Origin of the sequence: Aeromonas sp. R2-1, from assembly GCF_040908425.1 — a bacterium.
Taxonomy (GTDB): Bacteria; Pseudomonadota; Gammaproteobacteria; order Enterobacterales; family Aeromonadaceae; genus Aeromonas; species Aeromonas caviae.
Genome location: NZ_JBFODR010000027.1, coordinates 1 through 56,570 on the forward strand (window position 1 = coordinate 1; position 56,570 = coordinate 56,570).

Annotated in this window: 51 protein-coding genes (1 of these 51 running past the window's edge); 27 read left to right on the plus strand and 24 right to left on the minus strand. The window is 62.3% G+C overall.

The genetic code is table 11. The features are described from left to right. Positions 1 to 367: 367 nt before the first annotated feature. The 3 genes from pflB to ycaO form a co-directional block, all read right to left on the minus strand. Positions 368 to 2,650 (minus strand): formate C-acetyltransferase, encoded by a 2,283-nt coding sequence (gene pflB / locus AB5Y80_RS08600; protein ID WP_010674504.1) that lies wholly within the window; start codon positions 2,648 to 2,650, stop codon positions 368 to 370. A 41-nt stretch (positions 2,651 to 2,691) separates the two neighbouring features. Next, positions 2,692 to 3,540: a formate transporter FocA gene (focA, locus tag AB5Y80_RS08605; protein WP_010674505.1), complete on the minus strand. Its 849-nt coding sequence runs from the start codon at positions 3,538 to 3,540 to the stop codon at positions 2,692 to 2,694. Positions 3,541 to 3,921: 381 nt separating this feature from the next. After that, positions 3,922 to 5,682 carry a 30S ribosomal protein S12 methylthiotransferase accessory factor YcaO gene (ycaO, locus tag AB5Y80_RS08610; protein ID WP_104455832.1) on the minus strand — a complete coding sequence of 587 codons (1,761 nt, stop codon included), beginning with the start codon at positions 5,680 to 5,682 and terminating at the stop codon, positions 3,922 to 3,924. 335 nt (positions 5,683 to 6,017) lie between these two features. On the opposite strand from ycaO, the gene AB5Y80_RS08615 reads away from it, so the two are divergent. Next, entirely contained in the window at positions 6,018 to 6,701 is a 684-nt protein-coding gene (locus AB5Y80_RS08615) for a B3/4 domain-containing protein (protein WP_219604723.1), read from the plus strand. Positions 6,702 to 6,917: 216 nt separating this feature from the next. Here AB5Y80_RS08615 and sugE read toward each other — a convergent pair whose 3' ends face one another. Then, entirely contained in the window at positions 6,918 to 7,232 is a 315-nt protein-coding gene (sugE, locus tag AB5Y80_RS08620; RefSeq protein WP_011705814.1) for a quaternary ammonium compound efflux SMR transporter SugE, read from the minus strand. A 340-nt stretch (positions 7,233 to 7,572) separates the two neighbouring features. Between sugE and asd the strand changes: the two genes are divergently transcribed. Next, the gene (asd, locus tag AB5Y80_RS08625; RefSeq protein ID WP_104455834.1) at positions 7,573 to 8,685 is read left to right on the plus strand and encodes an aspartate-semialdehyde dehydrogenase; all 1,113 of its coding nucleotides are present in this window, start codon (positions 7,573 to 7,575) and stop codon (positions 8,683 to 8,685) included. Positions 8,686 to 8,801: 116 nt separating this feature from the next. Here the strand turns inward: asd and cspD are convergent, their stop codons facing one another. Next, positions 8,802 to 9,020, minus strand: coding sequence for a cold shock-like protein CspD (cspD, locus tag AB5Y80_RS08630; protein WP_010674510.1), 219 nt, complete (start codon positions 9,018 to 9,020; stop codon positions 8,802 to 8,804). Positions 9,021 to 9,248: 228 nt separating this feature from the next. Between cspD and clpS the strand changes: the two genes are divergently transcribed. Together clpS and clpA are read left to right on the plus strand one after the other, a co-directional pair. Continuing rightward, the gene (gene clpS, locus AB5Y80_RS08635; RefSeq protein ID WP_005325410.1) at positions 9,249 to 9,566 is read left to right on the plus strand and encodes an ATP-dependent Clp protease adapter ClpS; all 318 of its coding nucleotides are present in this window, start codon (positions 9,249 to 9,251) and stop codon (positions 9,564 to 9,566) included. A gap of 60 nt (positions 9,567 to 9,626) precedes the next feature. Next, the gene (gene clpA, locus AB5Y80_RS08640; RefSeq protein WP_274798617.1) at positions 9,627 to 11,879 is read left to right on the plus strand and encodes an ATP-dependent Clp protease ATP-binding subunit ClpA; all 2,253 of its coding nucleotides are present in this window, start codon (positions 9,627 to 9,629) and stop codon (positions 11,877 to 11,879) included. A gap of 69 nt (positions 11,880 to 11,948) precedes the next feature. On the opposite strand, the gene infA is transcribed toward clpA, so the two are convergent. The 3 genes from infA to aat form a co-directional block, all read right to left on the minus strand. After that, complete coding sequence (infA, locus tag AB5Y80_RS08645) at positions 11,949 to 12,167, minus strand: translation initiation factor IF-1 (protein ID WP_005300033.1); 219 nt, start codon at positions 12,165 to 12,167, stop codon at positions 11,949 to 11,951. Positions 12,168 to 12,235: 68 nt separating this feature from the next. Then, positions 12,236 to 12,952, minus strand: a complete 717-nt coding sequence (locus tag AB5Y80_RS08650) for an arginyltransferase (protein ID WP_010674512.1) — start codon at positions 12,950 to 12,952, stop codon at positions 12,236 to 12,238. Further along, positions 12,949 to 13,656 (minus strand): leucyl/phenylalanyl-tRNA--protein transferase, encoded by a 708-nt coding sequence (gene aat / locus AB5Y80_RS08655; RefSeq protein WP_368172808.1) that lies wholly within the window; start codon positions 13,654 to 13,656, stop codon positions 12,949 to 12,951. Before aat ends, AB5Y80_RS08650 begins: the two co-directional genes overlap by 4 nt. A gap of 17 nt (positions 13,657 to 13,673) precedes the next feature. On the opposite strand from aat, the gene AB5Y80_RS08660 reads away from it, so the two are divergent. Then, positions 13,674 to 14,144: a glycine zipper 2TM domain-containing protein gene (locus AB5Y80_RS08660; protein WP_041211363.1), complete on the plus strand. Its 471-nt coding sequence runs from the start codon at positions 13,674 to 13,676 to the stop codon at positions 14,142 to 14,144. Between the two features lie 83 nt (positions 14,145 to 14,227). Here AB5Y80_RS08660 and AB5Y80_RS08665 read toward each other — a convergent pair whose 3' ends face one another. From AB5Y80_RS08665 to ald, 3 genes are all read right to left on the minus strand, one after another. Then, positions 14,228 to 15,469 (minus strand): diguanylate cyclase, encoded by a 1,242-nt coding sequence (locus tag AB5Y80_RS08665; RefSeq protein ID WP_029314438.1) that lies wholly within the window; start codon positions 15,467 to 15,469, stop codon positions 14,228 to 14,230. A gap of 58 nt (positions 15,470 to 15,527) precedes the next feature. Beyond that, the gene (gene trxB, locus AB5Y80_RS08670; protein ID WP_010674516.1) at positions 15,528 to 16,478 is read right to left on the minus strand and encodes a thioredoxin-disulfide reductase; all 951 of its coding nucleotides are present in this window, start codon (positions 16,476 to 16,478) and stop codon (positions 15,528 to 15,530) included. Positions 16,479 to 16,661: 183 nt separating this feature from the next. Further along, positions 16,662 to 17,777: an alanine dehydrogenase gene (ald, locus tag AB5Y80_RS08675; RefSeq protein WP_010674517.1), complete on the minus strand. Its 1,116-nt coding sequence runs from the start codon at positions 17,775 to 17,777 to the stop codon at positions 16,662 to 16,664. 150 nt (positions 17,778 to 17,927) lie between these two features. On the opposite strand from ald, the gene lrp reads away from it, so the two are divergent. The 7 genes from lrp (at position 17,928) to purF (ending at position 26,981) form a co-directional block, all read left to right on the plus strand. Further along, positions 17,928 to 18,419 carry a leucine-responsive transcriptional regulator Lrp gene (gene lrp / locus AB5Y80_RS08680; protein ID WP_005300047.1) on the plus strand — a complete coding sequence of 164 codons (492 nt, stop codon included), beginning with the start codon at positions 17,928 to 17,930 and terminating at the stop codon, positions 18,417 to 18,419. Positions 18,420 to 18,608: 189 nt separating this feature from the next. Then, the gene (locus AB5Y80_RS08685; protein WP_041211364.1) at positions 18,609 to 21,113 is read left to right on the plus strand and encodes a DNA translocase FtsK; all 2,505 of its coding nucleotides are present in this window, start codon (positions 18,609 to 18,611) and stop codon (positions 21,111 to 21,113) included. Between the two features lie 71 nt (positions 21,114 to 21,184). Beyond that, positions 21,185 to 21,793: an outer membrane lipoprotein chaperone LolA gene (gene lolA, locus AB5Y80_RS08690; RefSeq protein ID WP_039039163.1), complete on the plus strand. Its 609-nt coding sequence runs from the start codon at positions 21,185 to 21,187 to the stop codon at positions 21,791 to 21,793. Between the two features lie 67 nt (positions 21,794 to 21,860). Next, on the plus strand, positions 21,861 to 23,198 hold the full coding sequence (locus AB5Y80_RS08695) for a replication-associated recombination protein A (RefSeq protein WP_042878748.1): 1,338 nt from the start codon (positions 21,861 to 21,863) through the stop codon (positions 23,196 to 23,198). 281 nt (positions 23,199 to 23,479) lie between these two features. Beyond that, entirely contained in the window at positions 23,480 to 24,775 is a 1,296-nt protein-coding gene (gene serS, locus AB5Y80_RS08700) for a serine--tRNA ligase (protein ID WP_039039009.1), read from the plus strand. Positions 24,776 to 24,950: 175 nt separating this feature from the next. Beyond that, positions 24,951 to 25,442, plus strand: coding sequence for a CvpA family protein (locus AB5Y80_RS08705; protein ID WP_010674522.1), 492 nt, complete (start codon positions 24,951 to 24,953; stop codon positions 25,440 to 25,442). Between the two features lie 18 nt (positions 25,443 to 25,460). Then, positions 25,461 to 26,981, plus strand: a complete 1,521-nt coding sequence (gene purF, locus AB5Y80_RS08710; RefSeq protein ID WP_041215287.1) for an amidophosphoribosyltransferase — start codon at positions 25,461 to 25,463, stop codon at positions 26,979 to 26,981. 90 nt (positions 26,982 to 27,071) lie between these two features. Here the strand turns inward: purF and AB5Y80_RS08715 are convergent, their stop codons facing one another. Together AB5Y80_RS08715 and ascF are read right to left on the minus strand one after the other, a co-directional pair. Then, positions 27,072 to 28,502 (minus strand): 6-phospho-beta-glucosidase, encoded by a 1,431-nt coding sequence (locus AB5Y80_RS08715; RefSeq protein WP_368172809.1) that lies wholly within the window; start codon positions 28,500 to 28,502, stop codon positions 27,072 to 27,074. A 31-nt stretch (positions 28,503 to 28,533) separates the two neighbouring features. Further along, complete coding sequence (ascF, locus tag AB5Y80_RS08720; protein WP_139737209.1) at positions 28,534 to 29,988, minus strand: PTS cellobiose/arbutin/salicin transporter subunit IIBC; 1,455 nt, start codon at positions 29,986 to 29,988, stop codon at positions 28,534 to 28,536. 253 nt (positions 29,989 to 30,241) lie between these two features. Here ascF and AB5Y80_RS08725 point away from each other — a divergent pair, with 253 nt between their 5' ends. Further along, positions 30,242 to 31,252: a LacI family DNA-binding transcriptional regulator gene (locus AB5Y80_RS08725; protein ID WP_042863778.1), complete on the plus strand. Its 1,011-nt coding sequence runs from the start codon at positions 30,242 to 30,244 to the stop codon at positions 31,250 to 31,252. A 93-nt stretch (positions 31,253 to 31,345) separates the two neighbouring features. Beyond that, complete coding sequence (gene miaE / locus AB5Y80_RS08730) at positions 31,346 to 32,104, plus strand: tRNA-(ms[2]io[6]A)-hydroxylase (protein WP_042016277.1); 759 nt, start codon at positions 31,346 to 31,348, stop codon at positions 32,102 to 32,104. A 138-nt stretch (positions 32,105 to 32,242) separates the two neighbouring features. On the opposite strand, the gene AB5Y80_RS08735 is transcribed toward miaE, so the two are convergent. The 6 genes from AB5Y80_RS08735 to pspF form a co-directional block, all read right to left on the minus strand. Next, a complete protein-coding gene (locus AB5Y80_RS08735) occupies positions 32,243 to 33,028 on the minus strand; it encodes an ABC transporter ATP-binding protein (protein WP_039039015.1) in 786 nt (261 codons plus the stop codon). Positions 33,029 to 33,110: 82 nt separating this feature from the next. Next, positions 33,111 to 34,109 (minus strand): oligopeptide/dipeptide ABC transporter ATP-binding protein, encoded by a 999-nt coding sequence (locus AB5Y80_RS08740; RefSeq protein WP_010674529.1) that lies wholly within the window; start codon positions 34,107 to 34,109, stop codon positions 33,111 to 33,113. A 79-nt stretch (positions 34,110 to 34,188) separates the two neighbouring features. Further along, positions 34,189 to 35,082 (minus strand): ABC transporter permease subunit, encoded by an 894-nt coding sequence (locus tag AB5Y80_RS08745; RefSeq protein WP_069784996.1) that lies wholly within the window; start codon positions 35,080 to 35,082, stop codon positions 34,189 to 34,191. 89 nt (positions 35,083 to 35,171) lie between these two features. After that, the gene (locus tag AB5Y80_RS08750; RefSeq protein ID WP_010674531.1) at positions 35,172 to 36,131 is read right to left on the minus strand and encodes an ABC transporter permease subunit; all 960 of its coding nucleotides are present in this window, start codon (positions 36,129 to 36,131) and stop codon (positions 35,172 to 35,174) included. A gap of 61 nt (positions 36,132 to 36,192) precedes the next feature. Next, a complete protein-coding gene (gene sapA / locus AB5Y80_RS08755; RefSeq protein ID WP_010674532.1) occupies positions 36,193 to 37,788 on the minus strand; it encodes an ABC transporter substrate-binding protein SapA in 1,596 nt (531 codons plus the stop codon). Between the two features lie 136 nt (positions 37,789 to 37,924). Then, a complete protein-coding gene (gene pspF / locus AB5Y80_RS08760) occupies positions 37,925 to 38,971 on the minus strand; it encodes a phage shock protein operon transcriptional activator (protein ID WP_171864790.1) in 1,047 nt (348 codons plus the stop codon). Between the two features lie 196 nt (positions 38,972 to 39,167). Between pspF and pspA the strand changes: the two genes are divergently transcribed. The 12 genes from pspA (at position 39,168) to hutW (ending at position 50,335) form a co-directional block, all read left to right on the plus strand. Next, positions 39,168 to 39,848: a phage shock protein PspA gene (pspA, locus tag AB5Y80_RS08765; protein ID WP_010674534.1), complete on the plus strand. Its 681-nt coding sequence runs from the start codon at positions 39,168 to 39,170 to the stop codon at positions 39,846 to 39,848. A gap of 3 nt (positions 39,849 to 39,851) precedes the next feature. Continuing rightward, a complete protein-coding gene (gene pspB / locus AB5Y80_RS08770) occupies positions 39,852 to 40,088 on the plus strand; it encodes an envelope stress response membrane protein PspB (protein ID WP_005300084.1) in 237 nt (78 codons plus the stop codon). Between the two features lie 106 nt (positions 40,089 to 40,194). Beyond that, positions 40,195 to 40,599, plus strand: coding sequence for an envelope stress response membrane protein PspC (gene pspC, locus AB5Y80_RS08775; RefSeq protein WP_164882775.1), 405 nt, complete (start codon positions 40,195 to 40,197; stop codon positions 40,597 to 40,599). 72 nt (positions 40,600 to 40,671) lie between these two features. Continuing rightward, complete coding sequence (locus AB5Y80_RS08780) at positions 40,672 to 42,078, plus strand: YcjX family protein (RefSeq protein WP_368172810.1); 1,407 nt, start codon at positions 40,672 to 40,674, stop codon at positions 42,076 to 42,078. A 49-nt stretch (positions 42,079 to 42,127) separates the two neighbouring features. Beyond that, complete coding sequence (locus AB5Y80_RS08785) at positions 42,128 to 43,171, plus strand: YcjF family protein (protein WP_368172811.1); 1,044 nt, start codon at positions 42,128 to 42,130, stop codon at positions 43,169 to 43,171. Between the two features lie 166 nt (positions 43,172 to 43,337). Next, entirely contained in the window at positions 43,338 to 44,132 is a 795-nt protein-coding gene (phhA, locus tag AB5Y80_RS08790; RefSeq protein WP_039039021.1) for a phenylalanine 4-monooxygenase, read from the plus strand. 41 nt (positions 44,133 to 44,173) lie between these two features. Continuing rightward, positions 44,174 to 44,512: a 4a-hydroxytetrahydrobiopterin dehydratase gene (locus AB5Y80_RS08795; RefSeq protein ID WP_368172812.1), complete on the plus strand. Its 339-nt coding sequence runs from the start codon at positions 44,174 to 44,176 to the stop codon at positions 44,510 to 44,512. A 142-nt stretch (positions 44,513 to 44,654) separates the two neighbouring features. Further along, positions 44,655 to 46,202 carry a transcriptional regulator TyrR gene (tyrR, locus tag AB5Y80_RS08800; RefSeq protein WP_010674540.1) on the plus strand — a complete coding sequence of 516 codons (1,548 nt, stop codon included), beginning with the start codon at positions 44,655 to 44,657 and terminating at the stop codon, positions 46,200 to 46,202. Positions 46,203 to 46,400: 198 nt separating this feature from the next. Further along, positions 46,401 to 46,943, plus strand: coding sequence for a YfiR family protein (locus AB5Y80_RS08805; protein WP_269475971.1), 543 nt, complete (start codon positions 46,401 to 46,403; stop codon positions 46,941 to 46,943). After that, a complete protein-coding gene (locus tag AB5Y80_RS08810; RefSeq protein WP_042863783.1) occupies positions 46,940 to 48,181 on the plus strand; it encodes a diguanylate cyclase in 1,242 nt (413 codons plus the stop codon). Before AB5Y80_RS08805 ends, AB5Y80_RS08810 begins: the two co-directional genes overlap by 4 nt. Before the next feature lie 33 nt (positions 48,182 to 48,214). Beyond that, positions 48,215 to 48,703 (plus strand): OmpA family protein, encoded by a 489-nt coding sequence (locus AB5Y80_RS08815; protein ID WP_010674543.1) that lies wholly within the window; start codon positions 48,215 to 48,217, stop codon positions 48,701 to 48,703. Between the two features lie 276 nt (positions 48,704 to 48,979). Further along, positions 48,980 to 50,335 carry a heme anaerobic degradation radical SAM methyltransferase ChuW/HutW gene (gene hutW, locus AB5Y80_RS08820; RefSeq protein WP_103260019.1) on the plus strand — a complete coding sequence of 452 codons (1,356 nt, stop codon included), beginning with the start codon at positions 48,980 to 48,982 and terminating at the stop codon, positions 50,333 to 50,335. A gap of 56 nt (positions 50,336 to 50,391) precedes the next feature. On the opposite strand, the gene xseA is transcribed toward hutW, so the two are convergent. From xseA to AB5Y80_RS08845, 5 genes are all read right to left on the minus strand, one after another. Next, entirely contained in the window at positions 50,392 to 51,756 is a 1,365-nt protein-coding gene (gene xseA / locus AB5Y80_RS08825; protein ID WP_103260020.1) for an exodeoxyribonuclease VII large subunit, read from the minus strand. Positions 51,757 to 51,862: 106 nt separating this feature from the next. Continuing rightward, a complete protein-coding gene (locus AB5Y80_RS08830) occupies positions 51,863 to 52,771 on the minus strand; it encodes a DMT family transporter (protein ID WP_368172813.1) in 909 nt (302 codons plus the stop codon). A gap of 138 nt (positions 52,772 to 52,909) precedes the next feature. Next, complete coding sequence (locus tag AB5Y80_RS08835) at positions 52,910 to 53,332, minus strand: biopolymer transporter ExbD (protein WP_042881928.1); 423 nt, start codon at positions 53,330 to 53,332, stop codon at positions 52,910 to 52,912. Beyond that, positions 53,332 to 54,087, minus strand: coding sequence for a MotA/TolQ/ExbB proton channel family protein (locus tag AB5Y80_RS08840; RefSeq protein ID WP_368172814.1), 756 nt, complete (start codon positions 54,085 to 54,087; stop codon positions 53,332 to 53,334). Before AB5Y80_RS08840 ends, AB5Y80_RS08835 begins: the two co-directional genes overlap by 1 nt. 2 nt (positions 54,088 to 54,089) lie before the next feature. Beyond that, complete coding sequence (locus AB5Y80_RS08845) at positions 54,090 to 54,875, minus strand: energy transducer TonB (protein ID WP_324047388.1); 786 nt, start codon at positions 54,873 to 54,875, stop codon at positions 54,090 to 54,092. 464 nt (positions 54,876 to 55,339) lie between these two features. Here AB5Y80_RS08845 and AB5Y80_RS08850 point away from each other — a divergent pair, with 464 nt between their 5' ends. Beyond that, a protein-coding gene (locus AB5Y80_RS08850) for an alpha-amylase family glycosyl hydrolase (protein ID WP_368172815.1) crosses the window boundary here: on the plus strand, positions 55,340 to 56,570 show its 5' portion. It continues 1,976 nt past the right edge of the window; 1,231 of the gene's 3,207 nt are visible here — the first part of the coding sequence; the start codon lies at positions 55,340 to 55,342; its stop codon lies off the right edge, out of view.

Consider the following 56,570-nt stretch of genomic DNA (forward strand, 5'->3'; position numbering starts at 1 on the left):
CCTGAGTACCTGAGTACCTGAGTACCTGAGTACCTGAGTACCTGAGTACCTGAGTACCTGAGTACCTGAGTACCTGAGTACCTGAGTACCTGAGTGCCTGAGTGCCTGAGTGCCTGAGTGCCTGAGTGCCTGAGTGCCTGAGTGCCTGAGTGCCTGAGTGCCGGTGGGCACATCCGTGCATCAAGCGCAGGAGGGGAGTGGAGAGGGGCATCATAGAGAGGGGCGTTAGGAGGCTAACGTCTGGCCGAGCCTGCGGGTCAGAGCCTGTGAGTCAGGGGGCCTGTGAGGTAGGAAACGGCTTGCACACCGGCTAACGGCCATAAAAAAACCGGCGCCTGGGCGCCGGTTTTTGTTCACCGAGACGCTATTACAGAGAAGCGGTGAAGGTACGGGTGATGACGTCTTGCTGTTGCTCCTTGGTCAAGGAGTTGAAGCGAACGGCATAACCGGATACGCGGATGGTCAACTGCGGATATTTCTCCGGGTTTTCCATGGCGTCCAGCAGCATTTCACGGTTCATTACGTTGACGTTCAGGTGCTGACCACCTTCCAGGTTGGCTTCATGGTGGAAGTAACCATCCATCAGGCCGGCCAGGTTGGCTTTCTGGGCTTCCATGTCTTTGCCCAGCGCGTTCGGCACGATGGAGAAGGTATAGGAGATACCATCTTTGGCGTAGGCGAACGGCAGCTTGGCGACGGACGTCAGGGAAGCAACGGCACCCTTCTGGTCACGACCGTGCATCGGGTTGGCACCCGGGCCGAACGGCGCACCGGCGCGACGACCATCCGGGGTGTTACCGGTCTTCTTGCCGTACACCACGTTGGAGGTGATGGTCAGCACGGACTGGGTAGCCACGGCACCGCGGTAGGTGTTGAGCTTCTGAATCTTCTTCATGAAGCGCTCGACCAGGTCGCAGGCGATGTCATCGACGCGAGCGTCGTTGTTGCCGAACTGCGGGTACTCGCCTTCGATTTCGAAGTCGATGGAGACGCCATCGGCATCACGTACCGGCTTGACCTTGGCGTACTTGATGGCAGACAGGGAGTCAGCGGCTACGGACAGACCGGCGATACCACAGGCCATGGTGCGATAGACGTCACGGTCGTGCAGCGCCATCAGGGAGGCTTCGTAGCTGTACTTGTCGTGCATGTAGTGGATGATGTTCAGGGCGGCGACATACTGCTTGGCCAGCCAGTCCATGAAGTGATCCAGTCTGTCCATCACGTCGTTGTAGTCGAGGTACTCGGAGGTGACCATTTCGGTCTTAGGACCGACCTGGATCTTGAGCTTCTCGTCCATACCGCCGTTGATTGCATACAGCATGGTCTTGGCCAGGTTGGCACGGGCACCGAAGAACTGCATCTGTTTGCCGACGATCATCGGAGACACACAGCAAGCGATGGCGTAGTCATCGTTGTTGAAGTCCGGACGCATCAGGTCGTCGTTCTCGTACTGAACGGAAGAGGTCTCGATGGATACCTTGGCGCAGTACTTCTTGAAACCGACCGGCAGCTTCTCGGACCACAGGATGGTCAGGTTCGGCTCAGGGGACGGGCCCATGGTGTACAGGGTGTTCAGCATACGGAAGCTGTTCTTGGTGACCAGGGTACGGCCATCAACGCCCATACCGGCCAGGGTCTCGGTGGCCCACATCGGGTCGCCGGAGAACAGTGAATCGTATTCCGGGGTACGCAGGAAGCGAACCATACGCAGCTTCATGACCATGTGGTCCATCAGCTCCTGGGCTTCTTGCTCGGTGATCAGGCCTTTTTGCAGGTCACGCTCGATGTAGATGTCCAGGAAGCTGGAGGTACGACCGAAGGACATGGCCGCGCCGTTCTGGGACTTGACTGCCGCCAGGTAGGCGAAGTAGGTCCACTGGACGGCTTCTTTGGCGGTCTTGGCCGGTACGGAGATGTCGCAGCCATATTTGGCAGCCATCACCTTCATCTGGGCCAGGGCACGGTGCTGCTCGGAGATCTCTTCGCGCAGACGGATGGTGGCTTCCAGGTTGACACCGTTTTCCAGGTCAGCCTGCAGGGACTTGAACTGAGCCAGTTTGTCGGCCATCAGGAAGTCGATACCGTACAGGGCAACACGGCGGTAGTCACCGATGATGCGGCCACGGCCGTAGGCATCCGGCAGACCGGTGATGACGCCGGACTTGCGGCAGTTCAGGATGTCTTTGGTGTAGACGTCGAACACGCCCTGGTTGTGAGTCTTGCGGTACTCGGTGAAGATCTTCTCGACCATGGGGTCAAGCTGGCGACCGTACACTTCGCAAGAGGTCTTGACCATCTTGATACCGCCGTTGGCGATGATGGCGCGCTTGAGCGGTTTGTCGGTCTGCAGACCAACGATTTGCTCCAGGCTCTGGTCGATATAGCCGGCATCGTGAGCGGTAATGGTGGAGGGCAGGTCGGTATCAAAATCGACCGGCGCGTGAGTGCGGTTCTCGATCTTGATGCCTTCCATGACCTTGTCCCACAGCTTGGTGGTGGCTTCGGTCGCGCCAGCCAGGAAGGACTCGTCACCTTCATACGGGGTGTAGTTCTTCTGGATGAAGTCACGGGTGTTGACAGAGGTCTGCCATTCACCGGCTGCGAAGCCTTCCCATGCTTTTTGGAACTGTTCGTTAAGTTCTGCCATTTTCATTACCTCTCAAGGTATTTATGTGTCTGCCGCCATCCTTAATGATGGCGACGGAAGATAAACCAGTAAGTCAGCCCAACCATGACGCCACCACCAATGATATTACCTATGGTGACGGGAATGAGGTTGTGCAGGACGAAGTTGGACACGGTCAGGTCGGCAAAGGTTGCCGGATCCTGGCCGATGGCCTGCCAGAATTCCGGGCTCGCGACGCTGTGGATGGCGATACCGACCGGGATCATAAACATGTTTGCGATGCTGTGCTCGAAACCTGAGGCCACGAACATGGCGACGGGGAGCAACATCACCATCACCTTGTCGGTGGCGCTGCGGGCGCCGAAGGCCATCCACACGGCGAGACACACCATGAGGTTGCAGAGGATGCCAAGGGCCACGGCTTCAAAGAAGGTGTGGTGGATCTTGTGCTGGGCCACTTTCATGGCGTTCAGCCCCCACTGACCATCCGCTGCCGTGTATTCCGCCGACATGATGATGAGGCCGACGATGATGAGACCGCCGATGAGGTTGCCGAAGTAGACCAGTCCCCAGTTCTTGAGCAGCTGGGCCCAGCTGATGCGATTCGCCGCCTTGGCTACCAGGGTGAGGGTAGTGGAGGTGAACAGTTCGGCGCCGAGCAGGACGCAGAGGATGAGACCGAGGGAGAAGCAGATGCCGCCCACCAGCTTGGACATGCCCCAGGCCATGCCGCTTGAGCCCGTGGTGACGGTGATATAGAAGACGAAGGCGATGGCGATGAAGGCGCCAGCGGTGATGGCCAGGGGAATGACCTTGTATGCGGGCTTGGTGGCCTTGGCATAGGTAATGTCTTCGGCCAGGGCGGCGATGGCTTCGGGCTTCAGACAATCAAAGGGAGATTCTGCTTTCAATTCTCAGTACCTGCATATTTTGCCTGTGGAAATCATAACAAAGGGGCTGATCCCCAAAATTGACTCCGATCAAGAATTACAGATTGTGAATGTAATTTTACTACAGGATTTTTCGCCATCCGGAAGCGTTTCTTTACACCAGGTTTCAGGTGAAACAGAAATGAGTCTGTTATTAATTTTATGATTTTTAAGAACTTATAAAGGACACCCTGAAAAACGTACCGGCAAGGCACCTGTGCAGCCGCACTGCACCATGAGTGCCAAATTAACAACCCCCTAAGAGGTATTTTTTGTCTTTTATTTCATCTTTGTGGCACGGCCAGCCAAAGCGTAGACCATAAAACAGAAGGGGCCATAAGGCCCCTTCGTCACGCTAGCATATCAGTTCCAGGTATGGATTCGTTTGGCTTTTTGCAATTTCTCGTAAGCGGCCAGCAGTTTCTGGTGCAGCGGGAACTGGGAGAGGGAGAGATCGGCGGCTTCCAGACCGTGGAAGCGCGCCTCGCCGCGGGCGTTGGCCCACGCCTGCGCCAGGGTCTCTTCCCCGAACATGCGGGCGAACACCGGGCGGTACTGCTCGGGGTCGCGATCCTCGTCGAGGAAAAGCTCGACGCAGGCGCGCAGGGCGCGGTAGTAAGCGGCGCGATCCGCCGGGAACACCGACTGGTTGAACTCCATGGTCCAGTCGATGAGGTCGAGGGCGCTCTCCAGGTCGCCTGCGGCCAGCGCCAGCATGGCTTTGAGCTCACCGACGCGCAGGGTGTGCAGGGCAGTGCCCTTGGCGGCGGCGATGCCGAGCAGCTCGCGCACCCGGGTCCGCTCGTCGTGCCCCTCTTCATCCAGCTGGTCGAACAGGGCCATGTACTGCTCTGCGTCCCACTCGAGCGCCGGCAGCGCCAGGATGGTCTCCCGCAGGTGGGCCCCCATGGTGTTGTTGGCCAGCAGCAGATCTTCCACCGGATAGATGTCGGACATGCCGGGCACCAGGATACGGCAGGCGTAGACACCCAGATGCTCGTAGTCGGCGATGTAGACCGGCTGCTCCAGCTCGTGGAAGATGCCGATCAGGTGGTCGAACTCCTCTTGCGAGGTGCCACGGAAGTCCCAGTCGGCAAACTCGAAGTCGGACTCTTCCTTGAACAGATCCCAGCTGATGAGGCCGGAGGAGTCGATGAAGTGGGTCTCCAGGTTGTGGTGATCCGCCACCTGCTCGTTGTCGAACGACGGCGGCACGAAGACGTCCAGATCCTTGAGGCTGCGCCCTTGCAGCAGTTCGGTGACGGTACGCTCGAAGGCGACCTCGAAGCGCGGGTGGGCGCCGAAGGAGGCAAAGCAGGTGCCGTTGCTCGGGTTGAGCAGCACCACGCAGATGACCGGATAACGGCCGCCGAGGGAGGCATCGAAGCTGTAGATGGGGAAGCCTTCGGCCTCCAGTGCATCGATGGACGCCTTGATGCCCGGGTAACGGGCGATGACCTCGCCCGGGATCTGGGGCAGGCTGATGGCCTCGGCGATGATCTTGTTCTTCACGTGGCGCTCGAACACCTCCGACAACCCCTGGGTGCGGGCCTCGGTGCGGGTGTTGCCGGCACTCATGCCGTTGGAAACATACAGGTTGCCGACGATGTTCATCGGGATATAGACGGTCTGGTGGTCGGACTGGCGCTCGAAGGGCAGGGCGACGATGCCGCGCTCCTCGTTGCCGGATTGCAGGTCCACCAGCATGTCGGCGGTCACTTCACCGTCCGGGTTGTAGAACTTGCGGGTGAAGGAGTCGAGCAGACCGGCGGGCAGCTGATCCCCCTCGATGGGGAACCACTTCTCGTTCGGGTAGTGGACGAAGTCGCCATTGGCGACCTGCTCGCCCAGGTAGAAGTCGGCGAAGAAGTAGTTGGTGGAGAGACGCTCGAAATACTCGCCAAGGGCGGAGGCGAGCGCCGCCTTCTTGCTGGCACCCTTGCCGTTGGTGAAGCAGAGGGCGCACTCCTTGTCCCGGATGTGCACGGACCAGACGTTGGGCACGGGGTTGAGCCAGGAGGCCTCTTCGATATCAAACCCCAGGGCTTGCAGCTTGGTCTGGAAGCGTTCGATGGAGTCTTCCAGCGCTGCGTCCTTGCCGGGAATAAAAGTGTGGTCGGTCATCACAATGTCCTGATTTTATGGGCTCATGTTTGGACGCAGATAATAGCATGAGTGACGGGGAAAGCGGCCAGGGCAATGGTGTGGGCTTGCCCAGGTCTGCATTGGATGGGCGGGGTGTGGTAGTGGGGCCGGGCGGTGCGCTGCGGGGCGGCGATTTTTCATGGGAAAGAGGGTTGGGTCATCAGTTTTACTTAACATAATTAAGATAAAGTAAATTTTATTATGTCCCTGTGCCCTTCATCATGGCGTCAACCGTTGGCGGGGGAAGGAAAAGAGGGGAGCGCCCGTGCCCGTTCCGCCACCCCGTCTTGATGAGCCTTGACCAGGAGTGCTGAATGTTCCCGATGATCCCCCGTATCGACCCCGAGATAGCCAGGTTGGCGCCGGGCTTTTGTGCCCTCAGCATCGTGGTGGAAGCCGCCCCCGTGATTGACACTCTGGTGGGGGAGCGGGCCCTGGCCCGGGCATGTGCGGCCCTTGGCACCGACGAGGCCCCCTGGGCCCTTGAACATCTGGCCGCCTGGGATCAGGTATTCAAGGGGTTTGGCGCCAAGCCTGCCCGCACGCCCTGCTCGGCCCAGGCACTGCGCAAGCGGGTGCTGCGCGATGGCGTCTTGCCCGCCATCGATCCCGTGGTGGATCTCTACAACGCCATCAGCATCGAGTATGCCATTCCCGTGGGCGGGGAGGATCTGGCGGCCTATGTGGGAGCGCCGCGCCTGGTGATTGCCGATGGCAGCGAATGCTTTGACACCCTCAAAGAAGGGCTGCCAACCCAGGAGGCACCGGCTCCCGGAGAGGTGGTGTGGCGGGACGATCTCGGCGTCACCTGTCGCCGCTGGAACTGGCGCCAGGGGATCCGCACGCGCCTGAGCCTCTCTTCCCCCCGGATGTGGTTCATTCTGGAGTGTCTGCCGCCGATGCCGCGCACGGCCTTGTGGGAGGCCGGCGACAGGCTGATTGCCGGTCTTACGCAGATGATGCCTGGGGTTCGCATCGAGCAGACGCTGGTGGAGTGATTGAAGGAGCAGACGAAAAGATAAAAGGAGGCGCCTCATGCTCGCCCGGGCGGTCATGGGGAGGATCTTGCTCGCCATGCCACGTCTGTGCCGCCCGCCTTTACCCACTGCCTGCGAACACATCAGCAAGCAGAGGAACACAGCAACACGCCGGGCTGACATCGTCCCCTGGAGCTTGCCACGTCGGGGCCGGTGTACCCGGCCCTTTCAGCGCGCCTAACCGATGAATTTCAGACCCAGGATCCCGCCGATGATGAGCAGCAGGCAGAGCACCCGGGCCAGGGTGGCCGGTTCGTTGAACAGCCAGATCCCCATCAGCACGGTGCCGACCGCGCCGATGCCAGTCCAGACCGCGTAGGCGGTACCAAGGGGCAACTGTTTGACCGCCATGGCGAGCAGCAGCACGCTCACCCCCATGGCGATCAGGGTCAGCAGGGTGGGGAGGGGACGGCTGAAACCGTCGGTGTATTTGAGGCCGATGGCCCAGGCGACCTCGAACAGGCCGGCCAACAGCAATAGCAACCAGGACATAAGGCAGATTCCGCAGGAAGCAGGGTCGTCCCTGCGTATCAGGAGGCCTCGGGGCCGTCCCCGAGGGGCAGCGGGGCTGCCGGTCGGTCTCAATGATGCCCCAACTGGAGGCAGGATGCCAACCGGCTGCCCGCAGGTCGGCCAGGCCGACGGATATTGCAGCGAATGGCACAGAATATTGCGCAATTCGACTTGCGCCCGCCGTCACAATCCGTAATGTGGACAGACGCATTTTTTGCAACTCATATATTGTGAATCCCTTGTAAACGGCTGGCGCCAAGGCAGGGGGTCACGGGTACCACACACGATTTCTATAAGCAGCTATCCAGGGTAGGACATTATGAAAAAAGTAGGTTTGGTCGGTTGGCGTGGCATGGTGGGTTCGGTCTTGATGAGCCGGATGCAGGAAGAGAAGGATTTTGCCCGCATTCAACCCACCTTCTTCACCACCTCCCAGGCCGGTGAGGCCGCCCCCAATTTTGGCGTCGATGCCGGCACCCTGCAGGACGCCTTCGATCTCGAGGCACTGGCCGCGCAGGACGTCATCATCACCGCCCAGGGCGGCGACTACACCAAGGATGTCTATCCGCGCCTGAAAGCCGCCGGCTGGCAGGGCTACTGGATTGATGCTGCCTCCTCCCTGCGCATGGAGAAGGACGCCGTTATCATCCTGGATCCGGTCAACGGCGACGTCATCGAAGATGCCCTGAACAACGGCATCAAGACCTTCGTTGGCGGCAACTGCACCGTCAGCCTGATGCTGCTGGCCTTGGGTGGCCTGTTCAAGGCCGATCTGGTGGAGTGGGTGAGCGTGGCCACCTATCAGGCGGCCTCCGGTGGTGGTGCCCGCCACATGCGCGAGCTGGTCACCCAGATGGGCATGCTGCGGGATGAAGTGGCGGTGGAGCTGGCGGATCCCGCCTCCGCCATCCTCGACATCGAGCGCAAGATCACCGAGAAGACCCGCTCCGGCACCCTGCCGGTGGACAACTTCGGTGTGCCGCTGGCCGGTGGCCTCATTCCCTGGATCGACACCAAGCTCGACAACGGCCAGAGCCGTGAAGAGTGGAAGGGCCAGGCCGAGACCAACAAAATCCTCGGCATCGACGGGGCCGCCATTCCGGTGGATGGTCTGTGCGTGCGCATCGGCGCCCTGCGCTGCCACAGCCAGGCCTTCACCATCAAGCTGAAAAAAGACGTGCCGCTGGCGGAAATCGAAGCCCTGCTGGCCGCCCATAACGACTGGGTCAAGGTGATCCCCAACGATCGCGACATCACCGCCCGCGAGCTGACCCCGGCTGCCGTTACTGGCACCCTCAGCATCCCGGTGGGTCGTCTGCGCAAGCTCAATATGGGCCCGGAATACCTGGCCGCCTTTACCGTGGGTGACCAACTGTTGTGGGGCGCCGCCGAACCGCTGCGCCGCATGCTGAACATCCTGCTGGCCCGCTGAGGTAGCTGCAGCAGGGAACAAGGAAGGCCTGGCCTTTCTTGTTCCCCTCTTCGTGCCTGTCCATAAAAAAGCGGCATCCCTTGGGATGCCGCTTTTTAATTTATCCAGTTTGACTCTTAGATGTTCTGTGCTTCGTTTGGCACGATGACAGAGGCATGATTTCCTTTCGGCCCCTGCTGCAGTTCAAAGTTGACTGCCTGACCTGCTTTCAAGGTCTTGTAACCTTCCATTTGAATCGTGGAGTAGTGAGCGAAGATGTCTTCACCACCGCCTTCCGGACAGATAAACCCAAATCCTTTTGCGTTGTTGAACCACTTGACTGTTCCGGTTGCCATACATCTACATCCTTTTATTGATTACCCTGAAGTCGTTGAGTAACCTGCGCCAGCCTTATATAACTAGGGCATGACCCCGTAGCAGACGGGCGCCGATTAGCAAGTAACCAATCTAGTCCAACTTTTAAGCGAGTCAAGAAGTTGTTAACAACCGATGTGATCTGGTTAACAAGTCTATTGACAATCTTGAGCGACACGGTAGTAATCTAGAGGTACCAAAGCGCAACTATGAGCAAGCAGAAAGAACTCTTTGCTAATGAAGAGATTGCAGAAGCAGAGAAAACGAAGCTGCAACCGCCACCCATGTACAAGGTCGTCCTGAACAACGACGACTACACACCGATGGAGTTCGTGGTGGAGGTGCTGCAAAGGTTCTTTGGTATGGATCTGGAGAAGGCCACTCAGGTGATGCTGAGCGTGCATTATAGTGGTAAGGGAGTCTGCGGCACATTTACCGCCGAGATTGCCGAGACCAAAGTGGTCCAGGTCAACACCTATTCACGTAACAACGAACATCCACTGCTATGTACCATGGAAAAGGCTTGAATCTGATGACTTGATGGCGATAACGACACCGCATTGTTGCTGTACTGAGGGGAGGTGCCTATGTTGAACAAAGATCTAGAAAAGACGCTGAACGAGGCTTTCAAGCTGGCCCGTGACGAGCGCCACGAATTCATGACCGTCGAGCACCTGTTGTTGGCCCTGCTGGATAACAGCTCAGCCCATGAGGCGCTGAGTTCATGTGGTGCGGATGTGGAACAGATGCGCAAAGAGATCCGCGCCTTCATCAATCAAACGACCCCGCTCATCCCCCGTGACGACGAAGACAGGGAAACCCAGCCTACGCTGGGCTTCCAGCGCGTGCTGCAACGTGCCGTCTTCCATGTCCAGTCGTCCGGCAATACCGAGGTGAGCGGTGCCAATGTCCTGGTCGCCATCTTCAGCGAACAAGAGTCCCAGGCCGCCTACTTCCTGAAAAAAGCCGAAATAAGCCGCCTGGATGTGGTGAACTTCCTGTCCCACGGGGTGCGCAAGGACAACAAGCCCGAGAGTGGTGGCAACAATGCGGAATCTGATGACGAGGTATCCTCTGCCCAGATAGAAAGCTTTGCCACCAATCTCAACCAGCTGGTGCTGGAGGGGCGCATCGATCCGCTCATCGGCCGTGATCAGGAGCTCAATCGCACCATTCAGGTATTGTGCCGCCGTCGCAAGAACAACCCCTTGCTGGTCGGGGAAGCCGGTGTGGGCAAGACCGCCATCGCTGAAGGGCTTGCCTACCGTATCGTCAAGGGGGATGTGCCCGAGGTGATTGCGGGTAGCACCATCTACTCCCTGGACATGGGCTCCTTGCTGGCGGGCACCAAGTATCGTGGTGACTTCGAGAAGCGCCTCAAGGTGCTGCTCAAGCAGATCGAACGTCAGGAGGGGGCCATCCTCTTCATCGACGAGATCCACACCATCATTGGCGCTGGTGCGGCTTCCGGTGGCCAGCTGGATGCGGCCAACCTCATCAAGCCGCTGCTCTCCAATGGTTTGCTGCGCTGCGTGGGCTCCACCACCTACCAGGAATATGCCCAGATCTTCGAGAAGGACAGGGCTCTGGCTCGTCGCTTCCAGAAGATCGACATCGTCGAACCCACAGTAGACGACACCACTCGCATTCTGATGGGACTCAAGAGCCGTTATGAGTCTCACCATGGCGTGCGTTACACCGTCAAGGCGATCCGGGCGGCGGTGGAGCTCTCCGCCAAGTACATCAATGATCGCCATCTGCCTGACAAGGCCATCGACGTAATCGACGAGGCGGGTGCAGGGCAACGCCTCTTGCCCGCCAGCAAGCGCAAGAAGGTGATCAATGTGCCGGAAATCGAGGCCATTGTTGCCAAGATTGCCCGTATTCCCGAGAAATCTGTCTCCTCCTCCGACAAGGAGGTGCTGAAGAACCTGGAGCGTAATCTCAAGATGGTGGTGTTCGGGCAGGACAAGGCCATCGAGGTGCTGACCGATGCCATTCGGTTGTCACGTTCAGGGCTTGGCAACGAACGCCGACCTGTGGGCTGCTTCCTGTTTGCCGGCCCGACCGGGGTGGGCAAGACCGAAGTGACCCAGCAACTGGGCAAGGCGCTCGGGGTCGAGGTATTGCGATTTGACATGTCGGAATACATGGAACGCCATACCGTGTCCCGGTTGATCGGGGCTCCTCCCGGTTACGTGGGATTCGAGCAGGGAGGGCTGTTGACTGACTCCGTTCTCAAGCATCCGCACTCCGTCGTGCTGCTTGACGAGATCGAGAAGGCGCATCCGGATGTCTTCAACTTGCTGCTGCAGGTGATGGACAACGGTACCCTGACGGACAACAACGGGCGCAAGGCAGATTTTCGCAATGTGATCCTGGTGATGACCACCAACGCAGGGGTTCAGGAAACCCAGCGCAAGTCCATCGGCTTCCAGCAGCAGGACATGAGCCACGATGCCATGGCGGTGATCAACAAGACGTTCAGTCCGGAGTTCCGCAACCGGCTCGATCACACCATCTGGTTCAACCATCTCGACATGGGAGTGATCCATCAGGTGGTCGACAAGTTCATCGTCGAGTTGCAGGTTCAGCTGGATGCCAAGGGCGTTTCACTGGAGGTGTCTGAAGAGGCGCGCCACTGGTTGGCAGAGAAAGGGTATGACAGGGCAATGGGGGCAAGACCCATGGGCCGGGTCATTCAGGAGCACCTCAAGAAGCCCCTGGCCAACGAGATCCTGTTCGGTTCCCTGGTCGATGGCGGCATTGTGAAGGTCGAGCTGGTGAACAACAGCCTCAGCTTTGATTTTCAGGTCAACGTTGAAGCTGTCTCTCACTGACTGTGAGCAAGGCCGGAAATGACAAAAAACCCCAACCGAGAGGCTGGGGTTTTTTGCTGAATTCCTGGCTTAGCGAGAGCGGAAAACAATACGTCCCTTGGAGAGATCGTACGGAGTCAGAGCCACCGTTACTTTGTCCCCAGTCAGGATACGGATGTAGTTTTTGCGCATCTTGCCGGAAATATGAGCGATAACCACGTGACCATTTTCCAGTTCCACACGGAACATGGTATTGGGCAAGGTTTCGAGAATGGTACCCTGCATCTCAATACTGTCTTCTTTAGCCATTGAATCCTCTTGATAAGCCACAACAAAAAACCGCTGGATCATGCCGGATTTAAGGCTATGTGTAAAGTTTACTCGGGCTTGGTGTCGATTTTTTTCCATTCGCCCTGTACCAGCAGCTCATGGGGCAGGTATTGGCGCTTGTAATTCATCTTGCGGCACTCCTCCACCAGATACCCCAGATAGAGCCACTGACGACCGGTACGTCTGGCCAGTTCCAACTGGCTCAGGATGGCGAAGGTGCCGAGCGACCGATCGGCATAGTCGGGGTCGAAGAAGGTGTACATGGCGCTCAGAGAGTGGGGAAGCAGATCCGTGGTGGCCACGCCGATGAGGCGTCCCTCCTTGCGCATCTCCAGATAGAGGGGGGGCATCCAGTCGCAGTGCAGGAATCCCTTGTATTGGGTCCGGCTCGGAGGATACATGCTGCCATCCCGATGACGCTCACGGATATAGCGTTCATAGAGCTGGTAATACTCGGGCTTGTCGTCATAGCTCAGTACGAGTTCGAGATCTCGGTTCAACTGGCGGATGCGTTTCTGCCCACGGCTCGGGGTGAAGCGTTCACTGTGTATGCGCAAGGATTGGCAGGCGCTGCAGGCGGGGCAGTGAGGACGATAGATGTCGTTGCCACTGCGCCGGAATCCTGCCGTCAGCAGCCGTTCGTACCCGGCGGCGTTGAGCAATTCATGGTCCATCAGGACCAGCAACTGCTCCTGCTCGTGACCGAGGTAGCTGCACGGGTGCCTGGGGGTCAGCCCGACCTTGAGGATCACTTCTTCACTCATAGGCTGATTCTCCTCGGTTGCCAGCATCCCTCTTGCAACGGTTGCCGGGTCAGGATGGCCAGGGTGGTCAGAAAGCGCTGCCTTGGCCACTCCTGGACGCCCAGCGTGGCCAGAAAGTCGTTTTGCATCTGGCAGTCGATGAGGGCACCGCCGTGCCCTGCAAAGTGGCGACAGAGGGCCACCATTGCCAGTTTGGCGCCATTGTCGATGCGGCTGAACATGGATTCACCACAAAAGAGTCGGCCCAGGGAGAGGCCATAGAGACCTGCCTGCAACTGATCATCCTGCCAGATCTCGATGGAGTGGGCATGACCGAGGCGATGAAGGCGCCGATAGGCGTCGATCATGGGGGCACTTATCCAGGTGCCGCTGGCGGTGCGACGGGGGGCGGCGCAGGCTGCAATGACGTCATCAAAGGCGCGATTGATGTAAATCTCGAAGGGGGTGCGGCGCAAACACTTCTGCAGGCTGCGGCCGATGTGGAGTTCCTCGGGCACGATGACGCCCCTGGGGTCCGGTGACCACCACAGCAGTGGTTGATGGGGTTCATTCCACGGAAAGATCCCGCTGTGGTAAGCTGCCAGCAATCGAGCGGGGGAGAGATCTCCCCCAATCGCGAGCAGCCCGTTGGGCTCTTCCAGCGCATGGCTGGGGGAGGGAAACCAGCACAGCTCATCATCCAGTTCGGTAAGATAGCGAGACATAAGGCAGAGGTTCATAGATGAAGGCCATTATCCTGATAGTATCCAGCTTGCTTGGCTTTGTCACGGCGCCGGCCTGGAGTGCGGTGTATGAACGCAACACGGCGCGTCCGGTGGAGCAGGTGGTCTTCGGCCAGGTGGATGCGGTGCGCAACATCACCCAGCGCCAGATGGTGGAATCAGAGCATTCCGGCTGGAAAACCCTGGGAGGTGCCGTGCTTGGCGGGCTGCTCGGCAACCAGTTTGGCGGTGGGCACGGGCGGGAAATTGCCACAGCGGTCGGGGCGCTGGCGGGAGCGGCGGCGGTGCAGCAGTTTCAGTCAGGGGGCAGCGTGGTGGAGAACAAGCTGGTGGAGCTGCTGATCCGCAACGAGCAGAACGGGCTCATCAACGTGATCCAGGATTACGATCCGGCCATGGTCTTTGCGCAGGGCGACAAGGTGCGCATCCTCTATTTCAGCGATGGGGTGCGGGTCGACAAGACCTATTGAACGGTGAAGAAGGGATTGACCCGGCGGCCGCCACACAAGGGGCGCCGGGCGGTACTACACGGAGTGCCTCTGCTGATGCTTGCTCAGACGTCCTGACAGACTATCTTGTCTCGCCCGGTATTCTTTGCCTGATACAACTGGCGATCTGCCTCGCTCAGCGCCTCGTCCATGGAGAGCCGCCCGACATTGATGACGCCGAAACTGGCGCGCACAAAGAGCGATATCTCCCGGGACAGCGGTTGCTGGCGCATTTGCAGACGAAGCCCTTCCAGTCGCTTGAGCAGCACGGGAACGGGGCAGTGGGGCACCATCAGGGCAAATTCTTCACCACCGAATCGGGCTATCATGGCATCCGGGAAGAACTGGGTGAGCAGCCTGGCCAGATGACAGAGCAGCTGATCGCCGATGGCATGCCCCCAGTGATCATTGACCTGCTTGAAGTGATCCACGTCGAGCACGCACAGGGAGAGCTGCGCCTGATGGCGCTGATGCTCCTCGAACCACTTTTGACCCTCGTTGAACCAGTAGCGTCTATTGTAAAGTCCGGTCAGGTAGTCTCGGTTGGCCGATTCCTGGATGTTGTTGAACTGCTCAAGGGCCTCCAGGTTGTGGCTGACCCGGCACTGCAGCTCCTCGGGTTCAAAGGGCTGATTGAGAAAATCATTCGCCCCTTGCTTGAGGTAGCGTGCCGAGAGGCCGTGTTTGTCCGATACCGAGATGCCGATGATGGCGAGCTGCTGCTTGCTGTAGCGCTCGCGCAGCATTCGCACCAGGCTGATGCCATCGATCTCCGGCATGTAGTAGTCCACCAGCATCAGGCGAATGGCGGGGTGCTGCTCGAGCTGCGCCAGCGCATCGCGGGCTGAATTGGCCTCGTGCACCTGCAACAACTGCTTGCGCAACTGGGCCGCGGTGCGGTGACGGGAGGTGCGTGAATCGTCGACCACCAAGACTTCGATGGCCTGGTTGAGGTAGAGGCGGTGCACCAGACCGACGGCATATTGCAGGGAGTGACGTGAATCCTTCATCACATAGTCCAGCACCCCGGCCTCCAGCCAGGCTTCCCGCTTCTCTTCGCTGATGTCGGCCGTCAGGATCACCACCGGCAGCCCACGCTCCCTCAGCACATTGACAGCTTCTCCGCCGGGGGCGTCCGGCAGGGTGAGATCCACCAGGGCGACCACATAATCTTCCCCATGGCAATCGCGAGCTCCTTCAAGGGTATCGAACGCGTCGATTTCCAGCCCGGTCTGCTGCGCAATGGCTTGGGTCAGCATACGGCGTACCGTCAGGCTGTCTTCCACTATCATTATTTTTCGTTTCATCCTGCTCCTTGCAATAAAAAAGGGCATGCCAACTGGCATGCCCTTTATATCCTTCCGATTATTGTGCGTCCAGATATCGCTCAGCATCGAGGGCGGCCATGCAGCCGGTCCCTGCGGAGGTGATCGCCTGGCGGTAGACGTGATCGGCCACGTCGCCGGCGGCGAACACGCCCGGGATGCTGGTCTGGGTGGCGAACCCTTCCAGTCCGCCACGCACTTTCAGATAGCCGTTTTCCATCGCCAACTGCCCTTCGAAGATCTGGGTGTTGGGCTGGTGACCGATGGCGATGAAGACCCCCATCAGCGGCAGCTCGGAGGTGGTGTCATCCCGGGTGCTGCGCAGGCGCACACCGGTGACGCCCATGTCGTCACCCAGTACTTCGTCCAGGGTCTGATGGGTGTGCAGGACGATATTGCCGCTCTCGACCTTGTCGTTGAGGCGCTTGATCAGGATCTTCTCGGCGCGGAACTCGTCGCGGCGATGGATGAGGTGTACCTTCTTGGCGATGTTGGCCAGATAGAGTGCCTCTTCCACGGCGGTGTTGCCGCCGCCGACCACGGCCACTTCCTGATTGCGGTAGAAGAAGCCGTCACAGGTGGCGCAGGCGGAGACGCCGCGGCCCTTGAAAGCCTCTTCGGAGGGCAGACCCAGGTATTTGGCGGAGGCTCCGGTGGCGAGGATCAGTGCATCGCAGGTGTATTCACCGTTGTCGCCCTTGAGGCGGAAGGGACGCTCGGTCAGCGTCACTTCATTGATGTGATCAAAGAGGATGCGGGTATCGAACTTCTCTGCATGCTCTTTCATGCGCTCCATCAGGGCCGGGCCGGTCAGCCCTTCCGCGTCCCCTGGCCAGTTTTCCACTTCGGTAGTGGTGGTCAGCTGACCACCTTGCTGCATGCCGGTGATGAGCAGGGGATTGAGGTTGGCGCGAGCGGCATAGACGGCCGCAGTGTAACCTGCCGGGCCGGATCCCAGGATCAGCAGTTTGCTGTGAGTGACTTGGCTCATGATGTGATTTCCGAGACGTGATGAGTTTGCGCGATTGTAGGTAATTCGTGATCCGTGGTCAAAGGCCAGCGCATCGATTGGGGCAATCGCCAACAAGAGGGGTGAGCCGGGAATGGCAGGCATAAAAAAACCGCCCATCGCGGGCGGATTTTCACTCATCTACCTCCCTTTGCAGGGACGCGATCAGTTCAGCAGGGTCAGGGGATCCGTGTAAGCCAGGTTGTGGGCCACGGCAACCTCCTTGCAGGTGATTTTGCCCGCCATCACGTTCAGGCCGTGCAACAGGTGGGGATCGGCGAGCAGTGCGTTGCGATAGCCCTGTTCGGCCAGCTTGATGATGAAGGGGAGGGTGGCGTTGTTCAGGGCCACGGTGGAGGTCCGCGCCACGGCACCCGGCATGTTGGCCACGCAGTAGTGCACCACCTCGTCGACGATGAAGGTGGGATCTTCATGGGTGGTGGCATGGGAGGTCTCGACACAGCCGCCCTGGTCGATGGCCACGTCCACGATGGCTGCACCGGGTTTCATGCGAGCAATGTGGTCACGGCTGACAAGTTTTGGCGCAGTGGCGCCAGGCACCAGCACGCCGCCGATGACCAGGTCCGCCGCCAGCAGATGGCGCTCCAGGGTCTCGCGGTTGGAGTAGACCACCTTGGCAGCCCCTTGGAACTCGCTGTCGAGACGGCGCAGGGTATCGACGTTGTTGTCGAGGATGGTGACGTCGGCACGCAGGCCGACGGCCATGCGGGCTGCGTTGGAGCCCACCACACCACCACCGATGATCACCACCTTGGCCGGTTCCACACCGGGCACACCGCCGAGCAGCACGCCACTGCCGCCACGGGATTTCTCCAGTGCCTGGGCACCGGCCTGAATAGACATGCGTCCGGCCACTTCCGACATGGGGGCCAGCAGGGGCAGACCGCCACGACCGTCCGTGACGGTTTCATAGGCGATGCAGACGGCACCACTGTCGATGAGATCCTGGGTCTGGGCCAGGTCCGGCGCCAGATGCAGATAGGTAAAGAGGGTCTGGCCGGGACGCAGCATGGCCCGTTCCACTGCCTGGGGTTCCTTGACCTTGACGATCATCTCCGCCTTGGCGAAAACTTCGGCAGCGGAGGCCAGGATCTCGGCTCCGGCAGCCAGATAATCTGCGTCACTGAACCCAATGCCATTTCCTGCGCCGCTTTGGACGAAAACAGTATGGTTTCGTGCTGTCAGTTCACGTACACTGGCCGGAACCATGCCTACGCGATATTCATGGTTTTTTATTTCCTTAGGTACACCGATAATCATGCTATCCCTCGTCTATCGATTGGTGGTTTATGTTGCCTAGATGTTAAGCGACATTTGCGCCTAGTATATTCAGGTATTGACAGGATTTGTGACCATTATTATAAAATGACTGGTGATTCTTACCAAAAAATAGCCAAAGGATGGAATTAAATGATGGAAGCTAAGAGTCGGCTAAAGGATTTGGACAGGATTGACCGCAACATTCTGAATGAACTGCAAAAGGATGGCAGGATTTCGAACGTTGAGTTGTCCAAACGAGTTGGCCTGAGTCCCACACCGTGTCTGGAACGGGTTCGTCGCCTGGAGCGACAAGGGTATATCGAAGGATATGCCGCCATTCTGAACCCTCATTATCTGGACGCGTCTCTGCTGGTGTTCGTGGAAATTACCCTCAATCGTGGCGCCCCCGATGTGTTCGAGCAGTTCAACAAGGCTGTTCAGGTGCTCGAAGAGATCCAGGAATGTCATCTGGTGTCCGGTGATTTCGACTATCTGCTCAAGACCCGCGTCAGCGACATGTCCGCTTACCGCCGCCTGCTGGGTGAAACCCTGCTGCGTCTGCCGGGCGTCAACGACACCCGCACCTACGTGGTGATGGAAGAGGTCAAACAGAGCAGTCGTCTGGTGATCAGCACCCGATAAGCGGGGTTGTGCTGTGACTTGCAAGTTCCATGACGAGTCACGATAGTCAGAAACGAGCGGCCGGTCCGCTCGTTTCTTCTTATAGAGAGTTTCAGGCCCGCCCTCAGGCACTGGCTGACAATCGGTGGGCTTTTCAGGGATACTAGGCCCCCTATCCCCGCATTCATGTTTTCACAAAGGAGCCGGAGTTTGGCCGATAAAAAGCTGTTTACTCCTTTATCAGGTACACAACGGATCTTCGAGGCCGTCTTGATCGCCATCACCCTGATGGCTGCCTATCTTTTGCTTGCCCTGCTGACCTACCATCCCGCCGATCCCGGCTGGTCGCAAACCTCCTGGCAAGGGGAGGTGAAGAACCTCGCGGGCAGCGCAGGTGCCTGGCTCGCCGACATCACCATGTTTACCTTCGGGGCCTTCTCCTATCTGGTGCCCCCCCTGGTGGTGCTGCTTGGCTGGAGCCTGTTCTGGCGCCCGAGCAAGCTGCTGGAAGTGGACTACCTCACCCTGTCGGTACGGATCATCGGCTTCGTGCTGACGGTGCTTGGCATGTCCGCCATCGCCAGCATGAACTTCAACGACTTGCAGAACTTTTCCGCCGGCGGCCTGGTGGGGGATGTGATCGCCTCAGCCGTGGTGCCGCTGTTTGGCGGCGTGGGGGCCAACCTGATGCTGCTCTGCTTCGTGGCGACCGGCATCACCCTCTTTACCGGCTGGTCCTGGCTCACCATTGTCGAGCGCATCGGTGCCGCCTGCACCGGCTCAGTCAGCGCCATCTACCATTTCCCCACCACCCTGGGCCGCTGGCTCACCGGTGGTTGGCGCCAGCCCCGCTATGAGGGGCCGGATCCCCTGCTGGAAGGGGGCGTGGGCAGCTTCGATCAGGAAGAGGATGACGAAGACCCCCACGGCAGCTGGACACGCAACCCCAAGGCGAAGAATCGCGCTCAAAAGACAAAAGCTGACGAATGGCTGCCGGAGCTTGACGAAGACACCTTCCAGTTCGATCCGCAGTTTGACGACGAAGAGGACGAGGCTCCGGCGCCTGCCGCCAAGGGCAAGCGTGTGGCCAATGGCCGTCCGCGTCCCGCCGTGCGCCAGGAAGAAGATGACCTCGACTTGCCCTGGGCGGAGGGGGATGACGAACCCGATGCTCCCGTTGCCGCTGCGCCGGTGAAAGCCAAGCGCCGTCCCCAGCCCGGTCTGGCCCCTTTGCCGAGTATCGATCTGCTGGACAGACCGCCCGCCAAGACCCAGATGATGAGCAAGGACGAGCTGGAGCGCATGGGCCGGCTGGTGGAGGCGAAGCTCGCCGATTACAACGTGCAGGCCAAGGTGGTGGGCGTCTATCCCGGTCCCGTCATTACCCGCTTCGAACTGGACCTGGCGCCGGGCATGAAGGCGAGCAAGATCACCAATCTTTCCCGGGATCTTGCCCGTTCTCTCTCTGCCAGCAGCGTGCGGGTGGTGGAAGTGATCCCGGGCAAGACGTTCGTCGGGATCGAGCTGCCCAACCGGGTACGCCAGACCGTCTACCTGCGGGAAACCCTCGACTGCGAGGCGTTTGCGGCCAGCCGCAATCCGCTCACCATGGGGCTGGGTCAGGACATCGCGGGGGAACCCGTGGTGGTGAACCTCGCCAAGATGCCCCACCTGCTGGTGGCCGGTACCACGGGCTCGGGCAAGTCGGTGGGGGTGAACACCATGATCATCTCCATGCTCTACAAATCCTCCCCCGAGGATCTGCGTTTCATCATGATCGACCCCAAGATGCTGGAGCTCTCGGTCTATGAAGGCATTCCGCATCTGCTGACCGAGGTGGTCACCGACATGAAGGATGCCGCCAACGCCCTGCGCTGGTGTGTAGGCGAGATGGAGCGTCGTTACAAGCTGATGTCCGCGGTCGGGGTGCGCAACCTCAAGGGGTACAACGACAAGGTGCTGGCCGCCATCGAGGCGGGGGATCCCCTGGTCGACCCCCTGTGGCGTCCGGGCGACTCCATGGATCAGATGCCGCCGGAGCTGGAAAAACTGCCCCACATCGTGGTGGTGGTGGACGAGTTTGCCGACATGATGATGATCGTCGGCAAGAAGGTGGAGGAGCTGATCGCCCGTATCGCCCAGAAGGCACGGGCGGCCGGTATTCACCTTATCCTCGCGACCCAGCGTCCGTCGGTGGATGTCATTACCGGCCTCATCAAGGCCAACATCCCGACCCGTATCTCCTTCCAGGTGTCGAGCAAGATCGATTCGCGCACCATCCTGGACCAGGGGGGCGCCGAATCCCTGCTCGGCATGGGTGACATGCTCTACATGCCTGCCGGCACCTCCAACCCCACCCGTGTCCACGGTGCCTTCGTCGATGACCACGAGGTACACAAGGTGGTGGCGGACTGGAAACTGCGTGGCGAGCCGGATTACATCGACGAGATCCTCTCCGGCGAGTCGGACGGCGAGGGCGGCGGTGGCGACTTCGGCGGGGGCGGCGATGAAGAGCTCGATCCCCTGTTCGACGAGGCGGTGGCCTTCGTGGTGGAATCCCGCCGTGGCTCCACCTCCAGCGTCCAGCGCAAGTTCAAGATTGGTTACAACCGGGCGGCCCGTCTCATCGAGCAGATGGAAAACCAGGGCATCGTCAGCGCCCCGGGCGGCAACGGCCAGCGCGACGTGCTGGCACCGCCGCCGGTTCGTGACTAAGCCTCACATCATCCTGGCCATGCCCTCTGCGGGCGTGGCCTTTTATCGAGAACCTCCCTATGAAGAGCCTGATGAAAAAACAACTGTTGATGGGTTCCATTCTGCTGGTCGCCAGCAGCCAGGTATGGGCCGATGCGGCCAGTGATCTCAAGGAGAAGCTCTCCTCCGTCAATGTCTTCTCCGCGACATTTGCCCAGACCGTTTATGACAGCAAGGGCAAGGAGCTGCAAAAGGCGAGCGGCTCCCTGCTGGTGCAGCGACCCAACCGCTTCAACTGGCACACTACCTCCCCGGACGAGAGCCTGATCGTGGCCGATGGCAAGGATGTGTGGGTGTACGACCCCTTCGTCGAGCAGGTCACCGCCCTCAAGATGAAGGATGCGGTGCTCAACACCCCCTTCGTGCTCATCGCGGGCAACGACAACAGCCTCTGGAAGAACTATGACGTGACCCAGGAAGGGGATGTCTATACCGTCACCAGCCGCAACAAGGACGAGCTGATCGCCTCCTTTCGCATCACCTTCGACCGTCAGAACAACATCAGTCGCTTCGATGTGAAAGAGGCCCAGGGCCAGTGGAGCGAGTTCACCCTGAGCAGCTTCAACCGCAAACCGGTGCTCAAGGGCAACGAATTTGTCTTCAAGATCCCGAAGGGGGTCGAGCTGGACGACCAGCGCTGATGAGCCAGCCGTTACCGGCGTTATCGTCTGACCGGGCGTTGTTTATGACCGGTCAGATGCAAGGTCAATGCAGATGAGCAATTTATCCCTGGATTTCTCCTCGGACTTTCGTCCGCTGGCGGCCCGGATGCGGCCGCAAACCCTCGAGCAGTACATCGGCCAGCAGCATATCCTGGGGCCGGACAAGCCCCTGCGAAAAGCGATCCTGGCGGGGCACTGCCACTCCATGATCCTCTGGGGGCCCCCCGGCACCGGCAAGACCACGCTGGCAGAACTGGTTGCCCACTACTGCCAGGCGGAGGTGGAGCGGCTCTCGGCGGTCACCTCCGGCATCAAGGAGATCCGCGCGGCCCTCGACAAGGCGAAGGAGAACGGCTGGCGCGGGGTGCGCACCATCCTGTTTGTGGATGAAGTCCACCGCTTCAACAAGAGCCAGCAGGATGTCTTCCTGCCCCACATCGAAGACGGCACCATCACCTTCATCGGCGCCACCACCGAGAACCCCTCGTTCGAACTCAACAACGCGCTGCTCTCCCGGGCCCGGGTCTATCTGCTCAAACGGCTGGAGGAGCAGGACATCCTCGCCATGATCGATCAGGCGATGCAGGATGCTCGCGGGCTCAATGATCCTAGCCTGCGCTTTGCCCCCGGGGCCAAGGAGGCGCTGGCGAAAGCCGTGGACGGGGACGGGCGCAAGTCTCTGAACTACCTGGAGCTCCTGGCCGACATGGCCGAAGCCGACAGCTCAGGGGCGCGGGTGATCGACAGTACCCTGCTCGCCGCCGTGGTGGGGGAGCACGTGGCCCGTTTCGACAAGGGCGGCGATCACTTCTACGACCTCATCTCGGCGGTGCACAAGTCCATTCGCGGCTCGGCACCGGATGCTGCCCTCTACTGGTATGCCCGCATGGTGAGCGCCGGGTGCGATCCCCTCTACATCGCCCGCCGCTTGCTGGCCATTGCCTCGGAAGATGTGGGCAACGCCGATCCCCGTGCCATGCAGGTGGCGCTCTCGGCCTGGGACTGCTTCCATCGCATCGGCCCGGCGGAAGGGGAGCGGGCCATCGCCCAGGCCATCGTCTACCTCGCCTGCGCCCCCAAGAGCAATGCGGTCTACACCGCCTGGAAGGCTGCGCTTCACGACGCCAAGAACCTGCCGGACTTCGAGGTGCCGCCGCACCTTCGCAATGCCCCTACCAAGCTGATGAGCGAGCTGGGCTACGGCGCCGAGTATCGCTACGCCCACGACGAGCCGGGGGCCTATGCGGCCGGCGAGCAGTACTTCCCCCCGGAGCTTGCCGGCAAGCAGTACTATCAACCCACCGAGCGGGGGCTTGAGAAGCAGATTGCCCAGAAGCTCGACTATCTGCACGAGCTGGACAAGCAGAGCCCGCGCAAGCGATAGGAAAGACCTTCAAGCCCCTTGCCGGGAAAGCGCACGGCAAAGGCATCAGGGGAGGGGGTTTCCGGCAAAAACGGGCGCAATAGTCCCTGTTCGGGCGGGGGGGCGGTCTGCTACACTGCCCGTCTGACCCCGGTTGTCTTGGCCTTGCACCATCTTCTTGATTTCGAAGGCCCGATTCCGAAGGCAAAGGGGTGCGCCAACCGATGTTAACTTCCGGATCTGTTTCCCAACCCGGTCACGATGACCCGGGCCCAGATCCCATTAAAAAAAGTAGGTAAACCATGCTGGATCCCAAATATCTGCGCAGCGACATCACCGAAGCTGCCGCTCGTCTGGCGACACGTGGCTACGTTCTGGACGTAGCGGCGGTCAATGTTCTGGAAGAGAAACGCAAGGATCTGCAGTCCCGCACCCAGGAGCTGCAGGCCGAGCGCAACGCCCGCTCCAAGTCCATCGGTGAGGCTGCCCGTCGTGGTGAAGATGTTGCCCCCCTCAAGGCCGAGGTGACCAAGATCAACGACGAGCTCGAGACCAGCAAGGTCGAGCTGGAGGCCCTGCTGGCCCAGCTCAAGGGGATCGCCGACGCCATCCCCAACCTGCCGAGCGAGACCACCCCGGTGGGCCGTGACGAGAACGACAACGTGGAGGTCCGCCGCTGGGGCACTCCCCGTGAGTTCGATTTCCCGGTGCGCGATCACATCGATCTGGGTGAGGCGGCCAAGGGGGTCGACTTCAAGAACGGCGTCAAGCTCTCCGGTGCCCGTTTCGTGGTGATGAAGGGCCAGATTGCCCGTCTGCACCGCGCCCTGGCCCAGTTCATGCTGGACCTGCACACCCTGCAGCACGGCTACACCGAGTGCTACGTGCCCTATCTGGTCAACCCGGACAGCCTGTACGGCACCGGCCAGCTGCCCAAGTTCTCCCAGGACCTCTTCAATACCGGCATCGAAGGGGAAGGGGAAGACGAAGGCAAGGTGCGCAAGTTCTCCCTCATCCCGACCTCCGAAGTGCCGCTCACCAACATGGCCCGTGACGAGATCTTCGACGAGCAGGAGCTGCCCATCAAGATGACCGCCCACAGCCCCTGCTTCCGTTCCGAAGCGGGCTCCTACGGTCGTGATACCCGTGGCCTCATCCGTATGCACCAGTTCGACAAGGTCGAGATGGTGCAACTGGTGCACCCGGAAAAATCCTGGGATGCCCTGGAAGAGATGGTGGGTCACGCCGAGAAGGTACTGCAACTGCTGGAGCTGCCGTATCGCGTGATGGCACTTTCCACCGGTGACATGGGCTTCTGCGCCGCCAAGACCTACGATCTGGAAGTGTGGCTGCCGGCCCAGAACACCTATCGCGAGATCTCCTCCGTCTCCAACTGCACCGACTTCCAGGCGCGCCGCATGCAGGCTCGCGTGCGCATCGACGGCAAGCCGCAGCTCATTCACACCCTGAATGGTTCCGGTCTGGCGGTGGGTCGTACCCTGGTGGCCGTGCTCGAGAACTACCAGCAGGCAGATGGCCGCATCGCCATCCCGGCTGCGCTGCAATCCTACATGGGCGGCCTGACCCACATCGGGTAAGCGCTCGTTGCAGACGACAACGCCATGGCATGCCATGGCGTTGTGCATTCTGGGCCCGGGAAACCCGCCGCAAGGGGAAGGGATAGCTCCCTTCGGGCCTGTAACACAATTTTATCAAGCATTGCGCAATCGTTTTTGTTAGACTGCGCCGCAATTTCGCAGGACATCTTTTTCTATGGTCTGGATTGATTACGCCATCATCGGCATCGTCGGTTTCTCCGCCCTCATCAGCCTGGTGCGCGGCTTTCTCAAGGAGGCCATGTCTCTGGTCACCTGGTTCGTCGCCTTTTTCATTGCCAGCCATTTCTATCCCGATCTCGCCGTCTATTTCACCTCTTTCTCCGATGCCATGGTGCGCAACGGTCTGGCCATCGCCGCCCTGTTCGTGGCGACCCTGATCCTCGGCAGCGTGGTGAACTACGTGGTGGGCCTGCTGGTGGAAAAGACCGGGCTTTCCGGCACCGACAGGGTGCTCGGGGTCTGTTTTGGCGCCATTCGCGGGGTGCTGATCGTCAGCGCCCTGCTGTTTTTCATGGATACCTTCACCAGCCTCTCCCAGAGCGACTGGTGGGTGGCGTCCAGGCTGGTGCCGGAGTTCAAGCCGGTGATCCAGTGGTTTTTCGGGTTCATGATGAACTCGTCCAGTTTTCTTCAACAGGTACAGTGACTTCGAGGTAGCAAAGACATGTGCGGTATTGTCGGTATAGTTGGCACCACCCCCGTCAATCAGGCCCTCTACGACGCCTTGACGGTGTTGCAGCACAGGGGACAGGATGCCGCCGGGATCGTGACCATTGACAGTGGAAACTTCCGGCAACGCAAGGCCAACGGTCTGGTGAAGGATGTGTTTGAAGTGCGCCACATGCAGCGCCTGAAAGGGAATATCGGCATCGGACACGTCCGTTATCCCACCGCAGGCAGCTCCAGTGCGGCAGAGGCGCAGCCGTTTTACGTGAACTCCCCCTACGGCATGGTGCTGGCCCACAACGGCAACCTCACCAACGCCAAGGAGCTCAAGGAGCAGCAGTTCAAGGTGGCCCGCCGCCACATCAACACCACCTCGGACTCCGAAGTGCTGTTGAACGTGCTGGCCCACGAGCTGGACTTGTGCGACAAGATGGCGCTGCGCCCGGAAGATATCTTCTCGGCGGTGCGCAAGGTGCACCAGCAGATCCGCGGCGCCTATGCCGTTGTTTCTCTGGTGATCGGCCACGGCCTCATCGGCTTTCGCGACCCCAACGGCATTCGCCCGCTGATCCTGGGTCGCCGGGTCGACGAGCAGGGGCAGGTGGAGTACATGCTCGCCTCCGAGAGCGTGGCCCTCGACGCCATCGGCTTCGAGACGGTGCGTGACGTCGCCCCGGGCGAGGCCATCTACATCACCGAGCAGGGCCAGCTCTTCTCCGAGCAGTGTGCGGAGAGCCCGCAGATGAACCCCTGCATCTTCGAATACGTCTACTTCGCCCGTCCCGACTCCTTCATCGACAAGGTCTCCGTCTATGCCGCCCGCCTCAACATGGGTCGCAAGCTGGGCCAGAAGATCGCACGGGAGTGGGATGATCTCGACGTGGACGTGGTCATCCCCATCCCCGAGACCTCCTGCGACGTGGCGCTGGAAATCGCCCACACCCTGGGCCTGCCGTACCGTCAGGGCTTCGTGAAGAACCGCTACATCGGCCGTACCTTCATCATGCCGGGCCAGACCCAGCGCAAGAAGTCGGTGCGCCGCAAGCTCAACGCCATCAGCTCCGAATTCAAGGGCAAGAAGGTGTTGCTGGTGGACGACTCCATCGTGCGGGGCACCACCTCCGAGCAGATCATCCAGATGGCCCGTGAAGCGGGGGCCGCCAAGGTCTACTTCGCCTCGGCCGCACCGGAAATTCGCTTCCCCAACGTCTACGGCATCGACATGCCCACCGCCAACGAGCTCATTGCCCATGGTCGTGAAGTGGAAGAGGTGTGCAAGCTTATCGGTGCCGACGGCCTCATCTTCCAGGATCTGGAAGATCTGGAAGAGGCGGTGCGGGAGATCAACCCCGAGCTGCGCCACTTCGAGACCTCGGTCTTCAACGGTCACTATGTGACCTCCGACGTGGATCAGGGTTATCTGGACCACCTCAATGCCCTGCGCAGCGACGACAACAAGGCGGTGCGCGAGTGGCAGGAAGGGACCAGCAACCTCGAGATCTTCAACGAAGGCAGTTAAACGTTTTCAGATTGCCAGCGCGATGAACAACAGGGGGGCCTCGGCCCCCCTGTTGCATGGATGCGCCTTGCGGCGAAACTGAGGGGGGCCTCAGGCCAGATCCTCCCCGTTGCTCGCGATCACCTTCTTGTACCACCAGAACGACTTCTTGCGCCGGCGGGCCAGGGTGCCATGGCCGGCGTCGTCCCTGTCCACGTGGACGAAGCCATAGCGCTTGCTCATCTCCCCGGTGGAGGCGGAGACGAGATCGATGCAGCCCCAGCTGGTGTACCCCATCAGGGGCACGCCGTCCTTGATGGCGTCCCCCATGGCCTCGATGTGGGCGCGCAGGTAGTCGATGCGGTAGTCGTCCTCTATCTCCCCTTGCTCGTTCACTTCGTCCACTGCCCCCAGGCCGTTTTCCACCAGGAAGAGGGGCTTCTGGTAGCGATCGTGCAAGGTGTTGAGGGTGATGCGAAGGCCCAGGGGGTCGATGCCCCAGCCCCACTCGCTCACCTCGATGTGGGGATTGCGCAGGGACTTGACCACGTTGGCCTCGCTGGTGTTGCCCGCATTCATGTCGGCGGCGGCGCAGCGGGAGGCGTAGTAGCTGAAGGAGACGAAATCTACTGTGTGCCTGAGGATCTCGTCATCTTCCGGCCCCTTCACCAGGGTGACCCCCTTGTCACGAAACACCCTCTGCGCATAGGCCGGATAGGCGCCCCTGGCCTGCACGTCGATGAAGAGGAGGTTCTCCCGATCTTTCTGGAGGGCGGTCCAGACGTCGGCGGGCTTGCAGGAGTAGGGGTAGAAGTTGCCCCCCGCCAGCATGCAGCCCACCTGGTTGGCCGGGTTCACCTCGTGGGCGATCCGGGTCGCCAGGGCGCTGGCCACCAGCTCGTGGTGGGCGGCCTGATACTTCACCTGATCCTGGTGTTCCCCTTCCTCGAACACCAGCCCCGCCCCGGAGAAGGGGCTGTGCAGCAGGATGTTGATCTCGTTGAAGGTGAGCCAGTACTTCACCAGGCCGTCGAACTGCTCGAAGCAGGTGCGGGCGTAGCGGGTGAAAAACTCCACCATCTGGCGGTTGCGCCAGGAGCCGTACTCGGTCACCAGGTGCATGGGCACATCGAAGTGGCACAGGGTCACCAGGGGCTCGATGTTGTACTTTCTGCACTCCTCGAACACCGCCCGGTAGAAGGCGATGCCCTCGGCATTGGGCTCGCGCTCGTCCCCCCTGGGGTAGAGACGGGCCCAGGCGATGGAGGTGCGAAACACGGTGAAGCCCATCTCGGCCATCAGGGCGATGTCCTCCCGATAGCGGTGATAGAAATCGATGGCTCCGTGGCTTGGGTAGAACTCGTCATCTTGCAGGGTGATGCGCTTCTCCTGGCCGAGTTTGACCGCCATGCGGCGCGGGCCATGGGGGATCATGTCCACCGTGGTCAGCCCCTTGCCCCCCTCGAGATAGCCGCCCTCCGCCTGATTGGCGGCCAGGGCACCGCCCCAGAGAAAGCCCTCGGGAAATCTTGTTAACGACATTGGTTACCTCTTGTCATGTCTGAATGGGGTGTCACAGTCCGGCCTGCGCCTGGCTGGTGGCGACGGGTTGCACGGGCTCGGCGCGGGGGGCCGGGCTCTCGACCGGGATGTCCTCGAACCCCATCACCAGGGTCAGCACGAAGGAGAGCACCACGGAGAGGGCCATCACGCCGAACACCCAGGCGATGGTCATGGGGTTGGCCGGATCGAAGAACTGCACGCTGGTAAAGAGCCCGGGGGCGGCCATGGAGTGGCTGGCGAGCCCCGCCATGCCGGCGACGGCACCGCAGACAAAGCCGCTAATGAGGCTCGCGATGAGCGGACGCTTGAGGCGCAGGGCCACACCGTAGAGTGCGGGTTCGGAGATCCCCGCCATGATGGCGGAGGCGGCCGCCGCGAGCGCCGTCTGGCGCAGTTCCGGGTTACGGGTGCGCCAGGCCACCGCCAGGGACGAGCCGCCAAGAGAGAGATTGGCGCCGATTTCGGAGGGCATCACCATGCCTTCCTTGCCGGTCTCGGCGATGGTCTGGATGATGGTCGGGGTGAAGACGCGGTGCATGCCGGTCATCACCAGCAGGGGCCACAAAGCCCCCATGATGGCCACCGACAGCCAGCCCAGGTAGTCGTGGACCGTGTAGACCAGGCCGGAGATGGCGGTGCCAATCCAGATGCCGACGGGGCCGATGAAGAGGATGGCCAGCGGCGCCGCGATCAGCACGATCAGCATGGGTTTGAGGAAGTTCTTGGTGACCGCCGGAGTGATGCGGTCGACCCAGCCCTCGATGTAGGAGAGGCACCAGGTCATCACCAGGGCCGGAATGACGGTGTAGGTGTATTTGACCGCGGTCACCGGGACCAGGGCGAAGGTCACCTGCTCTCCTTCGGCGGCTCTGGCCATCAGCTCGATGAAGCTGGGGTGCACCAGCACGCCTGCGATGGCGATGGCCAGGGACATGTTGGTCTTGAACTTGACGGCGGCGGAGGCGGCCACCATCAGGGGCAGGAAGAAGAAGGCCCCATCCCCGGCCACCGTGAGGATGGTGAGGGTCGAGGAGCCTTTCTCCAGCACGCCGGTCATCTCCAGCACCATGGCCAGCAGCTTGAGCATGGAGCCGCCGATGATGGCCGGGATGAGGGGGGACATGGTGCCGATCAGGGCGTCGAGGATGGCGGCGCCCATGCGGCGCAGGCTCCAGCCAGCGGAAACTTCCGGAAGCGGGGTCTGCCCGCCACCCTGGGGCAGCAGGGCCAGCACCTCGCGATAGGCGTGGGAGACGGTGTTGCCGATGATCACCTGACACTGGTTGTCCGCCTGCACCACCCCGAGCACGCCGGTGATCGCCTTGAGGGCAGGGCCATTGACCCGGGCGGGATCGCCGAGCACAAAGCGCAGCCGCGTCATGCAGTGGGTCACGGCGACGACGTTGTCGGCGCCGCCGAGTGCGGTGATGACGGTACCGGCCAGAGCCGCATAGTTTTTTGACATCGAGGTAGATCCTTTTAACCAAGTGGGCCTGCTCGCCCCCGCCGCCGCGAAGGGCGGGAACGCGCATGAAACTGAATGTGGAACCGGTTCCACATAGAGTGCGCGGCCTGAGCGCGGGAGACAAGCATCTTGTGCAGCGAGCGTCCGGATCCGTGAATGGGATCACTGAACCCGGGCCTGCACGCCATTCGTGCGACGACAAGCCGGGGGCGGTGCAGTACACTGCGCCCCGTTACGAGCAAGGGAGAACACAATGACGACGATGCTGGAGGTGGCAAGGCGGGCAGGGGTGTCGAAGGCGACGGTCTCCCGGGTGTTGTCGGGCAATGGTTACACCAGCCAGGAGACCCGGGACCGGGTGCAGCAGGCCATCGAGGAGTGCGGCTATCGCCCCAACCTGGTGGCGAGGCAGCTGGCGACCAGGCATACCCGGACCCTGGGACTGGTGGTTACCAACACCCTCTACCACGGCGTCTACTTCGGCGAGCTGCTCTCCCAGGTGGCGCGGATGACCGAGGATCGCGGGCGCCAGCTCATACTGGCGGACGGCAAGCACAGCGCCGACGAGGAGCGCCAGGCCATCCAGTATCTGCTCGATTCCCGTTGCGATGGCGTCATCATCTATCCGCGCTTTCTTGGGGTGGAGGAGATGGACGAGATCATCGAGCAGCATGAGCAGCCCATCATGGTGCTCAACCGGCGTCTGAGCCGCCATCCGGCCCACTGCGTCTATGCGGATCAGCAGGCGGCGGCGGAGGCGGTGGTGGACAAGCTGGTGGCCATGGGGCACAGGGAGATCGCCTTCATCGCAGGCTCTGCGGATTCCCCCACCGGCGCCGAGCGCCTGGCCGGTTACCGACAGGCGCTGATCCGGCACGGCATCCCCGTGCAGGAGACCTTGATCGCTCCCGGCAAATGGACCCCCGCCTGTGGCGCGGCCGCCGTCTCGACCTTGCTGGCGCGAGGCGCTCGCTTCAGCGCCCTGGTGGCCAGCAACGATGACATGGCGATCGGGGCGATCAAACGGCTGCACGAAGCCGGTGTGATGGTGCCTGACGAGGTTTCGGTGGTGGGGTTCGACGACATCCCCCTGGCCCCTTACGTCATTCCCGCGCTGTCGAGCGTCAAGATGCCGGTGAACGGGATGATCCAGGAGACCATCAACCGCCTGATCACCATGGTGGAGGAGGGGAGCCGGGACGCACTGCCCGCCTTCAGCGGCACCCTGATCCGCCGCGACTCCCTCAGGCGTCTGACGGGCTGAGCCATGATGGCGGTGGGCAGGCCGGGCGGGATCCGTTAGCATAGGCCCCCCGGCGCCAGGCGCCGCGTGTCGTATCAACAGATGAGAGTTCAGATGGATGACCTGTTAGCCCCCGTTCGCCAGTTCCTGCATTGCGAGACCCCGGATGAGTGGGTGGAAATGGCGCGGGATCCCGCCCAGTTGCCGACCCTGCTTATCGATCACGCCAACTGCGAGAACAAGGCGGCACTCACCGCCCACAGCCTGGTGCGCCGCTACTGCCTGCCCAAGGAGAAGCGTCACCTGTTGCCCAAGCTGACCTTCTACCGGGAGCTCGATGCCTTGCCGGAGAAGGCGGAGATCCTCGGCAAGCGCACCATGGGCGAATCAGACAGGAGCGTGTTTGCCGAGCTGGAGCGCAATCCCCTGCTGTTCCCCATGGTGCGCCTCATCCAGGAGGAGCTGCACCACTTCGAGCAGGTGCTGGAGATCATGGCCGCACGGGGCATCCCCTATGGTCCCGTCACCGCCTCCCGCTATGCCCGCAGCCTGCTGACCCATGTGCGCACCTACGAGCCGGCGGCCGTGGTGGACAAGATGATCATCGGTGCCTATATCGAAGCGCGATCCTGCGAGCGTTTTGCCAGGCTGGCCCCTCATCTGGACGAGGAGCTTGGCCGCTTCTATGTCTCCCTGCTGCGCTCGGAGGCGCGTCACTATCAGGACTACCTGGCCCTGGCACAGACGTTCGCAGACGAAGACATCAGCGAGCGGGTGGCCTTCTTCGGTCGCCTGGAGGCCGAGCTCATCTGTTCGCCGGATCCGCAATTCCGGTTCCATAGCGGACTGCCTGTCAGATCTGACAGTTGTTGAGGTGACGGGGGCTGCCTACCATTCCCCTGTTCCTACTACGAGCGACGCAATCACTTTTTTGAGCGCAATTCCCCGGCGACTGATGAGACATCAGGCCGGGTTTTTTTATGTCTGCGCAAGGGGAAACGCGCCGCGAGATCAGCGGCGGTATTCGTTGTTGTAGTTCTGAATGAGGCGGCGGGTGACGTCGTGCTGGGGATCGGCGAAGACCCGCAAGGTCTTGCCGCGCTCCACCACACGCCCTTCGTGCATCACCAGCACCTCGTCGCTGATGTGGCTCACGATCCCCAGATCGTTGGCCACCAGTACATAGCTCAGCCCCATGGTCTCCTGCATCTCCAGCAGCAGGTTGATGATCTGGGAGCGTACCGAAATATCCAGGGTCGAGAGTGCCTCGTCAGCTACCACTATCTTGGGATTGAGGATGAGCGCCCGCGCCAGCCCCACCCGCTGCTGCTGGCCGGCGGAGAGCATCTGGGGATAGAAGAGGGCGTGGTCGGGCAGCATGCCCACCATGCGCAGGGTCTGGATCACCTTCTCCCGGCGCTCCTCCTCGCTCAGGGCCGTGTTGAGGCGAAGGGGGGTCTCCAGGATCTGGCCGACCCGGATTTTCCGGTTAAGGGAGGTGTTGGGGTCCTGGAAGATCATCCGCAGCAGCTTGCAGCGTGTCTGGTAATCGCCGTGGACCATGGGTTGCCCCTCGATGGCGATCTCCCCGCCGCTCGGTTCAATCATGCCCGCCAGAATGCGGGCCAGGGTGCTCTTGCCCGAGCCCGCCTCCCCGACGATGGCCAGGGTCTGGCCCACCTCGAGATCGAACGAGAGGGGCTTTATCGCCTCCACCGCACGGCGCCTGAACAGGCCGGTGCGGTTCTGGTAGGTCTTGCACAGGCCCCTGACCTGCAACAGGGAAGGTTCGGTCACGACGTGGTCTCCTTGGGTGTGCTCGCCGGATAGAGGGGCTGACGGGGCGGGCAGGTGCCCCGGATCAGGGTCTGGTGCCGGTTCATTTCTTCGGTTCTTCCATGTTGAGCGGGAAGTGGCAACTGAACTGATGCCCCTTGACCTTGCTCATCAGCGGCGTCTGCACGCACTGCTTCTGGGCGTAGGGGCAGCGTGGGCCGAGGCGGCAGCCGATGGGCAGATGCTGCAGCGGCGGTATCACTCCGGGCAGGGTCTCGAGCCGGGACTTGTGGCGCACCAGCTTGTCAAAGTCGGGGATGGATTTGAGCAGGGCATCCGTATAGGGGTGGTGAGGGGATTCCAGGATCTGGTCCCGGGTCCCCACTTCCACCATCTGGCCGCAATACATGATGTTGAGGGTGTCGGTCAGGTTCGCGATGGCGGCGATGTCGTTGCTGATGATGAGGATGGTGGTATTGCCCAGCTTGTTCATCTTGTCCAGCAACCGCAGGATCTGGGAGTGGGTGGTGGACTCCATGGCGCTGGTGGGCTCGTCCGCCACCAGCAGGCGCGGCTGGTTGGCGATGGCCATGGCGATCATCACCTTCTGGCACATGCCGTCCGACAGCTCGTGTGGATAGGCCCGCATCACCTTGCGGTGATCCTTGACCCCGACCCGGTGCAGCAGGGCGATGGCCCGCTTCTTGCGCCACTGGAAGCGCTGCCAGAACTTGCCGGTGAAGGCGCTGGTGGGGATGGCCTCCTCGAGCTGGGTGCCTATCTCCTCCGAGGGGTCGAGGCAGCTGATGGGGTCCTGGAAGATCATCGCTATCTCCCGCCCCATGATGCGGCGTCGTTCCTTGGGCGCCATGGTCAGCAGGTCCATGTCGTTGAAGCGCATCCGGTCGGCGCGCACCGTCCAGTTGTCCTTCTGGATGCCGACGATCACCTTGGCCACCAGGCTCTTGCCCGAGCCGGATTCCCCCACCAGCCCGCGGATCTCCCCCTCGTTCAGGGTCAGGCTGACTCTGTCCACCGCCTTGACCTTGCCCTGGGGGGTGTCGATTTCGATGGTGAGGTTGCGTATGTCGAGCAGGGGCATCAGCAACGTCCCCCGTTCAGGGCGCAGCCGGGCCGCTCAGGGCGTCCGGGGGCGGGGATAGATAACAAGGCTGGCAACATCAGTCGTTCCCCTCTTTGAGTGCTTCGCGAATGCCTTCGCCCACCAGGTTGGTCACCAGCACGCTGAACAGGATGGCCATCCCGGGCAGGGTCACCGTCCAGGGGGCCAGATAGATAAGATCGCTCGAATCGGCCAGCATGGCACCCCACTCCGGCTGGGGAGACTGGGCCCCGAGACCGAGGAAGCCCACCGCCGAGATGTCCAGGATGGCGGCGGAGAGGGTGCGGGTGGTCTGGGTCACCAGGGTCTCGACGATGTTCGGCAAGATGGCCAGACGCATGATCCGCTGGGGCGGAGAGCCGTCGAGGCGGCTGGCGATGATGTACTCCTTCTGCATCTCGGCGTGGACCGCGTTGTAGGTCGCCCGGATGAAAGGCGGTATCAACGCGAGTGTGATGGCGATCAGGGTGTTGAACAGACCCGGCCCCAGGATGGCCACGACGATGATGGCCAGCAGCAGGGACGGGATGGAGAGCAGGGTATCGAGCAGGTGATGGAGCACGCTCGACTTCACCCCCTTGCTCATGCCACCGAGGATGCCGATGGCCGAGCCGATGACCAGCGCGATGAGCACCACCAGCAGGGCGTTGCCGAAGGTGAGTCTGGCCCCGGCCACCAGACGGGAGAGGATGTCGCGCCCCAGATCGTCGGTCCCCAGGAAGTAATCGATGTTGCCGCTGTTGGCCCAGGAGGGGGCGAGCAGCAGGTGGCTGCTGTGCTGATCGTCGATGCCGTAGGGGATTACCAGGGGACCGATGAGGGTCACCAGCAGCAGCAGCCCGAAGCACCAGAGCCCCGCCATGGCCAGCGGGTTGCGTCGGTAGGAGGCCCAGGTCTGCTCCAGGGGGGAGAGGATCTTGAGCTCCGGATAGATGTTCGATTTATCGTGCATGATGCAGGCTCCCGTGCTGGTCGCAAGGGGATGGGCACGCCTGTGCGCCGGTGGCCCATGGGCCGCCGTGGTTCATCCACAGACCGCAATCAATCTTGTCTTGCATAGAGTTCTTTACGCCGTGCCGGATACATGATGGTGGTCAGCAGATCGGTGCTGACGCTGATGAAGATGACGAAGCTCGCCACCACCAGGAAGGCGCCGCGGATGGCGGCATAGTCCTGCAGCGCGATGCTGCTCACCAGCCAGCGGCCGATGCCGGGCCAGTCGAACACCACCTCGGTGATCATGGCGGAGGTGAGCACGCTGCCAAGTTGCAGCCCCAGCAGCGGCAACACGGGGGGCAGGGCGTTCTTGAGCCCGTGACGCCAGACGATCTGGCGGCGGGAGAGTCCGCGGCTGGCGGCAGCCTTGATGTAGTTCTGTTTCATCACGTCGATGAGGGAGCTGCGCACGTGGCGGATCACCTCGGTGGTGGGCACCACGGCCAGCACCAGGGAAGGCAGTACCAGATGGCGCAGGGCGTCGTGCAGGGCCGCTTCCCGCCAGGGCTCCTGGCTCATCAGCACATCGACGATGGCGATCCCGGTGATGGAGGGCACGTCGTAGAGCAGGCTGATCTGGCCAGAGGAGGGGAGCCAGCCAAGATCCAGGGAGAAGAACATCACCATCAGCAGCCCCAGCCAGAAGACCGGGATGGCATAGCCGACGAGGCCGGCGGCCATGATGGAGAGGTCCGGGCTGCGCCCCTGATAGAGGGCCGCGAGGGTGCCCAGGGGGATGCCCACCAGCAGCGAGATGGCGAAGGCGGCGAGGCAGAGGGTCAGGGTCGCCGGGAAGTAGTGACGGATCTCGTCGAGGACCGGCTGGCCGGAGACGCTGGAGAGCCCGAAATCCCCGGCGGCGATGCGCTGGAGGAAGTCAGGATAGCCGTGCCAGAAATCCAGCACCTGGGTGATGAGGCGAAACTCCAGGAGGTAGGCCCCCAGAGTCAGCACCAGGAGGGTGATCACCAGCAGGGTGATGCGGCGCAGGATATAAAAAAACATGCTTATGCCTCCTGGGGACGGTGCGCCGATGGCCCGACGATGGAGTGGTTATCTGTCATGGTCACTCCCGATGGGCCTGGTTGAAGGTGGTGCCGCCAAAGGGCATCAGGGTCAGCCCCTGAATGTCGCTGCGACTCACCTGGGTTCTCAGGGCATGGGCCAGGGGAATGAGCGGCAACTGCTCGTTGAGCAGGGACTGGGCATAGTAATAGTTGCGCAGGCGGAAGGCGAGCTGCGGGGTGGTCACCGCATCGTCCAGCAGCTGATCAAACGCCGGGCTGCACCAGCGGCTGTAGTTGTTGCCCCGCTCGACGGCGGCGCAGCTCAGCAACTGGCGGAAGAAGTTGTCCGGATCCGCGTTGTCGGCGATCCAGCCAGAGAGCAGGCTGTCATATTGTCCATGGGCGAGCCGGGTCTCGATGACCGGCCAGGCCTGCTGCACTATCTTGAGGCTCACCCCAATCTTGGCGAAATCGCTGCGCATCAGTTGCGCCGTCTTGAGGCCGTCCGGGTTGTAGGGACGGGCGCCGGGTTGCACCAGCACCTGCATCTCGAAGCCGTTGGGGTAGCCCGCGTCCTTGAGCAACTGGCGAGCGAGCTTGAGATCCGGCTTGCGTTGGGGCAGGGAGGGGTTGTAACCCCAGGAGAGGGGCGGCAGCAGGCTGGCAGCGCTCTGGCCGGTCTCGAAATAGACAGCCTGCAGCAGATTCTGCACATTGATGGCGCTGGCGAGGGCCTGGCGCACCTGCACCTTGTTGAACGGGGCTTTGCGGGTATTGAGGGCGAGGAAGGCGACGTTCATCCCCGACTGCACCGACAAATCCAGGTGGGAGTCCTTGTCTATCACCGACAGCTGGCTGGCAGAGGGGGTGCTCATCACGTCGCACTCGCCGGTCAACAGCTTGGCCAGTCGCTTGGAGGATTTGGGCGTGATGTCGTAGATGAGCTGCTCCATTCTGGCCTCGCCGCCCCAGTAGCCGGGGTGACGCAGGTATCGCACGAACTCGTTGTGGCGATACTCCTTGAAGCTGAAGGGGCCGGTGCCGATGGGGCGGCTGTCCAGCAGCGCCGGGGTGCCGGCCTTTAGCATCTGCTCCCCGTACTCGGCGGAGAGCACGATGGCGTAGTCGCTGGCCAGGGTGGCGAGGAAGGAGGCATCGGGGCGGTTCAGCTCGAACACCACCTCATAGGGCCCCTTCTTGTAGACCCGCTTGATGAGGTTGCCGAGCCCCAAGCTGTAAAAATAGGGGTACTCGCCGCCGGAGACGGCGTGGAAGGGGTGGTGTTCGTCCAGCAGGCGCTGCCAGGTGAACAGGACGTCGTCGGCATTGAAGTGACGGGTCGGGCTGAACCAGGGGGTACGGTGGAAGGTCACTCCCTTGCGCAGGGTCAGGGTATAGGAGAGACCGTCCTCGCTGCTTTGCCAGCGGGTGGCGAGCCCCCCTTCGATGCCGAGGGTGTTGGCATTGACCTCGAGCAGGCGATCGTAGATGGGACGGGCACTGGCATCCAGGGTCGCATCCGAATTGGCAAGCTGCGGGTTGAAGGTTCGGGGTGCCCCTTCGGCACAATAGATGAGCCCGGTTTTGGAGGCTTCATCGCGTTTCTGACAGCCGCTGACCAGGACCAGGAGACCAAGCAGCAGGGGGGTGAGCATTCTCATGTTGGAACCATGTTTTCAGACAAAGTTGCCCGCCAGGGGGCGGGCGCGTTGCGGGGGGCGGCCGGGCAGGCGCTCCCGTCAGGGGTGACGTGCGCCGCGTTATCCGCGCGCACAGACCCGGTGCCAGGCATCAGCCCGCCTCCTGGTTGCCACTGTTGTCATCCCCGTCCAGCAATTGATATTTGCGCAGCATCCCCCGGAACTGGTGATAGCTCAGGGCCAGCAACTGGGCTGCTTTGCGCTGATTATACTGGGATTGCTGCATCGCTTGCTTGAGTAAATTAATCTCGTACTCCGCCACCGCCCCTTTGAGATCCAGCGGCAGGGTCGGGGTCGGGGCCGTTTCTGCCGAGGTCGGCGCGTCGGTGGAAGGGGCGGCGTCACCTCGGGCACGGGGGCGCCAGGGGGAGTCAAAGGGATTGAGCACCAGATCCGCCAGCGGCAACTGGGGGTTGCCCTGGCGATAGAGACTGCGCTCCACCACGTTCTTGAGCTCCCGCACGTTGCCCGGCCAGGGGTAATCTTGCAGCAGCTGGGTCGCCTTGCGCGAGAAGCCGGCAAAGAGCGGATACCCCAGCTCCCGGGTCATGCCGTGGGCGAAGTGTTCCGCCAGCATCAGGATGTCCTCGCGCCGCTCCCGCAGGGGGGGCAGGGTGATGACGTCGAAGGCGAGCCGGTCCAGCAGGTCGTGACGAAACCGTCCTTTCTCTGCCAGTGCAGGCAGATCCTCGTTGGTGGCGCACACCAGCCGCACATCCACCTTGAGGGGCTTGGCACCGCCCACCCGCTCGAACTCCCCGTATTCGATGACCCGCAGCAGTTTTTCCTGCACCCGGGCGCTGGTGGTGGCCAGTTCGTCGAGGAACAGGGTGCCGCCGTCGGCCCGCTCGAAGCGCCCCTGATGACGCTTGGCGGCGCCAGTGAAGGAGCCCGCCTCGTGGCCAAACAGCTCGGTCTCCAGCAGGCTCTCGCTCAAGGTGGCGCAGTTGATGGTGACAAAGCTTTGATCCCAGCGATCCGAGAGATAATGTAGGCGGTGGGCGATGAGCTCCTTGCCGGTCCCACGCTCGCCGATGATGAGCACGGGCTTGCGCAGCGGCGCGAGGCGCGATGCCTGCTCGATGATTTCTAGAAATGCGTTGGATTCACCCAACAGACTTTCCGTGGCCGTGGTCATCCCTGCCCCTGTGAGTTGAAAAATCTGGTTAATCTTACCAAAAGTTGGTTATTTTAATCATCACTTGTTTCCCAGGGACTTGAACTGCATTCTGAGTGCCCATATAAATCAACAAGTTAAATATTGTTCCAGATTGGCACACAAGTTGCCATTGTCAATGGAGACACAACCCGATGCCTATCACAGGAGTACAATCATGAGCATTTTTTCTCGCCTGGCCGACATCATCAATTCCAATCTGACGGCCCTGCTCGACAAGGCGGAAGATCCCCAGAAGATGGTGCGTCTGATCATCCAGGAGATGGAAGATGAACTGGTGAAGGAGCGCTCCAACCTGGCCCGCTTCCTCGCGAATCAAAAAGAGATCGGCCGTCAGGTGAGCCGCCATCAGGAGCGGGTCGCCGAGTGGCAGGGCAAGGCCGAGCTGGCCCTGACCAAGGGGCGCGAAGATCTGGCCCGGGCCGCCCTCATCGAGAAGAGCAAACAGGCGGAGCTTGCCGACGCCCTGTCTCGGGAACAGCAGGCGGTGGACAGCGGCATCGAGAAGCTGGGGGAGGAGATCCGCCAGCTGGAAGCCAAGCTGGAAGACGCCCGTGCCCGCCAGAAGGCGATGGCCATTCGCAGCGAAGCCGCCAGCAGCCGCCTCAACGTGCAAAGCCAGGTGGCCCGTGGCGACAGTCAGGCCGTGGTGAGCAAGTTCGAGCGCATGGAGCGCCGCATCGACGAGATGGAAGCCCGCGCCGATCTGGGGCAGTCCGACAAGGCGCTCGCCCAGCAGTTTGCCGAGCTGGAAGCGGACGACCAGATCAGCCGCGAGCTGGAAGCCATGCGCCAGAAGCTGGGCCAGCACAATCCGGCACCGAAACAGGGAGAGTAACAGATGGAAGATCTGCTGGGTGTATTGATGGTTCCCATGGTGGTCTTCATGGTGGTGGTGGCCCCCATCTGGCTGGTGCTGCACTACCGCGCCAAGGGACGCATTGGCGCCGGTCTTGCCGATGGTGAGCGTGAACAGCTGCAGGGCTTGCTGGTGCGTGCCGAGAAGATGCAGGAACGGGTCGGCGCCCTGGAGTCGATTCTGGATGCCGAGGTTCCTGGTTGGAGAAACAAGGTATGACGGTTTTCAATGAGAGAGGTCATGACCGTGGCAAAAAGCCGGAGCGGGCCGAAACCGTATTGGCGTCGATTCTGGATGCGGAAGTCCCCGGTTGGAGGAACAAGGTATGAACAGTGTCAGTCGTGAAGGGCGCAACCTGTACCGGGATCCCCAGCGAGGCAAGATTGCCGGGGTCTGTGCCGGTCTGGCAGAGTACTTCGGGGTGGAGACCTGGATCGTGCGGCTGCTGGCCATCAGTGGTCTCATCTTCGCCGGCTTCATCACCTTCACCGCCTATATTGCCGCCTGGTTCTTGCTCGACAAGAAGCCGGTCACCCTCTACTCCCAGGAAGATGCCGAGTTCGCAGAGGTACGGATGAAGGCGCGCAGCTGGCAGGCAGGCGTCACACCTCATCAGGCCCTTGTCCGCATCGGCCAGGAGCTGGATGCACTGGAGCCCAGGGTGCAGCGCATCGAGAAGCTGGTGACCTCCAAGGAGTTCACCCTGCAACGGGAGTTCAGCAAGCTCTAATCGTGCCGGGCCGCGAGGATACTGCCTCGCGGCCGTCTCTCTGATGTGATCACAAGGAGAAGAAGACCCGCCTTGATACGCAACAAACTCGAACACTCCTGGTCTGTGCTCCAGCACAAGGCCGTTGACGCGGTGAACCGGGCCCGGGATCGCCACATCCGGCTGGCGGTCACCGGCCTCTCTCGCAGTGGCAAGACCGCGTTTATCACGGCGCTGGTCAATCAACTGGAGCACGCGGCCATCGATGGTCGTCTGCCACTCTGGGACGCCCAGCGCCAGGGACGCATCCTCGGTGCTCGCCGGGTGCCCCAGCAAAACGCCCACATTCCCACCTTCCCCTACGAACGGGGCCTCGATGCCCTGTTTGGCGATCCGCCCGCCTGGCCCGCGCCGACCCGAGGGGTGGCCGAGGTACGCCTCGAGATCCGTTATCGCACCCGCCATCCGCTGCGTCGGCACCTGGGTGAGATCTCCACCCTCTATGTGGATCTGGTGGATTATCCCGGGGAGTGGCTGCTGGATTTGCCGCTGCTGGATCTGAACTACGAGCAGTGGAGCGAGCAGGTGCGGGAGCAACTGCGTCGTCCCGAGCTGCAAGCCCTGGCGGCAGGCTGGCTGACGCCGCTCTGGCAGGCGGAGCAAGCCTTCGAGGAGCGTGCCGCCAGCGAACTGGCCGCCCGCTACACCGAATATCTGCACGCCTGCAAGCAGGCGCTCGGGCTTCACCTCATCCAGCCCGGGCGTTTCGTGTTGCCCGGCGAGTATGCCGGTGCGCCGTTGCTGCAATTCGTGCCCTGGGTGTGGGAAATGCCCACGCACTCCCCCGAAGACGGCACCCTCTACGCCACCTTCAAGCAGCGCTTCGAGCAGTACAAGCAGCATCTGGTACAGGGCTTCTATGAGCAGCACTTTGCAGGCTTCGATCGCCAGATCGTGCTGGTGGACTGCCTGGCGCCCCTCAATGCCGGTGCCGCGAGCTTTGGTGACATGCAGCAGGCCATCGCCCGCATCATGGAAAGCTTCGCCTACGGCAAGAGCAACTGGTGGCGCCGTCTGTTCGCCCCGCGCATCGACAAGCTGCTGTTTGTGGCGAGCAAGGCCGATCACGTCACGCCGGAGCAGCACGGACCTCTGGTGTCGCTCCTGCAGCACCTGGTGAGCCGTGGCCGGGGTCAGGCCCGCTTCGAGGGGATAGAGACCGAATGCCTGGCGCTCGCCGCCATCAAGGCCACCGAGGTGGGCAAGGGGGTGGCAGACGGACGGGAATTTCCCGCCATTCGTGGCACTACCCTCTCGGGCGATCCCTTGCTGCTCTTCCCGGGGGAGGTGCCTGCCCAGATCCCGCCTGCGCAGTGGTGGAAAACTCAAGGGTTTGATTTTCAGGCCTTTCGCCCGCTGCCCATGAGCGCCCATCAGGCGCTCCCCCATATCCGGCTCGATGCGGCGCTGGAGTTCCTGCTCGGGGATCACCTCGAATAACGGGTGGGTGGCCCGCTGTGCTCGAGGGGCGCCCACAGGAGAGAATGCGATGAACGATCAGACAAGATGGCGCACCGATGACGCCGCTCCCCTGCAAGGCAAGGTGACGCTGGAGCCCGCGCCCTCGGTGGCAAGCGAAGCGCAGCCACCGGCCCCGGCCCGGCGGCTGGAAGAGGAGAGCTTCGAGCCTCTGGACACGCTGGACGAGCTCACCGAGGTGGAACCCGCGCTTACCGTCAGGCCTCGGCGCCGCCATCGTCTGCTGGCCTGGGGGCTGGGTGGGGTGGGGCTGCTGTCGCTTGGCCAGTTTGGCGCTTTTCTGGTGGATCAGTTTGCCGCCTCCCCCTTCTGGGGCGGCGCCTGGCTGCTCGCCTCCGGCCTGGTGGCGGTGGGCACCGCCGGGGTGGCGGGGCGCGAATGGCTGCGGCTGCGCACCTTGAAGCGGCGCCAGGATGTGCGCTCAAGAGCCGAAGATCTGCTGGCCCATCAGGGGGTGGGTCAGGGGCAGGCCTTCTGCGAGGCCCTGGCCGAGAAGAGCGGTGACAAGGGGCGGGAAGGGTATCGCACCTGGCTATCCCAGCTTGACGAGAGCCACAACGATCGGGAAGTGCTGACCCTCTACAGCCAGCTGGTGCTCACCGAGCGGGACAAGCTGGCCCAGGCCCGCGTCGCCAAATGGTCGGGGGAGGCCGCCGTGCTGGTGGCCCTGAGCCCGCTCGCCACCGTCGACATGATGCTGATGCTCTGGCGCAACCTGCGGATGATCGAGGACATCGCCGATGTCTACGCCATCGAGCTCGGCTACTGGAGCCGCATCCGCCTCATTCGCCAGGTGTTTCGCAACATGCTCTATGCGGGGGCCACCGAGCTGGTGACCGAGGTAGGGATGGATCTGCTGGGGGCCGAGCTGACCGCCAAGCTCTCCGCCCGCGCTGCCCAAGGGGTCGGGGCCGGGTTGCTCACCGCGCGCCTCGGGATGCGTACCATAGAAGCCTGTCGTCCGCTCCCCTGGTGTGCCGACGAGAAGCCGAAGCTGGGGGAGCTGCGCAAGCGGCTGATCGGCCAGTTGGCGGGTTATCTCAACAAGTCGTGAGGTGGCTGGCACCCGACATGGATGTCACAAATTATTTACAATTGTCAAAAGCAGCCGACCCCGGGGTCGGCTGCTTTTTTGAGGGGCAAACCGTTACAGTGATCCCATGACTCAACGGCCAGTGACCGCCCGGATGGCGGCTGGCACCCGAAGGATGGGATCACTCATGGCAAGTCTCTACACGGCCCGCCAACCGGATGGGCAGGGCAGGATCCACTACACGGACGAGGAGCACGGCACCTGGCGGATCCTGATTGCACGCCAGCTTGCGGCGCTCGATGGCAAGGCCTGCGACGAATACCAGGCCGGGTTGGCACGCCTCGACCTGCCTCTGGACCGGATCCCCCAGCTGGGCGAGATCAACGCCGCCCTGATGCCCGCTACCGGCTGGTCGGTGGCGGCGGTGCCGGCACTCATCTCCTTTGATCACTTCTTCGCGCTGCTCGCTGATCGCCGTTTTCCCGTCGCCACCTTCATTCGCCGCCGGGATGAGCTCGACTACCTGCAAGAGCCCGACATCTTCCACGAGATCTTCGGCCACTGCGCCATGCTGACCAACCCGGCCTTTGCCCACTTCACCCACCTGTATGGTCGGCTCGGACGCCATGCCAGCAAGGAGGAGCGGGTCTATCTGGCGCGGCTCTACTGGTTCACGGTGGAGTTCGGTCTCCTGCAGGGGGAGGAGGGGCTGCGCATCTACGGCGGCGGCATTCTCTCCTCCATCGGCGAGACCGCTTATGCCCTCTCGGGCAAGCCCGAGCTGCAACCCTTCGATCTGCTGGAGATCCTGCGTACCCCCTATCGCATCGACATCATGCAGCCGACCTATTTCGTGCTGCCTCGTCTCGATACCCTCTATGGTCTGGAGGGACCGGGGATCATGGCGGCCGTGGCCGAGGCCCGTTGTCTTGGCCTGCGTCCACCCCGCTTTGCCCCCGTTGCCGGCAAGCAGGCGAGCTGACCCGAATTCATTCCCACGATGTTTCATGAAAGGAGTCCCGAATGACTGAACTGGCGAGTCAACGATGCGAGGCGTGCCGCGCCGATGCCCCCAGGGTGAGCGATCAGGAGCTGGGGGAGCTGATGCACCTCATCCCCGACTGGCAGTCCCTAGTGGTGAACGGCGAGCTGCAACTGCGTCGTGAATTTGTGTTTCGCAACTTCAAGGAGGGGCTGGCGTTCACCAACCGCCTCGGAGAACTGGCGGAGGCGGAGTTCCATCATCCGGCGATCTTGCTCGAATGGGGCAAGGTGACCGTGAGCTGGTGGACCCACAAGATAGGCGGCTTGCATCGCAACGACTTCATCATGGCAGCCCGCACCGACGCGTTGATGAAGTAACCGCCGTCTGGCGCCAGCGCAGACAGGGCCTGCCCGGTGAAAGCGGGGCAGGCCCGCATTTTTGTGGGGGAGCGCTCGCACTGGCGGGATCGAGTCTGTATTATCCCGTTATTCAGAATGTTAGCTAGGAAGTGTGTGCCGAATGCGTCTTGAAGTCAGCTGTGAAGACCGTCTGGGCCTGACCCGGGAATTGCTCGACCGACTGGTGGAGCACAACATCGATCTGCGCGGCATCGAAATCGATACCTCAGGCATCATCTATCTCAATTTCCCCGAGCTGGAGTTCCGTGACTTTCAGCATCTGATGCCGGAAATTCGCCGCATTCCCGGCGTCTATGACGTCAAGACCATCCCCTACATGCCCTCCGAGCGGGAACACCACGAGATAGAGGCCCTGCTCAAGGCCCTGCCGGACCTGGTCTTCTCCCTCGACAGCAAGGGGCGGGTGACCCAGGCCAACCAGGCCGCCCTCACCACCCTGGCGTTGCCACCGGACGAGGTGCGCGGCGTGGCGATCGCCTCCCTGGTCAAAGGCTTCTCGTTTGGCCGCTGGCTGGAGTCGGGGGAGATCAAGCCCCAGACCTGCAAGCTGAGCCTCGGTGGCGAAGAGTACCTGGGCGATCTGATGCCGCTGTTCGTGGCCGAAGAGAAGGGCAAGCAGGCTCTGGCCGGCGCCGTGGTGGTGCTCAAATCCGCCCGCCGGGTCGGCATGCACTTCAGTGCCCTGCACGCGGTGGAAGTGGGGGGCTTTGAGCACCTCCAGGCCGAGAGCCAGAAGATGAAAGAGGTGCTGGCCCAGGCTGCCAAGCTCGCGATGCAGGACGCCCCCTTGCTCATCGTGGGGGAGACCGGCACCGGCAAGGAGTTGCTGGCCCGGGCCTGCCACGGCGCCAGCCTGCGCTCCAGCCACCCCTTCATGGCGCTCAACTGTGCGGCCATGCCGGACAACGTGGCCGAGAGCGAGCTGTTCGGCTATGCCCCCGGCGCCTTTGGCAACAACACCGAGGGCAAGCGCGGGGTGCTGGAGCTGGCCAGCGGCGGCACCCTGATGCTGGACGAGATCGGCGACATGTCCCCCCATCTGCAGACCAAGTTCCTGCGGGTGCTGCAAGACGGCGTGTTTCGCCGGGTCGGTGACGAGCAGGAGGTGAGGGTCAACGTGCGCTTCATCTGCACCACCCAGAAGCAGTTGCTGGATCTGGTCCATGAAGGGAAGTTTCGCGAAGATCTCTACTACCGCCTCAATGTGCTTAGCCTCAATCTGCCGCCGCTGCGCGAGCGCAAGGCGGACATCATGGCCCTGGCCCAGCAGTTCGTGTCGCGCTTTGCCAGCGAACTGCAGCGTCCGCGCCCGCGCTTTACCCGCAACATGGCCGAGTACCTCACCGCCTACCGCTGGCCCGGCAACGTGCGCCAGCTGCGCAACTGCCTCTATAGGGCCATGACCCTGCTGGAAGGGGACGAGATTGGACCCGAGCACGTGGACTTGCCGGTGGCGGCCGATGCCATGCCGCTCATCGACGAGTGGTTCGAAGGGGGGCTCGACGAGGCGGTGAAGCGTTTCGAGAGCCGCCTGCTGGAGCGGCTCTACCCGGCGTTCCCCTCCACCCGCCAACTGGCCAAGCGGCTCGGTGTCTCCCATACCGCCATCGCCAACAAGCTGCGCGAATATGGGATTGGCAAGAAGTAGTGTCGATGGACGGTGTCTGCCAGGGGCATTGAGCGCCTTGCAGGCACGGCTGCGACATCCGGTGACGCAACCGTGCCACTTGCCTCTGGGGGCTGGCCACCCGGCTGGTAAGCTCGGTGCGGTGCCATGCAGGCACTCTCATCATGGGCGTCGGGTGACCCCGGCGCCGACCTGGACACTCTCGCGGGCACCATGTAGATGTTTTGTTACCTCCGGTTACTGATGTGGCTGGCGCCACTGTGCTGCATGCTGATGCTGGCAAACCAGGCCATGGCGGCAACCTCCGCCGAGGCGCGCAGCGACATGGTGCGCCAGACCGTGCTCGATATCCTCAGTTACACCCGCTGGCCCAGCGAGCCCGACAGACTTCGGCTCTGCATCACTGCGCCGACGGAATATGCGTCATCCCTTCTGACCATCGAACGGCAGGCCAATGGCCGACCGGTGGAGGTCCATCACTACGACATGGACGACGAGTCGCTGATCCAGCGCTGCGATGTCATCTATCTGGGGGTGCTGGCACCGGCGCAGCGCCTCTCCCTGTTCGAGCGCCTGCGCGGCCACGCCATCCTCAGCATCAGCGAGCAGAGCCGCGAGTGCATCGCCGATGCGGTCTTCTGTCTGCAGGCCGGGGAGGAGAGGGTGCGTTTTCGGGTCAATCTGGATGCGCTGGCCCGCAGCGGCGTGCGAGTACACCCGGCCGTGCTCAAGCTGGCGCGAGCCGATGAGGAGGTGCGATGACGGTCCATCACGCCACTCCCAGGCTTACCCTGCGACAGAGTCTGGGGCGCACCCACATGATGATCTCCCTGACTGCCGTCTGCATGGCCGGGCTGTTTCTGACCGTCACGGCGCTGCTGGCGCTGCGCCTTTATGCGGATCACAACCTCAAGCTGGTGGCGCGGGCCATCAGCTACACCACTGAGGCGGCCGTGGTCTTCCATGACAAGGAGGCGGCACTGGATGCCCTGGAGACCATCACCTCCCGGGAAGACATAGCCAGCGCCAGCATAGTGCTGCCGGACGGCCAGGTGCTGGCGAGCTGGCGCCGGGACATCACTACCCCCTGGACCACCCTGGAGCAGCACCTGGCCCGTCTGATCCTGCCGGGGCCCGTGGCGCTCCCCATGGTGCGCGAGCACAAGGAGATAGCCAGGGTGCATCTGGTCGGTCACGGCCAGTACCTGCTGCGATTCCTGTTGCAGACCTTGCTGGCTACCCTGGTGTGCCTGCTCATCAGTATTCTCGGGGCACTCCATGTGGCGCGCCGGATGCAGCGCTCCATCACGGCACCCCTCAAGGCCCTGACCGAGGTGGCTTACAACGTCAGCCGCCAGCGTGCCCTCAAGGAGCGGGTGCCGGCGGCCAATATCGCCGAGCTGCACGAGCTGGGTGAGGATTTCAATTCGCTGCTCGATGAGCTGGAAGCCTGGCAGGCCCACCAGAAGCGGGAGAACGCCAGCCTGCTGCATCAGGCAACCCATGATCCCCTGACCGGTCTGCCCAACCGCGCTCTGTTCGAGGCTCGCATGGGGCAGGCCATTCTGGCAGGCAACAAGGGGCATGAAGGTTTTGCCCTGCTCTATCTGGATTGCGATCGTTTCAAGCAGATCAATGACAACCTGGGCCACGGCATCGGCGACGAAGTGCTGATCGCCGTGGCGCGGCGGGTGCAGCATCAGCTCAGACCCCTGGATCTGGTCTGCCGGCTGGGGGGAGATGAGTTCGTCATCCTCCTGACCCCGATCCAGGGGGAGGACGAGGTGCGCGAGGTAATAGGGCGAGTGCAGCAGGCCATGAACACCCCCGTGGTATTGAGTGACGGTCGCCATCTCGGGGTGGGGATCAGCATCGGCTCTGCCCGCTATCCCGAGCAGGGGAGGACGGCGGATGCCCTGCTGCAATGGGCAGACGACGCCATGTATCAAGCCAAACGACAACGCAGGGAGGAGAGAGAAACACGAAAAACGAGCACGTGAAGTTGAACCGGAAATAGTGAAAGGATGATAAGAATGCGCATGTTGAACCCGATCAAAGCGGGCCTGGTGGCACTGTTGCTGAGTGTGCTGGCGGCGTGCCAGAGCCCTCCCCAGGGGCTCACGGCGGAGCAGATCGCCGCCTTGAAGGAGCAGGGATTTCACCTGACCGACGAGGGATGGACCCTGGATATCTCCAACAAGGTGCTGTTCGCCAACAATGTGGGGGCCCTCAACCCCGAGACCCGCCAGGTGGTGGAGAAACTCGGCAAGGCCCTGATTGAGGTAGGACTGAACCGGGCACGGGTGGACGGTCATACCGACTCCAACGGTGATGAGGCCTACAACCAGCAACTCTCCCTCAAGCGGGCACGGTCGGTGGCCGATGTCCTGGTGTCGGTGGGTATGCCCCAGGGGAACCTGGATATCCGCGGCCGCGGAGAAGAGGCGCCCATCGCCGACAACGCGACCGCTGCCGGACGAGCGGAAAATCGCCGGGTTGCCATCATCATCGGCAATGGCTGACCCCCGTCAGCCGGTATCGGCGCGGCGCTCCCATCGGGAGCCTTGAATCAACCGCCTGATCCTGTGTGTGCCACCACTCTCCAGTGGGAGAGTGGCTCTCTTCCCTTGTTGTTTCACGCCTTCCTTGCCTGACGCGCTGCTGCCCTGATGGAGACAGAGTGACGACTCAATCCTTCCCGACTTGATCCAGCACAAATACCTGCAACTGATATTCGTTATCATTTGCGTTATTTACGCAGGGTAACCCCAGTGACGACTCTCCAGCTTTCTTCGACCATGACGGGGCTTTGTACCCCGGATCCCCTCAAATTCGCCTTCACCGCCAAGACGTCGGCCCATGCCAGCCGGGGAGGGGCCGCCCCCCTGATGCTGGACGATGCCGGCTGGCAAGCCTGGTGGCAGCAGGAGAGCGAGGCCAAGGCCCGAGCGCTCTATATCCATATCCCGTTTTGCCGCAAGCGCTGCAGTTTTTGCAACTTCTTCGAAAACGGCGCCAATCCGGCGCGCATGAGCCGCTACATGGAGGCACTCTGCGGGTCGCTGCACCAGGCAGCCGAGACGCCGCTCGTCCAGAGCCGGCCTTTCTCGGCGGTCTATGTGGGGGGCGGCACGCCAACCGACATGGAGGCGGGCGATCTCGCCCGCCTGGCCAGCGCCATCCGCCGTTTTCCCCTGACCGTGGATGCGGAGCTGACCCTGGAGGGGCGGCTCAACGGCTTTGATGACGAGAAGTGGCAGACGGCCCTGGCGGGTGGCTTCAATCGTTTCTCGTTCGGCGTACAGAGTTTTGATACCCGCGTGCGCCAGCAGGCGGCCCGCTTCGATGACAGGGAGACCTTGCTGGCCCGGCTGGCGGCGCTGACCCGCCACAACGAGGCGGTGATCGTGGCGGATCTCATCTTCGGTCTGCCGGGTCAGGATGAGGCCGTGTGGCGCCAGGATATTGCGGATGTGATGGCGAGCGGGGTGCACGGGGTGGATCTCTATCAACTCATCTCCATGGCGGGCACCAATCTGGCGCGCGCCGACGAGAAAGGCACCCTGGGCTGGGCCGCCGATGGCCAGCAGCGGGCAGTCATGTATGCCGACGGGGCCCGGACACTGGAGGCGGGGGGTTGGGAGCGGCTCTCCTGCAGCCACTGGCGGCGCATCGATGCCGAGCAGAGCCGCTACAACCAGATGGCCAAGTGGGGCGCCGAGATCCTGCCCTTCGGCGCAGGGGCGGGGGGCAACATTCACGGCCACGGCCTCATGTATGGCCGGGAGCTGGCGCCCTGGCATGAGGCGCAGGCGAAGGGCGTGCGTGCTCCCGGCATGGTGATGAGGCCCAATCCTGATGCCCGTCTCGACGGGTTGCTGAGAGGGGGGCTCGACACCGGATGGCTGGCGTTGTCGCAATTGCCACAGGGGCTGGTCTCCCACCTGATGCCGCTCTTTGAGGCCTGGCAGCGACACGGGTTGGCACGGCTCTCGGCCGAGCGTCTCGCCCTCACCCTGGCGGGGCGTTTCTGGAACGTGAATTTGCAGGCCGGGTTGTTCGAGTATCTGAGGTGCAATCCACCGGGGGGGATCAAGGGGGGCGAGAAACCATCCGGCCACCCGGGCAAGATGGCCGGTCATGCCCTGGTATAACGGGCTATCGGAGCACAGAAAGGTGGCGGGGGCCTGGTGCAAGCCCCCACTTTTTGTCAGCAGTTGTCGACCTCGTCCACCCGTACCCGCAGCGCTCCCTCTGCGAGGGTGGTGATCAGGGTCTGGCCTGCATTGACCTGGGATGCGCGGCGGATCACCTCCCCGGAGGGGGTGCGCACGATGGCGTAACCGCGCCCCAGGGTGGCCAGCGGGCTGATGCCGTCGAGGCGGGCTCCCAGCATGGCGAGGCGGTGGCGGGCGAGATCCTGGCGTTTTGCGATGAGGGCATGGAGGCGCTCCTCGGCCAGCTGGTGACGACGTTTGCCGATGGCCAGCAGCTTTTCGGGGCTTCTGGCCTGCAGGCGCATGGCGAGGCCCGCGAGGCGCCGCTCCCCCTGGTGCAGGCGATCACGCAGGTGCTGCTGCAAGCGGCGGTCGAGCTCGTCGAGGCGCTGGGACTGCTGCTCCAGCCGTCGCTTGGGATCCTGATGATCGAGCCGCTTCTGCAGCAGGACGAAGCCATGGCGGGCGGCGACCTGGTGACGGCTCATGGCCTGGGTGAGCCGCTGGCGCAGGTGCACGAGGCGCTGGGCGCGGGTGCGCCTGTCCGGCGCCACCAGCTCGGCGGCGGCAGAGGGGGTGGGGGCACGAAGGTCGGCGGCAAAGTCGCTGATGGTGACGTCCACCTCGTGTCCTACGGCGCTCACCACGGGGATGGCGGAGCCTGCGATGGCCCGTGCCACCGCCTCTTCGTTGAAGCACCAGAGATCTTCAAGGGAGCCGCCGCCGCGTCCGACGATGAGCACATCCACCTCGGCGCGGCGGTTGGCAAGCATGATGGCCGAGACGATCTGGGCGGTGGCGGCGCTCCCCTGCACCTGGGTCGGGTAGATGAAAACGGGCAAGTCCGGGGCGCGGCGGCGCAAGACGGTCAGCATGTCGTGCAGGGCGGCGCCGGTGGCGGAGGTGACCAGCCCCACGGCGCGGGGTTCCCGGGGCAAGGGGCGCTTGCGCCCTTCGTCAAAGAGCCCTTCGGCACCGAGGCGGCGCTTGAGCTCCTCGAAGCGCAGGGCCAGCATGCCATCCCCGGCGGGCTGCATGGACTCGATGATGAGCTGGTAGTCGCCCCGGGGTTCATAGAGGGAGACTCGCGCCTGCACCAGCACCTGCATGCCATCCTGGGGACGGAACGGCACCCGGCGGTTGTTGCCCTTGAACATGGCGCAGCGCACCTGGGCCGACATGTCCTTCAAGGAGAAGTACCAGTGGCCGGAACTTGGCATCGCGAGGTTCGAGAGCTCCCCGGTCAGCCACACCAGCCCCAGATCCTGCTCCAGGATCATGCGCACGGCGCTGTTGAGGCGGGTGACGGTGAAGATCTGCTGTTGTCTGCTCTGACTGGCGGGTTCGAGGTGATTCAAGGCTGGCCCTGCTGTGGTGTCCGCCGGGGCGGGAGAAACGATGGGGGTCATCTTACCCCAGTTGCGCCCATCTGCCGAGCCATGGGCCCGGCAGATGACGCGGAGCCTAGGCTTGTGCCTTGGCCGGCTTGACGGCTCTGGCGGGGCTGGTCACCAGCCAGACCGCGAGGCAGACCACGGCGCCGCCGAACACGAAGCCGCCGGTGAGGGTTTCCCCCAGCACCAGATAGCCCCACAGGATGCCGAAGGGCGGAATGAGGAAGGTGACAGTGAGACTTCGCAGGGGGCCGATGTCGGCGATCAGCCTGAAATAGAGCAGATAGGCGAAGGCGGTGCAGAGGAAGCCGACCGCCAGCACGCTGGCCCAGACCCCAGGCTGGGCCCAGTCGACGGCGGGGCCGGTCGCCAGGGTGTAGCCGAAGAAGGGAAGCAGGAAGAGGACGGCCCCTATCTGGCTGCCAAAGGCCACCAGTTTGGCGTCCAGACCTCCCCGCTCGGTGACCCAGCGCCTCGTCAGAAAGCCGGCGCAGCCATAGCAGGCGGTGGCGATGAGGCAGGCCAGCACCCCGATGGCCAGTTGGCCGCTCAGGTCGACCTCCCCGGTGGTGGTGATGAGCCCGATGCCCACCAGCCCCAGCATCACGCCGGCCCACTTGCGCAAGGTCAGCGCCTCGTGAAAGAAGGAGAAGCCGATGAGGGCGCCCATCAGGGGCGTGGTGGCGTTGAGGATGGCGGAATACCCTGCGGGCAGCCAGAGGGCCGCCACGGCATACATCAGGAAGGGGACGCCGGAGTTGATGATGCCAAGCACCATGATGGATTTGATCTTGCCCTGAAACTGCATGGGGGTGCGCAGCAGCAGGAGCATGGCGGCGAGCCCGACGAGGGCGAAGAAGACCCGCAGGAAGGTGGTGTTGACCGAGCCGAACGCCGGCGCCGCGATGCGCATGAACAAGAAGCTGGCACCCCAGATGGCTGCCAGCGCGAGCAATCTCCCGTAATCCGATGTTCTCATCTTCTCTCCTTGAAATGGCGGGGCGGCCTTGCATCATGCAGGGCAGTCCCGCCGCTGGCAACCGGGTATAGGGGGGGCCAATAAACAAGGCACCACCTGGCTGATGCCTTGTTACACGAGTTGCTCTCTTCCTGGCCATCACTCGCTTTCAGGCTGGCTGACGAACGCTATCTTGTGTAACCCGTGCTGGGAGGCCTGTGCCATCACCTTGGCGATGGCGCCGTACTCCACGCGCTTGTCGATGCGCAGCTGGATCTCGGGGATCTCCGGCTTGGCCTCGCTGGCCTTGACCATCTCGGCGAGCAGCGCCGTCTCATCGACCTGCTTGTCGTTCCAGTAGATCTTGCCGGCACCGTCGATGGAGAGGATCACATCCTCCTGCTTGGGCTGATTGACCTGGCTGCTGGCCTCGGGCAACTCGAGCTTGACCGCGTTGGTGAGCAGGGGGGCGGTGATCATGAAGACGATGAGCAGCACCAGCATGACGTCGATCATCGGGATCATGTTGATCTCACAGAGGGGCTGCTCGTCCGATTCCCCGGGAAGTTTGCCGAAAGCCATTACATCTGCCCCTGCTTGGCGCTGTCGACGGCGGCCAGTGGCGTCACCCTGGAGGCGCTCTGCTCCACGCCGGTCACCAGCAGGGTGAACAGGTCGTAGGCAAACTCGTCCAGCGCCGCGAGTTTCAGGCGGTTGCGGCGCACGAAGAAGTTGTAGATCAGCACAGCAGGCAGGGCGACGGCGAGACCGAAGCCGGTCATGATGAGGGCCTCACCGACCGGGCCTGCGACCTTGTCCAGGCTGCTCTGGCCCGCGGCCCCTATGGCCAGCAGGGCGTGATAGATGCCCCAGACGGTGCCAAAGAGCCCGATGAAGGGGGCCGCGGAGCCGACGGAGGCGAGGAAGGCCAAGCCGTGCTCGAGGCGGATCCGCTCCGCGCTGATGGTCTGGCGCAGGGCGCGCAGCAAGAAGTCGTCGGGGGAACCCAGCTTGAGGGAGGCGGCCCGTCCCTGGGATCGCTCAATCTGGGCAACCGCCGTCAGTGCCGCACTCGTTATCCTGCCGCAGGCTTCTTCAGGGGGCGTCTGGGCGAGCTGGTTCGCCATCGCCTGCACGCTCTCATGGTGCCAGAAGACCCCCAGGAAACGGGCGTTCAGGCGCTGCTCGCGATGGTCAAGCCAGAGCTTGAGCAACCCGTAGTAGCAGGTGCCGAGCGACATTAGTACCAGCAGGATCAGCGGGATCAGGCCCACCCCGGTGTTTTGGCTGAGCAGATGCGTTATGCCCATCCCGCTTGTTTCGATTTCCGGATTCATGGTTAGTTTCCTAGCTTGAAAATAATGGTAACCCCTGTCCAGGCTGGGACGGCGGTATTGTTCTGTTTGGCTGGAATGAAGCGCCAACGGCTGACGGTCTTGCGGGCGACCATGTCCAGGCGTCGATGACCACTGCTCTGCTCCACGTCGACCGACTCGGCGGTGCCCTCCTTGCTGACTCGGACCTTCAATACCACGCGCCCCTCTTCTCCCCGTCGGCGTGACTCCGGAGGGTAGGGAGGCTCGGGGTTGTTCAGCCTGGCATCCCGTGCGATGGGGGCACTGCTGCCGGCCCCGGCCCCAGTCTGGCGGGACTTGGTCGGCGGCGCACTGGCGCCACTCGCGCTCTGGGTATTGGCCGCCGTCTGCGGGGTAGCAGGTGCAGAGGGCTCGACCACCGGCTCGGCCCTGGCCACTGGCGCTGGTTTGGTCATCGGTACTGGCTTGGGCTTTGGCGGAGTGGGCGCCGGTTTGGGAGCCGGTTTCTTGACGACCGGCTTGACCACTTTCGGCGGCACAGGTGCCGGTTTCTTCACCTCCCGAGGGGGAGCCGGAGTGGCCGCTGGCGCCGCCGGCTTGGCCGGTGCGTCATCTTTGTCCGACTCGCCGGCCCAGCGGGCAGACAAGGTGATGGGCTCGGGGGGCGTGACGGGGGCGGGGCGGCTGCCTTGCATCAGCCAGAGGAGGGCGAGATGCAGGGCAAGGGCGACGGCCAGGCAGGCAAGGTGAACCGGGCCAAATGCCGGCTTGTCGCGGCCAAAGGTCGGCCTCATTGCGCAGGCGTCCATCAGCCTGCCTTCTCGCTGGTCGTCATATTCGTACTCGAATGTCGATGGGATTGGCCCCGAAACCGGGCCTCGGCGCCCAGCATGCGCCATCGGATAGCTTGCAAACAAGAAACATTATCAATCGCGTTTTAATCAGGTGCGTCAGCGCCAGGGCCGCCCCGAGCCATGATTGGAGGCGAGAAAGGGAGCGCCTTCGGGGCAGACACGTCCAGGGACTGTCCATGTCAGGGGGCGCCACAGCGGGTCGCGCCGCTCTCTCCCTCGCTCAAGCAGAAATGAAAGCGCTATCAATCACATCTGCATTATCCAGGGGGCGATTTCGGTCACATTTCATACGCATTGGCCATGAATCGAGCAGTGCACGCCCTAGACTGGCGTGACTCATTCGAAGGCGGGACATCGCGGATGAGGAATGCCGGGACACACCGGCATCACACACAAACAATGAAAATAAAGGACTATCAATGGCTAGATGGATACTCGCGGCCGGATTGTTGGGAACCCTGATCACGGCGCCGAGCACGGCGGCGGAGTGGTTCTTCCGGGGCACCGCGAATGGATGGGCGGCGACCGCCATGACGTCGACGGACGGCGTCAATTTTGATACCTGCCAGCGCTTCGTGAGCGGGGATGCCAGCGGCGGCCCGCGCTTCAAGATAGACAGGTACGGCAACTGGCAGCAGAGCTACCCGGCGGCCGACTACGGGGTCAATGCCAACACGGCGTACCAGATCCGCATCAACGCCAGCACCCAGGCGGTGAGCGCGACGGCAGTGGCCAGTTGCGAGGCCTCGGGGTTTGCCAGCACCTTGCCGCAGCTCAACGTGCGCGGCACCTTCAACGGCTGGGCCAGCCTCCCCATGACCCTGGTAGGGGATCACCTGTGGCAGGTGGAAGCCTACATGGATGGCAAGGCGAGCCAGCGCCTCAAGTTTGATCAGGCTGGGGACTGGGCCGTCAACTTTGGCGACAGCAACGGCGACGGCGTGCTGGAGAAAAGTGGCGGCGACATCTTCTGGAGCGCCGTGGGCACGGTGCGCATCCAGGTCAACGATCAGACCCTGGCCTACAGCATCACCCCCCTTGGGGATGACAACCAGCCGCCGCTCGCGGTCATCACCCCGGGGGGGACGGTGAACGTGACCCAGGGGGCGTCGCTCACCTTGAGCGGCAGCGACTCCACGGATCCTGACGGCCAGATCGCGAGCTATCTGTGGAGCAGCGGCGAGACCACGGAGAGCATCGTCGTCAACACCACCCAGACCGGCACCTTCACCTATGGCCTTACGGTCACCGACGATCAGGGCGCCAAGGGCAGCAGCAGCGTGAGCGTGGTGGTCGGGGCAGGACAGAGCAGCGACAGCTGGTACTTCCGGGGCACGGCCAACAACTGGGGGCTCACCCCCATGACCAGCGAGGATGGCACCATCTTCTGCACCGAGCAGGCCTTTGGCAGCAACAACCCCCGCTTCAAGATTGACCACAAGGGGGACTGGACCGAGGCGTATCCGGCCCAGGATTACCTGGTCAGCGCCAACACAAGCTATCGCATCTGTTTTGACAGCCTGCGCAAGGCCATCGAGGTGGAGACCCTGGCCGGGGCCGATCTGCAGGCCCCCACGGTGACGGCCACCCCGTCCCCGGGGAGTTATGTGGACAGCCAGTCCATCACCCTGGGAGTGAGCGACGATCAGG

What these genes read in the sequence shown, in the direction of transcription:
- pflB (WP_010674504.1), bottom strand. Translation starts at nt 2,650, where the DNA reads ATGGCAGAACTTAACGAACAGTTCCAAAAAGCATGGGAAGGCTTCGCA.
- ycaO (WP_104455832.1), bottom strand. Translation starts at nt 5,682, where the DNA reads ATGACCGACCACACTTTTATTCCCGGCAAGGACGCAGCGCTGGAAGAC.
- AB5Y80_RS08615 (WP_219604723.1), top strand. Translation starts at nt 6,018, where the DNA reads ATGTTCCCGATGATCCCCCGTATCGACCCCGAGATAGCCAGGTTGGCG.
- sugE (WP_011705814.1), bottom strand. Translation starts at nt 7,232, where the DNA reads ATGTCCTGGTTGCTATTGCTGTTGGCCGGCCTGTTCGAGGTCGCCTGG.
- asd (WP_104455834.1), top strand. Translation starts at nt 7,573, where the DNA reads ATGAAAAAAGTAGGTTTGGTCGGTTGGCGTGGCATGGTGGGTTCGGTC.
- cspD (WP_010674510.1), bottom strand. Translation starts at nt 9,020, where the DNA reads ATGGCAACCGGAACAGTCAAGTGGTTCAACAACGCAAAAGGATTTGGG.
- clpS (WP_005325410.1), top strand. Translation starts at nt 9,249, where the DNA reads ATGAGCAAGCAGAAAGAACTCTTTGCTAATGAAGAGATTGCAGAAGCA.
- clpA (WP_274798617.1), top strand. Translation starts at nt 9,627, where the DNA reads ATGTTGAACAAAGATCTAGAAAAGACGCTGAACGAGGCTTTCAAGCTG.
- infA (WP_005300033.1), bottom strand. Translation starts at nt 12,167, where the DNA reads ATGGCTAAAGAAGACAGTATTGAGATGCAGGGTACCATTCTCGAAACC.
- AB5Y80_RS08650 (WP_010674512.1), bottom strand. Translation starts at nt 12,952, where the DNA reads ATGAGTGAAGAAGTGATCCTCAAGGTCGGGCTGACCCCCAGGCACCCG.
- aat (WP_368172808.1), bottom strand. Translation starts at nt 13,656, where the DNA reads ATGTCTCGCTATCTTACCGAACTGGATGATGAGCTGTGCTGGTTTCCC.
- AB5Y80_RS08660 (WP_041211363.1), top strand. Translation starts at nt 13,674, where the DNA reads ATGAAGGCCATTATCCTGATAGTATCCAGCTTGCTTGGCTTTGTCACG.
- AB5Y80_RS08665 (WP_029314438.1), bottom strand. Translation starts at nt 15,469, where the DNA reads ATGAAACGAAAAATAATGATAGTGGAAGACAGCCTGACGGTACGCCGT.
- trxB (WP_010674516.1), bottom strand. Translation starts at nt 16,478, where the DNA reads ATGAGCCAAGTCACTCACAGCAAACTGCTGATCCTGGGATCCGGCCCG.
- ald (WP_010674517.1), bottom strand. Translation starts at nt 17,777, where the DNA reads ATGATTATCGGTGTACCTAAGGAAATAAAAAACCATGAATATCGCGTA.
- lrp (WP_005300047.1), top strand. Translation starts at nt 17,928, where the DNA reads ATGATGGAAGCTAAGAGTCGGCTAAAGGATTTGGACAGGATTGACCGC.
- lolA (WP_039039163.1), top strand. Translation starts at nt 21,185, where the DNA reads ATGAAAAAACAACTGTTGATGGGTTCCATTCTGCTGGTCGCCAGCAGC.
- AB5Y80_RS08695 (WP_042878748.1), top strand. Translation starts at nt 21,861, where the DNA reads ATGCAGATGAGCAATTTATCCCTGGATTTCTCCTCGGACTTTCGTCCG.
- serS (WP_039039009.1), top strand. Translation starts at nt 23,480, where the DNA reads ATGCTGGATCCCAAATATCTGCGCAGCGACATCACCGAAGCTGCCGCT.
- AB5Y80_RS08705 (WP_010674522.1), top strand. Translation starts at nt 24,951, where the DNA reads ATGGTCTGGATTGATTACGCCATCATCGGCATCGTCGGTTTCTCCGCC.
- purF (WP_041215287.1), top strand. Translation starts at nt 25,461, where the DNA reads ATGTGCGGTATTGTCGGTATAGTTGGCACCACCCCCGTCAATCAGGCC.
- AB5Y80_RS08715 (WP_368172809.1), bottom strand. Translation starts at nt 28,502, where the DNA reads ATGTCGTTAACAAGATTTCCCGAGGGCTTTCTCTGGGGCGGTGCCCTG.
- ascF (WP_139737209.1), bottom strand. Translation starts at nt 29,988, where the DNA reads ATGTCAAAAAACTATGCGGCTCTGGCCGGTACCGTCATCACCGCACTC.
- AB5Y80_RS08725 (WP_042863778.1), top strand. Translation starts at nt 30,242, where the DNA reads ATGACGACGATGCTGGAGGTGGCAAGGCGGGCAGGGGTGTCGAAGGCG.
- miaE (WP_042016277.1), top strand. Translation starts at nt 31,346, where the DNA reads ATGGATGACCTGTTAGCCCCCGTTCGCCAGTTCCTGCATTGCGAGACC.
- AB5Y80_RS08740 (WP_010674529.1), bottom strand. Translation starts at nt 34,109, where the DNA reads ATGCCCCTGCTCGACATACGCAACCTCACCATCGAAATCGACACCCCC.
- AB5Y80_RS08745 (WP_069784996.1), bottom strand. Translation starts at nt 35,082, where the DNA reads ATGCACGATAAATCGAACATCTATCCGGAGCTCAAGATCCTCTCCCCC.
- AB5Y80_RS08750 (WP_010674531.1), bottom strand. Translation starts at nt 36,131, where the DNA reads ATGTTTTTTTATATCCTGCGCCGCATCACCCTGCTGGTGATCACCCTC.
- sapA (WP_010674532.1), bottom strand. Translation starts at nt 37,788, where the DNA reads ATGCTCACCCCCCTGCTGCTTGGTCTCCTGGTCCTGGTCAGCGGCTGT.
- pspF (WP_171864790.1), bottom strand. Translation starts at nt 38,971, where the DNA reads ATGACCACGGCCACGGAAAGTCTGTTGGGTGAATCCAACGCATTTCTA.
- pspA (WP_010674534.1), top strand. Translation starts at nt 39,168, where the DNA reads ATGAGCATTTTTTCTCGCCTGGCCGACATCATCAATTCCAATCTGACG.
- pspB (WP_005300084.1), top strand. Translation starts at nt 39,852, where the DNA reads ATGGAAGATCTGCTGGGTGTATTGATGGTTCCCATGGTGGTCTTCATG.
- pspC (WP_164882775.1), top strand. Translation starts at nt 40,195, where the DNA reads ATGAACAGTGTCAGTCGTGAAGGGCGCAACCTGTACCGGGATCCCCAG.
- AB5Y80_RS08785 (WP_368172811.1), top strand. Translation starts at nt 42,128, where the DNA reads ATGAACGATCAGACAAGATGGCGCACCGATGACGCCGCTCCCCTGCAA.
- phhA (WP_039039021.1), top strand. Translation starts at nt 43,338, where the DNA reads ATGGCAAGTCTCTACACGGCCCGCCAACCGGATGGGCAGGGCAGGATC.
- AB5Y80_RS08795 (WP_368172812.1), top strand. Translation starts at nt 44,174, where the DNA reads ATGACTGAACTGGCGAGTCAACGATGCGAGGCGTGCCGCGCCGATGCC.
- tyrR (WP_010674540.1), top strand. Translation starts at nt 44,655, where the DNA reads ATGCGTCTTGAAGTCAGCTGTGAAGACCGTCTGGGCCTGACCCGGGAA.
- AB5Y80_RS08805 (WP_269475971.1), top strand. Translation starts at nt 46,401, where the DNA reads ATGTTTTGTTACCTCCGGTTACTGATGTGGCTGGCGCCACTGTGCTGC.
- AB5Y80_RS08810 (WP_042863783.1), top strand. Translation starts at nt 46,940, where the DNA reads ATGACGGTCCATCACGCCACTCCCAGGCTTACCCTGCGACAGAGTCTG.
- AB5Y80_RS08815 (WP_010674543.1), top strand. Translation starts at nt 48,215, where the DNA reads ATGCGCATGTTGAACCCGATCAAAGCGGGCCTGGTGGCACTGTTGCTG.
- hutW (WP_103260019.1), top strand. Translation starts at nt 48,980, where the DNA reads ATGACGGGGCTTTGTACCCCGGATCCCCTCAAATTCGCCTTCACCGCC.
- AB5Y80_RS08830 (WP_368172813.1), bottom strand. Translation starts at nt 52,771, where the DNA reads ATGAGAACATCGGATTACGGGAGATTGCTCGCGCTGGCAGCCATCTGG.
- AB5Y80_RS08835 (WP_042881928.1), bottom strand. Translation starts at nt 53,332, where the DNA reads ATGGCTTTCGGCAAACTTCCCGGGGAATCGGACGAGCAGCCCCTCTGT.
- AB5Y80_RS08840 (WP_368172814.1), bottom strand. Translation starts at nt 54,087, where the DNA reads ATGAATCCGGAAATCGAAACAAGCGGGATGGGCATAACGCATCTGCTC.
- AB5Y80_RS08845 (WP_324047388.1), bottom strand. Translation starts at nt 54,875, where the DNA reads ATGGACGCCTGCGCAATGAGGCCGACCTTTGGCCGCGACAAGCCGGCA.